Here is a 54544-nt window from a genome sequence, read left to right as displayed (position 1 = left end):
GACGCGCGTACCTGGGTATCCCCGTGCACGCCGAGGAGGCCACCCGGATCATGGGCGCGCAGGGTAGCCCCCTTCTGTACTCCGCCGAGGGGCACGCCTCCCGCCTCGCCATCGAGTGGGCCCGCGACGGCATCCCGGCCGAACTCCTCGCCGACGTCGGCCGCCCCGTTCCCGCCGACGGCTGACCGCGCACCGTCCGGTGGCCCCTGCGTAGGCTCGACTCGTGAGCACCGCCGAGGAGATCCCCGAACCCGTCACCGCCCGCCCGTGGCGACGCGAGGACGGCCCCCGGCCGAAGGTGACCACCTGGCCCCCCGGCCGCCGCCCCGCGTTGGCCGTCTGGTCGGCCGGGGCGTGGCGGACCGCTCCCGTCATGGCCCGCCAGGACTGGGCGGACGGCCGGGTGTTCTATCAGGTCGAGGTCGACCTACGCGGGGACACTCTCGTCTCGTGCCGCATGTACCAGTGGCCACAGCCCGGCTTGCGCGTTGCGTACAACGCCCCCAGGAGCGGAAGCGAGTCGGACCAGCGAGTCACGCGCCGCCCGACGTGATCACCTCGACGAGCGACCGCATGCCGCGGCCCCGGAACTCCCAAGGGTTCCGGGGCCGGTTGTCGATGCGAGACGCTAGCCGCGCCAGACGCCGGGTGGAACGTCCTCGGCGGGAAGGTCGGCGTCGCAGTAGTAGAAGGTTCCGCGCTCGGGGTCCTGAATCTTCCAGATCACGGGCCTGTCGCACGGCTGGCTGTTCGCGCGGATCGGCGCCGCGCATAGCGGATTGACGAGACCGGATGACGGGTGTCCCTTGAGCTGCCGCTCGGCCGTCCGGACGCTCCCCGCTCCGGCGGGGCGCCACGTGAACCGTGCGCCCCCGTTGCCGAGCTGTTCGCCGTGGCGGCCCTCGACCCGGCCGGACAGAACCGGGAGAGGGGGCACGCCGTTGCGCGCCGCGTACTCCAAGACCAGGCCGACGACGTCCGCCACCGTGACCGGCACGCGGTGGCCGTGCGAGAGGTGATCGGCCACCTGTTTGAAGACGGCCGCCACCGGGGCCGGGACATGGGTCGTGATCGGTACGCCCGCGGGAGGCGACACCTCGGCCTCGCGCTGCTCGACGTCCGCCGCCTCCTCGCCCGCGGTTTCCTCCTCGGCCTCCGCGGGTGCCGGCGCCGCCTCGACGGCGGCGGCCCGCTGCTCGGGCACCACCACCCCGTTCGAGTTTTCCGCGGAAAATTCCGGGCCCGCCGACGAGGAGCCACCGGCCGAGGCGGGCGCCTCCGGGTGCTCCGTCGGCTCGGCAGGCCGCGGAACCGGCGTCGGGGAAGGCTCCGGGGCCGGGACGGGTGCGGGCGCTGCACGCTCCTCGCGGGCCCTGCGCCGGGCGGCCTTCCGCTCCTTGCTCGCCTCGCCGTCGGCGCGTAGGAGCTCGGCGAGGGCCTGGCGCTGCTCGCCGAGGTCCATGTCGCTGATGCCCTTCACGGCCCCAAGGCGCCGGGCAACGTTGATCGAGAGACCTTCCTCGCCCCGAGCCCTGGCCCGTACCTCCTCCTGTAGCTCGGGGTGGAGCTTCAACAGGTTCTTACGGTGCGAGATCCACGACGGGGACCAGCCCTCAGCCTCCGCGGCCTCCTTGGCGGTCTCGTACTCCGCCACGATCCCCACCACGGCGACGGCTTCCTCGATCGGGTCGAAATCCCGCCTCTTCGTGTTCTCGTCGTACGCCGCCCGCATCACGTCCGCCCGACTCGTCGCGATCGTGTCGTCAGTGACGACGAACAGGTCACCACGCCCGTACTTCTCGGCCGAGCGGCGGCGCCGGTTGCCGTTGATGATCACGACTTTGACCTCGGATTCGAAGCGCTGCCGGTCCGCTGGCCACAGACGCAAGTACGCCGCAACCGTGATGGCGAGGCAGCTTTGGAGCTGCCGCTCCTTGATGCCTTCGAGGTCGGACAGATCGTCGGGGAGGCCGTTGTCCCGAGGGTTGCGGGGGTTGAGGGCGCACTCGGCGAGAGGCATCCAACGGCCCTCGGGTGCCGCCTCCTCCTGGTCCATGCGCTCGGCCAAGTCGACAGTGGGCGCGCGGCCATCAGTCATCAGAAACCCCCGTAACCACGAAGGGGCGAACGGAACGCATCTTCCCGGGCCCTGTGGCCCGTCCGTCTTCCTTGCCTCGTGTCATCAGGCAAGTATCCGTCGATCACCCGTGAGGGTGATCACGAGGGCCGCCCATGGCGGTGTCCGGAAATCCGGACACCAAGCGCCGCAAGGGTTGTCGGCCCCTCCGCCCCGCTTTCGGGCGGCATATCGCCGGGTCCGTCGCCTCCGGACACAGAGCATCGCTACCGTCTACGCCATGACGACACTCACCCCCATTCCGCCACTTGCGGACGATCTAGAGTTCCTCTCGATCGTCAGCCAGTGGGACCCCGAGACGCCCTATCAGCAGTGGATTCCGTCCACCCTGGTTCCGGCGACTTTCCGGCCCGCCACCCCGTCCCGCGTCTTCGTAGTCACCAACAACAAGGGAGGCGTGGGCAAGACCACGACCGCCGTTGAACTCGCCGCGGCCTGGGCCTCGATGGGCCTGCGCGTGCGCCTGATCGACGGTGACCCCCAGAACGCCGCCATCTCGTTTTGGCTCGGCGTCGTCTACCCCGAAGGACTGCCGGTCGCGGAGCGGTACAACCTCCGTCACGTCTTCCTCGGAACCGACAAGGACCCCAACAACCCGAACGCACCCGTCGAAGACGTCTCCCTCGACCAGGCCACCTACCCCACCGCCTTCAAGAACCTGTACGTGGTCCCGTGTGACGACACCTTGACCCGGGTCGAATACGAGCGCTCAGGCGGCACAGACGACGCACTCCGGTACGCCATCGCCGAATCGCAGGAACCCTTCGACGTGACCGTGATCGACGCCTCGCGCACGATGAGCCTCGTCACCCTGGCATGCCTGATCGCCGCCGATGACGCGATCATCCCCATCAAGCCCGGAGTCCTCGACGCGCAAGGCTCCGTGAGCATTAACAAGGTCATCGCCAAGATTCAGCGCCGCCAGAACCCCAAGCTCCGCGTTGCTGCCATCCTCACCACCATGTGGGAGAAGTCCAACCTTGCCCGCGAGGTCGAGGAGTCGGCCGCCGAGGACTACCCCGACGCGATCGTGTCCCCCGTCCGTAAGACGGTGTCCATCGCCGAGGCGCCGGCAACCCACAGCCCGACCCGGATTCACGCCCCCCGCGCTACCGCCGTCGCCGACTACGGGCAGATTGCCCGCCTCCTGCTCCACCCGGTGAGCGCCGCATGAGCCCTTCCAAGCGCCGACGGCTCGGTATCACCACCAAGGAACGAGACGCGGCCCCCGACGAGGAAACCGCGACGAGCGAGACGCCCGCCGCGGACAGCGCCGAAGCCTCCGCCGACACGCCCGCAGAGACCACCGTTCCCTCCCCCGGCGTGCCCGCCGTGCGCGAGGACCAGGAGGACGACCTCCTCAGCAACCTTGGCGGCGGGCGCCCCGCCGTCGTCGACCCGCTCGAACCTCAACTCATCGACCGGACCAAGCTCCCCAGCGCACCCGAGGAGAGGCTCGCGGTATACGAGGCCGCCATCGAGACCGCGCAGGGCACCCTGGCCCACACCGTCACGAAGGCCAAGTTCCGCGCAGAGATCGAGATCGGGTTCGTCCTCGACGCCATCCGTGAAGAAGAGTTGCACCTCGCCAAGTACGGCAGCATCGAGAACTACGGCGAACAGCGGTGGGGATACAAGCGGTCGACGCTGTACGAGCTGATGGACACCGCCGCAATCCGGCTCGCCGCGGCTTCCGGCAGGGTGGTGTCCGGAAATCCGGACACCAAGCGCCGCAAGGCATTGGCGCCCCCGGCACCCCGCCCCGCCCTCGAATCAGCCCCCGCCGGCACCGAGGCCGACGGCACCGAGCAACAGGCGGGCGAGGCCCCGGAGACGCCCCCTGTCCCTGCTCTCGTCAAGGCCGAGCTGTCCAAGTCTGTGGCGCTCGAACTCGTCCCCACGTGGCGAGAAGAGGGCGAGGAGGCCGCCCTCGCCAAGCTCGCCGAGGCTCAGCAGAAGGCGCAGCAGAACGGGCGCAAACTGACGGCCGGGCTCGTGCGTGAAGTCGTCAAGGACTCGGGCTCAGCCCGCAAGAGCGAGGTCAAAGACAAGGGCAAGCAAGGCACAGACAACCTCGCACCCTCCGAGCGGGAGCGGCGTGAGGCCGTGAACAAGACCCTCACTGACGCTGCCGCCGCGGCCGAGAAACTCATCACCGCTCTGGACAAGCTCGACATGGACAGCACGCCGCCGCTTGACCATGCAGCCGCGGAACGGGACGCGAAAGCTATCCGCGCCGCGGGCCGGTGGCTGAACACGAAGGTCAAAGTTCCGGCCGAAGTGGTCGACGCCGAGCTCGTCCACGACTGACGCAACACGGCCGGGCCCCCGCATCCAGCGCGGGGGCCCGGCCGCGTCTGTTCCGACGCTATCGCCCGTAGGCGCTGCGGCGCAGTTCGACGAGCGACGGGTTGGTGAGTCCCTGCGCCGTGGCACACCGCGCGCATGTCGTATCCGGACGATGCCGGCGGCCGGGCACGGTCGTATCCGGGCCGATCACCTGACGGCCCCGCCCGTGATCACGGGGCGGGCAGCGACGGTGACGGAGATCAAGGGGCGGCGCATGCGCTCACGGCGCCCGATCACCGGGAGTCCGGCGCCCTGCCGCGCGGTAGTCCGACGGTACGGGTACGGCGTCGCCGGGTGCTGTCGCGTCCGCCGCAGCACCGGGGGAGTGGGGGAGTCTCCGCAGGTCACACCACGCGACAGGGAGCCACGCGACAACCCGCGCAACCGCTGTCCGCCACAGCCCCGACGCCCGGACCGGACGGCGCCGAGCTCGGCCGCCCGGACCGCCGCCGGCACCCCGAGGCCCGGCTCGATGAGACCCTCGGCCGCCGCCTGGTCCTCGATGGCGTCCTCGGCCGGGGCCACCTCGACCGGCTCCTCGACAGCCGCGAGTTCCTCGGCCGCCTGGTCCTCGACGAGCTCCTCGACCGTACGGCGGGCGGGGTCGTAGATGTCGGCGAGACGCGCGAGCTGTTCACCGATGCCGCGCGACCCGTCGAGGGGCGCGTCGAGCCCCGACCAGACCTCCCCGGCCAGAGACACATACGCCCGGCCGCCGAGTACCGTCACGGCCGCGCCCGCGATCCCCAGCTCGTGTGCCTGCCGACGCAGCGTCTCGCCGCCGACCGTTCCCGGGGCACCCGCCTTGAGGTTGTAGGTCGGCAAGTACCGCGACAATTCGACGAGCCCGTACTTAGCCGACAGGATCAGTACCCGCCCGGAGTCCCGGGTGAGGACGTCGGCCGCCTGCCGCATCGCCCGGTGATAGCTCCCCACGTACAGCTCACCAGCGGGCGCCCCGGCCACCGGCTGACCCTTGCGCGTCCCCTTGGTGTGCGTTTTCTTGCGGCCCCCACACGCCACGATCACGACGCGGGCGGAGCGCTGTTCCTCCGCGTGCTCCAGGTGCCGGGCCAAGCTCCACTTGCACCACTCCGGCCACCCCGGGAGCGGTTTGCCTGCGTTGAGGGCGGTGATGTTCCGCTTCACGTCCTCCGCGTGGTTGACGTGCATCACCGGGTTGATGCGCATCTCACCCAGCGGGGTGCGTACGTCCTCGTGCCACTTGGAGGGGCGCCACCGGACGCACTTTGGGCCGACGGAGACGATTACGCCGCTGTGGCAGTGTCGAGTGCGCGGGCCGGGCCGGAAGGCGGGCAGGTACTCGACATGTATCCCCGGCTTGACGACGCCCGGCCCGGCCGTGATCCCCGGTTTCCCGTCCCACAGCTCGGGTTCGGTGACGGCGGGTGTCTGGTCGACGTCCTCGACGGCCGCCGCCTCGGCGACGTCGACCGGCTCCTCGTCGGCCGGGAGCTCTTCGCCGTCGAGGGCGGCGAACAGGCGGGTGGTGCGGCGCAGTTCGGCGGCGGCGAGCTCGGCGGCCTCGCGGTCGTGCGCCTCGGCGTACGGGTTCGGGGTGCGGTCCGCGGCGGCGAGGATCTCCTCAGCCTCGGCCTCGTCGTGTAGCTCGGCGAGCTTCACCGGTCCCTCGGCCTTGACGAGGTCCCAGGCGACGCGGGCGGCCTGGTCCCACATGGGGGCGGCCGGGTCGACGTAGCGGGGCAGGGCCGAGATGCCGAAGAAGTCGGCCGCCGCCTCGAATGCGGAGGCGCGGAAGCGGGCGGCATACGCACGGTGCCCGCTGGCATCGACGTATTCGAGGGCCTGCTCCCCGGCCGCGCTGCGCGTCCAACGGCCGTAGATCCGGGCCGCCTTGGTCGCGAGGGCCTCGACGCGGGCGAGGTAGCGCGGGGCCGCGGACAGCAGTCGGGCGATGCGCTCGGGGTCACCAGACAGTTCGAGGCGCAGCTCGTCAGCCGTCGGGAGAGGAGCGTCCAGACCGGCCGGGTTGTAGTGCCGGACCCGCCGGGGGTGGTGAGCACTCACCTTGTAGATGACGGCGAGCCGCCAGACGGCAGAGGCGCGAGCCTTCCCCTTCCCGGCCGAGGCGGCGAATTCGAGGGCGGCCTCACCGCGGCCGTGGTGGTCGACGGCGATCCGGGTCCGGGTGACGTACTCCGTGGGCATCGGCGCTCTTCCTGTCTCGGTGGGGTGCTGCCCGCCCACCTTCCCACGGCTGTAAGTCAACTGCAAGTTCAACTGTGAGTTGTGCTGAAACTTGGAGTGGCTGTGACTGGTCATCCGAGTTAGGGAGCTGAGCACAACCGGGCTCCACACGGGGGAAGTTCCGCCGTTCAGCAGCAACACCGCCTCGGGCAAACCACCATGGAAGACAGCCGATCAGGGGAGATGCGATGGCTTACGATCACGACGGCTCAGCCGACCAGGGGTTCCCTCCGGATGACGAGCACGCCATGACCTTGTACGAGCACGCCATCGGCAAACTTCAGGAAGCACGGTCGGCGCTCGGTCTGCTCAACGAGCGAGGGCCGACCGAACATGACGAGCGAGTGCCTGGACTCCCTTCGGCTAACTCGGCAGACCCGCCGGGCGGGGCACGCGTGGAAGCGGCTTTCTACGCGACCAACGCCGCCGTACACCTGCTCTACGAGGCCGTTGGGCAGCGTAAATCGGGCCTCCTGCCTCCCGTTGAACGGGCACAGGCAGACCTTGGCATGGCCCTTGGGTATGTCTCTGTCCTGAAGTTGAGGGAGGTCCACCGCGAAGTGTGGAAGGACCGGCCTCCGTCTGCGGGGGGATGAAAGGCGAGGCCGCTCGGCTCGCCAACTCGGGTACTCAGCCACAGTCGCTCGTGTGAGGGATGGACACCCGCGCCGCCCGGCGAGACGCTCCGCAGAAAGCTTTGAACCACCGGGGCCCGGAAGCGCAGCGCGACCGGGCCCGCGCGTCCACCGTGGCGCACGGCGGCAAACGAGAGGGGCCCCGGCATCAGCCGGGGCCCCTCTTGAGTCGCTCCGCTCGGGCTCACTCGCCCTCGCGGACGGCGTCGCCACCCTTGATGAACCGCGCGGGATTGTCCCCGGCGCCTCCCGTTTCGAGGTACCACGACATCGTCTGTACGCCCTCCTCCTTGCAGTAGCCGGGATTCGGGCCGAGCCGGAAACCCCCCGGCATCGGGGAGCCGTCCGGCTTACGCGGCACCACCGCGCGGGCCGTCGGATGGGCCGAGGCGTAGACGACGCAGTCCGACAGCACTGCGAGCGGCACGGCTCCCGTCGTGACCCATGTCTTCACCATCTTCCGATGCCCGCCGACACGAGCCGCAGCGATCACCGCCGCCCGCATGTCCGGCCGCCACGTCGGCCTTTTCAGCGCCGCCCACGGGGCATTACGGCCGGAGCGCTTGCCCTGCGGCTTCTCGCGCATCTTGCCCACGCCGCCCTTGGCCGTCTGCTTGATCGCAGCAAGGACGGCGACGGCCTCCGGGTCACGCTCCTTGATCGTCGCCATGGCCCGGAGGAACGACTCCTCGTCCATGTCCTCGGTGACGCCCAGGTCGGCGAGCGTGGCCATGTAGGCGTCACGGAGACGGCCGTACCAGAGATCGAAGTAGCCGCCCGGCTCCTGCCGCAGCCACGCCGCGAGGGGCCGCACCTCGACCCCGAGCTCGACCGCGTACGCGAGGGTCTGCGTCGTGTACCAGGCCGGGCCGGTCGGCGCCTGCCCGTTCGGCGTGAACGGCGACGGCATTCCCGCCGGCAGCTCGACCCACTCCTTCGTGACCGGGTGCTTCGTCCGCAGCGCAGCGCCGGACAGGTCGACCAGCCACGTCCCCGGGACCTTTTTGTCGAAGCGCGGGCCGTCGGTGTAGACGGCCTCGCCGAGGCCGACGAGGAGCCGACTCGACGCGGCAAGAAACGCGGTGTTGATGTCGAGCCCCACGACGTACGGCAAGGCGGCCTCGGCCTCGGTCGGCTTGCGGTACCAGGTGAGGGCCTCCTCGAAGATGACGTGTTCCGGGGTGCGCTGGTCCCTCGTCCGCTCGGCGGCGAGGGGATGCTCGTCCGGAGCCTCCGGCGGGGCCGGGTCGACCGGCTTGGAGAGGGAGCCCTCGACCGGTACCCGCCGCATCTTCCCGGTGCCCCGGTCGAACTGCACGCGAGTCGGGGGCCGGAGCGCGGTCATCAGGGCGATACCGCAACCGGCGGTGGAGCCGGTCGGGCTGATGACCCGCTCGGCGTACACGCCGAGGGCGTACGCGAGTGCGCCCGGGTTGGTGGCCACCTCGGCGAGCCCGCCCCATCGCAGATGATCAGAGAAGGCGCCCCACGGGATGACGGCGACGCGCACCTCGACGCGGTCCTTGAACAGGAAGGACCAGGCTCCGAGTCCGGCACGGCTCAGGGTCCACCCGGCCGCGTCCACGGCCTTGACCGCGGGGTGATCCTCGGTCACCCGAAGGTTCCGGCGGTCGTCGAGCTGGAGCGGCAGGCCGAGGGCCCCGGCCGCCGACTCGTCCAGCACCAGGAGCGGGCCGGAGGGCTCGTCGTACTTGGACAGACCCGGGGCGCCCAGGCCGTACGCGAGGGCCCACTCGGCGGCTGTGGCAAGGTCGGTGACGTCCGCCGGCACGTCGGCGGTCTGTCCGTTGGGAAGGTGGGCGCGCAGTTCGCTGCCGACCGCTTCGAGGACGGCCAGGGGCGCGGTGTACGAGACCTCAGTCATGGCGTCCTCTCAGTGGAAGTCGATGTAATCAATGTCGGAGAACGTCACGTCGAGCCCGTCCGCCCGGGTCCCGCCGTCGCGGAAATACTCCATAGCGAGGGCCTCGCCCGCGATCTCCTGCGCCTTCTCCTCGTCGCCGTTGCGCAGGGCCTCGAACAGGTCGTCGAGGAGCTCCTCGGGGACGTCCTCGGTGAGACGCCTCATCCGCGCGTCATCCGTCGACCCCGCCGCAGCGTGGAAACCGAAGCTCGCGCGTGTCTCGATCGTCAGGCCGCGGCTCTTGGCGTCCTTGATCCCCTTCGCGGTGACGCGCGGCTGGTGGTCCTTCGACACCTCACGGCGGAGGGCGTCGAGCGTCTCCGCCTTGCTCTTGCGGATGTCCCGGTCACCCTTGACGATCCGCTGAACCTGTCGCCGCGAGATGCCGAGACGATCGGCCACCCGCTGTGTGTTCCCCTTCTCCCGCCGCATCAGGGCGTTGAACAGACCCTTCGGGGTCTTCGGTAGATCCCGAGTCTGAATCCGGGCCCGCAGTGCATCAACAACCTTGCCCATGGTCCGGCTCCTCTCAGGCGATCTTGTAAACGGTCGAGCTGGGCGGGATCACGGCCTTCTCCGGCGTAAGGCAGATGGCGCCGCCGCACAGCACGTTGCCGGGCAAGCGGGTCTTGAACGGCGTGTCACAGACGGGGCAGTCGAGCCGCCGCTCCGGGAACTCCCCGCGGTGCGACTGCTGCGCCGGGACGACGTACGACACCGGCAACTTCCGCAGCAGCTTGGACAGATAGCCGCCCGGCCGGTACGCCTGCCGGTTCTCCGACGAGTCCAGCGCGCGGAGGAGGGCCTCCTCCGGCCACCCGTTGCGCAGGCACCACGTCACCGACTTGATGCCGTTGTCCCGCTCCTCGGGAGTCGTGCCGACGAACCACCGAACACGGTTGATCACGGCCTCAGCACGTGCCGGCGCCTCGTCCCACGCCGCGCCTTCGAGCCGCGCGGCGGTGAGCCCGGACATCAGGGTGAAACGGTCGGGGCGGCGGCCGGTGACGTACCCGGACGTCCCCGAGGCCCGCATGGTCACCGGGCGGAAGGTGACGAGGTCCGCGGCCACCAGGTGCGGCCGGTGACGCTCGATCGTCCGCAGGCTGACCCCCGCGAGCTTGGCCAACTCCTCTTGGCTGACCTGCCCTTCCCACCCGATACCGGCAAGAGCGATCAGGCACTTTGCGCACGTGGGGTCGGGGGCGATGACGTTACGGGCCCACTCCTGCGCACCCGGCAAGAGCGGCTGACCGATCCCGCCCGTCAGGGGAGTGCGCTGGTCCTCGTCGATACGGCCGTGTTCGTACAGGTGGGCAAGGTGGTACTGAGTCGCCCTCTTCTTCAGGCCGACCACTTTCCCGAGCTCTACCGTTGTGAGCCATGTCTCAGGGTCGGCCAATTGGTGATCTCCGAGAGCCCCGAAAATTCTGATGCAGGGATCGCATTCATCAGGGCTGATAGCCCGGTGTGGTGCCACGATTACATTCGGCCTTTCTGGCCACTGCGGTGTGGGGTCCCCGGGGGGCTGGGTACACTCCGCACTAGACCTAGAGCAGGGTCGGCGCGAGAGCCTCGACGGGCGGGAGCTGGTAACTCCCGGTAGATCCCCGGCGGGGCTTTTGCAATTCAATGGGTAATTCGCAGGGGGATTGGCGCACGGTCTGTGATCACCGGCTAAACCGTGATGACCTCCTGCGAACCGCCGATCATGTCCGCCAACCGGCGAGGCGAGAGCTTGCTCACGGCGTGCGACGGGCCGCAAAGAAGGTCGGGGACCGGGACGCCGTAGTGCGCCGACAGCTTGTCGATGTCCCCCATCGACCACACCGCCTTGCCGTTCTGCTTCCGGCTGACCTGCCCCTGAGTGATGCGCAATCCCCGGGCGAGCTTGGTCTGATTCTCGCCGCACGCCTTCATCAGAGCGGCGACGGTAATCCTGAGCGTGGCCTCGCTCGTGCTGGCCGCGTTCCCCAACTTCCCCATGCTTTGACCTCACCGTTTGTGAGCTGGACTCATAACGACTGCTAGACCGGTCCGCTCGGTTCCGCGCCGATCACCGCACACTCTTGCACGGTTGCAGCACAACTACAAGTCTCGCTTGTAGTGCACCTGCGTTCGTGTCATCCTCGGGGCATGACTACCAAAGACACCGACACCGACGCCAGCACCGAAGAGAGGACGCTCGCGGAGCTGAGGCAGGCGTCCGAGGCGGCCGAGGACGCGGCGAGGAAAGCAAAAGCCGCCCTCCTCGAACGAGCGGTCAAGGACGCCATGGCGTCCACCAAGTACGGCCACCTCAGCGCCGTAGCCCGAGAGGCCGACATCGCCTCTCAGTACCTCCGCGACCTCATCGAGAAGGACCACCCCGGTTGGCTCGACCGGGCCGCCGAGGAGCGCAAGGCCGCGAAGGCGGCGACGCCCAGGGGCAGGAAGACCGCGAGGGCGGCCTAGTGGACAGCGGGCGCGGCCGTGCCGGCGGGGACGGACCGGTATTCGGTGAGCTGGGACGCGGCAAGACGTCGGCCGTCGCCGTCGCGCGAAACCTGTTCGAGGTCAACGGCACCCCGTATACCGAGGTCGAGGACACCGACGAACTCGGCCGGGAACGCGTCTGGTTCATCGTGGGGCGGCCCGATCCGGAGGCCACGCGGTGATTCAGTGGTTCGACACGATCGCCGGGAATCTCGTCTTCCTGGCTGCGGCCGTCCTGTTGCTGAACGGCTTCTACAAGCAGCAGCCCGCGAAGGTCGTGACAGCCTTCATCTGCGCCGGAGTCGGATACGCCGTCGTCTCCGGGAACTTCAACGACTTCGTGTCCCGCGAACTCCTCGGCGAGACGAACACCCCGCCCCCCGCAACTCCCGGCGGTGACGGTGAAGCCGACGGGCTGAGCTTCCCGACTTGGCTCCTCTGGCCCGCGCTCGGGGTCATCGCGTCCGCCGCTGTTGCGGCCTACGCGGCGAGGCTCTTCCAGCGCCGCCGGCACCGGGCCGACCGCCGCGGGGCTATCGAGGCCGATCACAACGAAGTGCGCGACGCGTACGCGGCCTACGTCTGCGACATCCTCGCCGTGCTCGACCGGCCCGCCCTCGACGACGTCCAAGTCACGCAAACCGCGGCCTTCCTGCACGCCATGGACGCCGCCGACCATGCCAGCCGGGGCGACGACCTCGACGCCTACCGCCAGGCCGTGAGCGAACTCAAGACCGCATGGCGTGCGGCCGACGAACACGCCCGTAAAACCGGCACCCGCCACTTGCCGGAGCGCGAGCGGACCGCCATCGGTAGGGCGCGCGCCCTCTTCGAGAAGGCCCTCGACCAGCGCGGCAGCGAACACGAACGCCGCGCCGCCCACGCCAAGGCGCGCGAGCTCCTCGACGGTGTCCTCGTCATCCCTCGGCAGGCCGCCGCTGAACTCGAAGGCCGCCGTCGTCTCGCCCTCACCAAAGCCGACCACCCCGTACCCGAGAGGAGCCCCCGGACGTGACCGCAGCCCCGGCCGAGAGGCCCGACCCGTACCGCACAGACGAACACAGCGGCCCGCGCACCCTCACGCAGCTACGAGCCGCACTGTCCGCGGCCTCACCCGCGGACCGTGAGGAGTTCGAGCAGCAGCTCGGCGAGCTCGAACTCAGCAGCACCGAGGAGTTCGTGACCCTCATTCGCGTGTGGCGGCACCGCCTTGTCATGCGTACGAATCCGGCGATCCTCGCCGCTGTCGCCGCGAGCGCCGACCCCACCGCCCCGCGCTACACGTCCGAGGAGATCCTCGGCGGCCGGGAGGCGGGCCGGTGACCCAAGGCGCGATGTGGTCCGTCGTCTACAGCGAGACCGGCCGCGCCGGGCTCGCCACGGCCACCACCGAGGAGCGGGCCGCCGTCCTCGCGTTCGAGAAGGAACTCGCCCAAGACCCCTACACCCGGGGCGAGTTGTACCCGGACCGCGTCGGCGGCCTCTACACCGCGCTGCTTACCGTCGCGGGCCGCCTCGCCTGGACCAGCGTCCTGTACCGGGTCGACGAGACCCGGCGCGAGGTGCTGATCGTGGCCATCGTGTCCGGCCCCTGATCCGAGGAGAACAAGCCTGTGGGGGAGAGCTCGACCGAGGCCCGCGTCGCGGCGGCCGTCCAGCGCAACGCCCGATGGCGCGCATGGTGGGAGGCCGAGACTGCCATCACGGCCATCATGTCCGACCCGGAAGTCCGGCGCCTGGGGGAGGAGGTCCGGCAGGAGGAGACCCGCCTCGGGCTGGAACTGCGTCCCCGTCTCCAACCCTTGCAAGACCAGTACGACCGCGCGGTACGCGAGGGCAACATCGACGCTCTCACCCGCACCTGTCACGGCAAACATGGCCGGTGGGGGCGCATCTGTGTGTTGGCCGCAGGACATGAGTCGGTCGAACTGCACTGGGGGATCACGGCCGAAGGACAGCCCGTCGCGTGGGTCGGCAGCGCCCCCGACGACGACTGACACACGGCAACTCTGGGCCCGTGCCGGCGTAGACGGCGCGGGCCCCACTCATTCCCTGAAAGTCGTCAGGAGCTCCTGACGGTTGCGATATCGTCAGGCATTCCTGACGATATTGCGCCGTGATCGAGTCGAGGAGCGCCTCATGGGCTGGCTGTACGCGGAAGGCGACAACGCAAGCGAAGACGACAACCACGAGGGGCACGTCGTGGCCGTCCTGTCGGACGGAGAAGACGGGGCCAAAGACGTGTGGGAGGACAACGAGGAGAGCGAAAAGCGGGGCCTGAGCTGGGCATGGTCATTCAAGTACGACGGCAAGGAGGGGCGACGGAAGGCTCAGGGCCTGCGGGTTGTCTGCTACTGCGGGTGGAAGGGGGCCCGTCGCCCGGCAGACTTCACCGATCCCGACTCGTGCGACACGCAGCTCAGGCAAGAGTGGGAACGCCACTGCGAGATCAGCATGTCCCGCGAGCCGACGCGACGCCTTCGGCGGCTCCTTGACGATCTTGCCGAAGTGTTCGACCAGTTGAACGGCCGAGACCTCCCGGAGCGCGAGCCTGCCCGCCCTCTTCTCGCCGCCCACGCGTCGGCCACATTGCAGCGGGACATCGAGTCGTGGCAGAGGGACGCCGTACGTGTGGCCCGAGCGGGGGGCTTCTCCTGGGAGGAGATCGCCGGTCCGCTCGGGATGAGCAAGCAGAGCGCACACGAGAAGTTCGCCAAGGATGCACCGGGTGATGCGGACTAGCGCCGGCACCGCAGTGGGAGAAAGAACGAGCGCCCGCCCCGGAAGGGGCGGGCGCTCTGCATTCTGGGGTTCGTCAGTTGAGCGGCGCGGCGTACCGCAGCGTCCAGCCGCGGCCGAGGGTATGCCGGGTGACCTCGACGACCCGGCCCTCGGTAGTCCGGCCGACGTGCGTCACGGTGAGGAGGAGCTCGCCCTCCTCGACGCCGAGGGCCTCGGCCTGGTCCGCCGTCGCGGGCCGCTGGTCGACGTCCTCGACGGCCTCGGCGCCCTGGTCGAACCCGGCCTCGCGCATGCGGGAGATGATCCCGCCCGCCCCCGTGTCGACCTGCTCGATACCGGCCGCGGTGGCGACGTCGACCGGAATCCACGTGTCGGCGAGCTGGACCAGGCGCTCACCGTCGAACATGCGGCGGGCGCGGACGACGACCGGCCCCTCGGTGCCGAGGAGCTCGGCGACGTCGGCCGGGGCCTCCGTGCGGCTCACGGTCACCTCAGCCCGCGGCGTTCCCCCGCCGCGGCGGGTCTCGCTCTCGAACGCGCCGTGTGCGCCGTTGGCCTCGCGCAGATCGGTGCGGTACCGGCTCCGGGCATCGCGGGTGATGCTGCCGTTCGAGCCGATCGTGTTCTGTGCCATGTTCGGTGGAGTCCCTTCCGTGTGGGTGTGATCAGTGAGTGGGGCCGAGTGGCCAGGAGTACGACAGGCGCCACAGGTGCGAGGGCAGTACGTGAATCGTGACCTCGACCGCGCGGCCGTCCTCGGTGCGCCCGATGTGGGCGATCTCGAAAACGCGCTGATCCTCCGCCATGTCGAGGGCCTCGACCTCCTCGGGCGTCGGCCTGCGTACCTCGATGTCTTCCGTGATGTGGGCCTGCGCGTGGCCGAGCTCGGCAAGCCGAGACTTCGACCCGCCCGGCCCGGTGTCGATCTCTTCGAGCCTCGTCCCCCCGGCGATCTCTAGCGGGAGGTACGACGTCGCGAGCTGTACCGGGACGTCGTCGGCGAGCATCCGCCGCACCCGGGCCAGGGTCGACACGCTGTTCACGTCGACCCCGAGGACGTCCGCCACCCATGCCGGCGGCTGCACGTGGTGCGTGGCGGTGACGGACGACGGGGTCATGCCGAGGCCGCGGATCTCGGCCTCGAACGCGCCCCGCGCCTGCCCTTCCTCCCGCCGTGCCCGGACGTAGCGCGACGTCGAATCGCGAACGATCTTCTTGACGATCCGGTGCACGAAACTGCCCCGGCGGCCCTTGGTGATCAGTCCCTCGGAGAAGAGCAGGCGCAAAGCCTGTGCGGCAGTCCCCCGATTGGTGCCGATCTGGTCGGCGAGCTCCTCCTCGGTGGGGAGCTTGGAGCCAGGGGGATAGGTCCCCCCGTTGATGCGTGCGCGCACCTCGTCGGCGACTGCGCGAAACGTCGCTCGGCGCGGCTCTCCGTCTGTCATGCATCCCACCCTATCTGCAACCCATCCGGTCGGGTTCGGCTTGCGACACAGCATGAATGGAATCCAAGACTATTGCAATGGATTCCATTCGATGATTCACTCATGGCGTGCCGATCAACGGCACCGAGCGAAGGCCCTAGGGCCAGAGCTTGCATGGTCCGCCGTGCCTGAAAAGGCACGGCCCCGGGGCGTCTAGTCCACGCACACCGGGGCCGTTCGGCGGACTCCTCAAACCCGAAGAGGAGTGATTCCGCGTGAGCACCACCATGCCCGAAACCTCGGTCGTCCGGCGAATCGCCGCGTCGGCCCGCGGCCTCGACGCCGAGGCCCGCCTCGACCTCTCCGCCGTGATCGGCCTCGACGTCGACCTCGTCCTCGGTTACGAGTACGAGATCCCCGAGGGCCTGAGCGACGAGGACCACCGCGCGGCCCTGTTCGCCGCGTTCACCGACGAGATGACCCGTACCGGCGCCCTGGTCGACATGATCGAAGCCGGGTACATCGACCTGCCCCGCTCGTACGGCCGCCTCCTCGTCCTCGCGGACGAGCTGACGCAGGCTGACGACGCCGACGGGTTCGAGGCCGACACCGATGAGGAGCTCGTCGGGGGGTGGGCCGCGTGATCATCAACCGCCGCACCACCGCCCGCGCCCTGCGCACCGTTCTGGACCTGGCCGACCGGCTCCACCGCGGCGCCCTCCTGGTCCTGGTCCTGGTCCTCGTTGGCCTCGCCTACGCCGCCGCCCCCTTCCTGGTCGCCCTGTTCACGGCGATCGTGACCGCGGTCAAGGCCGCGGTGTTCCTCGCAGGGGCCGCCACCCTGGCCCGTCTCGCCGTGAAGGCGGCGGCGGAGTTCCGCCGCCCGGCGTCCCCGGCCGCCCCGACCACCACCCCCACCGCATGAGCACCCCGTCCACCGCCGCGCGGACCGTCGCCCCCGACACGCTCCGCAGCCGCCGGACCGCCACTGAGAAGGCCGCGAAGTGCGCCGTTCTCCGCGCCACGCAGGCCACCCGCCGAACCGCCCGGACCGTGCTCGACTCCTACGCCGACCCGGAGTCCGCCCGATGACCGCCGTCCGCCGCAGGCCGCGCCGCGCCCTCGCCGGACTCGCGGCCGCGATTCACCACCTGATCGTGTCGCGGACCGTCCTTACCGGCCTCGTCATCGGCTCACTCCTCGCGCTCGCCGCCGGTCACCGGACGCTGTTCGCCCTGGCCCTGGCCGCCGCCGCGCTCGTCGTCATCGTCGCCGTGCGAGCCGAGTCCCGCCCCCGATACGCCGCCTGCCCCCTGTGCGCCCGCCCGCGCCGCGGCACCCGTAAGGAGCACACCAAGTGAGCGACCTCGCCAACTTCTACGAGGAGAAGCGGAAGACAACCGCCGCCGAGCGCGAGCAGGACCGGCACGACCGGGCCGACCAGCGCGAGCAGGACCGACAGGACCGGCTGACCGAGCGCGAGCAGAACCGCAAGGACAAGGCCGAGGACCGCGAGGAGGAGCGCCGCCTCCGCCAGGAGAAGGAGCGCAAGGCCAAGGCCCACCGCGCCGAGCGCCGGGCGCGCCGCGCCGAACTCGTCGCCAAGGCCCGCGGCGCAGGAGACACGGGCGGCGCGCTCGTCGCGATGTTCTGCTCGATCCTCCCGGCCCTCTACTTCCAGCTTCGGGCGCTGGACACCGCGAACCTCCCCGTCATCATCAGCCTGTGCCTGGCCGTGATGCTGGAGTCCGGCGCGTGGGTCGCGACCGTCGCAGGCGAGCGCGCCAAGCGGGAGGGCCGTCCGACCCTGCGCTTCCGCATCGTCATGTGGGCCTGCGCCTCCTTCGCTGCGCTGATCAACTACTCGCACGCGCCCGGCCCGGAGTGGCTCGGTTGGGTGCTCGCCGCCACCTCCTACGGCGGGGTGTTCTTCTGGGAGGTCCGCGGCTGGGGCCGTCACGGCAAGGCGACGCGCACCAAGGCGCAGCGCCGGGAGACCCGCCTCCGTAACAAGCACGACCGGCGCCGGCGCCGTCGCTTCAAGGACGTGTACGAGCGGTACGAGGACATCGTCGCCGCGTACCCGTTCGGCACCGTCGACCGAGAGAAGGCGTGGGCGCTCGCGTGGCGCGACCGCCACGGGGCCGCGCTGAGTATCACCGCGGACGTCCTCGCCCGCCGGGTCGAGGCTGACGTCGAACTTGCCGAGGCCGCCGGCATGTCCGCCGAGGCAATCGCCGTCGAGCGTCTGATCGACGACATTCTCGGCGGCGACGGAGGCCCCGAGGGACCGCTCGCGAAGCCTGCCGGCCGCGGCCCGAGCGGGGGCCCGAGCAAGGGCGGCCGATCCCTCCGAACCCTTGGGCGAAAAGGGAAGGCGCCGGTTCGGCGTACCTCCGGCCGCACCGCTCCCAAGACCCCGAACAGGCCCCTCGATTCGGCTGACCTCGACAAGGTCCGCGCCCTCGCCGACGCCCTCGGCGGCGCACACAACCTGTCCGTCGCGAGCGTCGGCAAGGCGATTCACGGCGGCTCGACCGACTACCTGAAGCGGCTTCGCGACCACGTCCAGCACGAGAACAAGGAGAAGGGGACCACTCGATGAGCACCGCCAAGGGACACCAGCCGCCGCGCATGCTGATCGTCGCCGTGCCCGCCGGGACGTACGTGATGATCCGCATCGTCCCCGAGAACGGGTGGGGGCCCGCCGCCATCGTCGGCGCCCTTCTCGCGATGTTCATCCTCTGGGGGCCGAAGGCGATCAACGCCGCCTCGAAGGCCCTCGCCGTTCGCAACGCCACGAAGCAGAAGAAGGCCGCCGAGAAGGAGAAGGAGGCGGCCAAGTGACGCACACGACGGCCCCCCTGAACGTCTTCCGGATCATCGCCGCGGAACAGGCCGACTTCGCAGACGCCGAAGCGGAGAACCGGCACCCGCAGCTCGCCCGCACACACGCCGAACTCGGCCTCGTCTACCTGGAGTTCGAGAACGCCGACTCGGACAACCCCCGCGTGACCAAGGCATGGTGCGCGGCCGAGTCCGCCCGCATGGAGCTGATGGAAGGGACCGCGACCGGCGCCTCGGTCGACGTCGTCCGCGCCCGTCTCCACCTCGCCCTTGCCCAGCTCGACCAGGCCGCCGGCACCACCGACTGACCCGCCTCACCCCAGCACCACGCCCGGCCGACCTCCCCCGGCGGCCGGGCCCCCGCACCGGAAGGAACACCCCGCAATGACCACCAGCATCGAGCGCGACGAGATCGAGGCGGGCATCGTCGACCACGCGCCCCGGTTCGACGACGAGAAGCGCGACCAGCTCGCCGAGGACGCCCGCGACGCCGTCCACGCCACCCCGGCCGGTGTCGCCGACCAGTTCACCGGAAGCGTCAGCCTCGACAAGACTCCCGAGGACGGCGGCGCCGTCGTCGAGTACCTCGACGAGGAGCCGGTCGACGAGGACGAGCGCGCGGCATGGGGCCTGCGGCCGATCATCCCCGAGTCCCTCACCGACCCGGGCGTATGGCGGCAGCGCCGCGCCGTCCTCGCCAACCGCGCCGCCTTCCACACCGTCCGCAGCCCCGTCTACCTGTGGCGGGCCGTGTCCCTCGTCGGGATCGGCGCCCGCGTCGGTGTCCGGGACGCCTGGTCGTACCTGTTCGCAACCGAGTTCGGCGAGATCGCCGACAAGGTCCGCCGCGTCAAGGCCGACCCCCACCACATCGCCGACCTGCGCGCCGACCGGCGCAAGGAGGCCCGGGAGCGGCGGCGCGAGGCCGTCACCGTCTACGCCATGACGGGGTTCACCACCTACACGGCCGCGCTCCTCGCCCTCGGGCAGACCTGGGGCATGATCCTGGCCGCCCCCGCCCTGATCCCCGTCTTCGGTGTCCTGTACTTCCTCGGCCGCCGCGAGATGATCCGCCGTTCCCCCGACCTCCCGTTCGCCGTCCTCGACAACGCCGCCGAGATGGCCACCGACGGGCCGGTCACGGACGAGCGGATCACGCGGGCCCTGCGGGACATCAAGCTCATGTCGGCCGAGCAGGAGATCAAGCCCTCGGGTCTGGCCACCCGCGACGAACTCGGCAACACCACGGTCGAGTTCAAGACCCCGGCGGGCCTGGTCTGCAAGGCGATCAAGAACAAGGCCGAACAGTTCGCGGGCGCCCTCGGCCTGCCGGTCGAGCGGCTCGACATCGAGCAGGGGGAGACCCCGAACGACGTCATCCTCTGGGTGGCCGCCACCGTCCCGTTCTCCGGCGAGGCCCCGATCTCGCCCCTGGTCACGGCCAAGCAGTGGGACATCTGGAACGGCGTTCCCTTCGGCGGCAACCGCAAGGGTGTGCGGAAGGTTCTCCAAGTCCTGTGGTCCTCGCTGCTGTTCGGCGGTGCCCAGGGCTACGGCAAGACGTCGGCAATGCGCCTGCCGGCCGCGGCCGGGGCCCTCGATCCTCACTGCCGCATGCTGCTTGCCGACTTCAAGGGCGGCGCGGACTGGGAGGAGCTCGAAGAGATCGCCCACCGCGTGATCATCGGCGCCGACCCCGCGAGCGTCGAGGAGTTCATCGAGCTCATCGACGAACTCATTGAGGAAATGGACGACCGTTTCGCCAAGATCCGGCGCATGCCCAAGGCACAGCGGCCGGACATGCGGCTCACGCCCGAAATGGCCGAGACCCACGACATGCCCGTGTTGATGCTGCTCATTGACGAGATTCAGGAGGCTTTCGGCGTCGTCCTGGCCCGTAAGGACGGACTGAAGGAATTCGCGGCTCTCGTCGAGAAGCTCGCCCGGCTGATCCGTCGCGGCCGGGCCTGCGGCCTGATCATCATTGCCGCCGCGCAGCGCCCGAGCGCCCGCAGCGTCCCGACCGACTTCCGCGACGTCATCCTCAAGCGCTACTCGGTGCACACCGTGGACGACACGTCGTCCGACATGATCCTCGGCGACGGGCAGGCCAAGCGCGGCCACACCGCGGCCGGGCTCGGTCAGATCGGCGTCGGCATCCTCGCCGAGGAATCCGGCTCCGAGAAGATCATGACGGACTGGATCAGCCCGCAGCACTTCACGGACATCTGCGCCCGTGGCCGCGCCCTGCGCATCGCCGCCGGCACCCTCACCGGATACGCCGCGTCGGGTCTGCTGTCCGTCGTCGGCATCCTCGCCGAGATCCGCGCCGCGTTCGACCGGGCCGGGGTCGACGAGCTCGGTAGCGCGGACATCGCCCGCCTCCTGCACGACCAGGACCCGGCCGCCGACTGGGGGCAGCGCGAGGGCGAGAGCGACCGCGCTTGGTCCTCGCGGGTCGGCGCCCGTCTCGGCCGCGAGATCGAGGAGGCCCTCGACGGCTCCGGCCGGACGCTCGACCGGGTCAAGGTCACGACCCTTGCGGGCACCGAGGGCCGCGGATTCCGCCGCGAAGACCTGAACCTCGTACTTGGCGCATAACGGGATGAAAGGACGTGTCCGGGGAGGTGTCCTCACTGCAAAACCGCAGGTGAGGACGTGTCCCGGACGTGTCCGCCCCGTAGCGGGGGTGTCCGTGAACGACACCCCCGCCCCCCGCCCGACACCCCCCGTGACACCCCCCAGACCTGCACAAATGATGGCGAACCGCACCCCCCGGACACCGTCCCGACACCCCAGAACCCACGCACGCGAACCACGCCGAGGAGCGCTGACGATCATGGAAAGCACCACCCACAGCTACGCCGAGGCCGCCCTCGTCCACCACCCCGAGCCGATGTCCGGCCACCCGGCCGCATACCGCCCGATCGTGATCAAGACGACCGCCGAGGCGGTATCTGCCCCGATAGCGGACGTGGTCGAGGTCCGCACCCTCGACGGCCGCACGATCTACCAGTACGCCGCCGTTCCGGCCGCCGAGCCCGCGAACCCCGCCCCGGCCTCGAACGCCGTCCCGGCGTGGGCCAAGACGACCGCCCTCCTCCTGGTGAGCGCCTCCGCCTCCCTCGTCATGGCCGCGTACGCCGCAAAGGTGTTCGCCGAGGCCGCTACCGCGCTCGTCGCCGCGCTGCTGCTGCTCGCGAAGGTCGCCGTCGTCCTGGCCTTCGTCTTCGCCCTGGCCGTCGCCGTCGTCGCTAAGCGCCGACGGGGCGGCGGCCAGACCGCGACCGCCACCGCGACCGCCACGGCCGGGCTCTTCGGCCGGGCAAAGGCCGTCGCTACCGCCACGATCAACAACGGATAGGAGAACCGCCCGATGGCACAGACGCTCAAGATCCGGAAACTCCACATCGACGGCACGGCGGTGAAATGCCCCGACGGGGAAGGCGTCCCCCGCGAGGTGACACTCATCCCCTCCGGCGCCGCCGTGAACGCCACATGCGGGCAGCGCCACAAGGCCCCCCGCGGCGAGCGGCAGATCGGCCGCCGCCCGCAGTGCTTCTTTCAGGTCGACGGCCTCGCCGCATCGCAGCTCGCCACGATTGCCCAGGTCGACGCGGGCCGCCCGTTCCGGATTCGTCTCGCGGGTGACAAGAAGATCGAGGGCGTCCTCGTCTCGGTCGGGCAGGGCGGCGGTTCCGTCGCTGCCCAAGCCTCCGCCGCCGCGAACGCCAAGGGCGGCGGTTCGACCAAGGCCGGGCCTGCCATGCCGGCGGGACGGTCCACGGGCGGCGCCATGGCTGCCGCGTTCGGCGCTGTCGCCGCGGTGGCCGGTGCCGTCGGCCAGACCGCCGCCGCGGCCGGACAGGTCGCCACCGCCGGGGCCTCCGCCGTCGGTTCGGTCGCCGACCTCGGCCGCGAGGGCGTCGGCGCGGTGCGCGACGGCATCCGCGAGGCCGGGGCCTACGGCGAGCGCCGCCACGAACGCAAGATGGCCGCCCCCGCAGGCGGGGGCGACGAGGACTGATCCGCCGTACGACGGGCGCCCCCGAGGAGCCGCTCAAATCGGCTCCCGACGGGGGCGCCCGTCGCGTTCCGGCCTCTCCTCGACCCGCAGGGCAACTTTCAGTCAAGCTGTCAGTTCAACTTGTAGTTGTGCTGAAACTCGTGTCATGGTGGACCCGCAACACCGAACCGAAGGAGAGACCGCTTTGAAGCCCACCGACGCGCAGGCCGCCTACGTGACCGAACTCGCCGCGCAGCTCCTCACCGCCGAGACCGAGATCGCCGCCGAGCACGGCGAGCACATGCGCCCCGGGCGGTTCGTCACCCGGACCGACCCCGAGACCGGGAAGACCGCCGTCGGCTTCGTGCAGTCGGTCTACCGCCGGGAGGACGGCACGGCCGCCGCCGACGTCGAGCTCGTCGGCGCCCCGTCCGGCTCCGTCCCGGCCGCCGAGCTCGGCCCGACCTCCTGACCGCACGCACCGTCGGGGCCTCGCACAGAGGCCCCGGCCCCTGCCGAAGGGAACCATCCCCGTGACCGCGAACGCCCCCGAGCGTGCCGCCGCCCACCCCGCAGACGAGGGGCTCAACCAGGCCCGAACCGACGTGATCAGCGAGATTGTCCGCACGGACACCAAGGCCGCCGCCCTGCTGACCGCGTTCGGCCTGCCCCTCGCCGTCCTGGTGGCCACCCTCCCCGGCCGCCACCTCAACCAGGCCGCGGCCGTCCTGGTCGGCCTCGGCGCCGTCGGCCTGGTGGCCGCAATCCTCGTCGTCCTCCTCGCCGTCCGACCCGCGCGCACCAAGCGCCCCCGCGGCTCCTACCTGTATTGGGCTACCTGCACCGCCGAGGACGTCGTCGCGGACGTCGCGGTCGACCGGCGCCCCGAGAGGATCGTCACCCTGTCGAGGCTCGCCGTCCGCAAGTACGCCGCGCTGCGTCTCGCAATCGACATCACGGGCGTGGCAATCGTCCTCCTGGTCCTCGCCCTCCTCGCCGGGCTGACCTGACCTCCCGCAGTACCCGCCGTGCGACGCGTCGAGTCGTCGCGGTCCGGCATGTCCCGCACGTGCCGGCGCCGGGTCAACTCGGGCCATCCCACAGCACCGCCCACGACCCCAACACCCCGGAGGAACACCGCACATGAAGCCCACCCCCGAAACCGAGATCACCGGTACCGCCACGCGCTTCAACCTCGAAGGCGACTCCAAGGGCGCCGTCCTCGTCGTCTACACCGAGGACGACAACGGCAAGATCGGCCGCTCGTGGATCAGGTTCGACGAAGCCGCTACCCGTGCCCTGAAGTCCCGCGCGGCGACGCTGCCCGACTTCCCCGCCGAGGAGACCGCGCCCGCCGAGGACGTCCTCGCCTCCCTGCCGTCCGGGTTCACCTTCGGCGGCAGCGCGCCCGTGATCGGCGGGGGTGTCGTCCTCGGCGACGTCCACGGCGTGAGCGGTGGTGTGGTGTACGGCGATGTCCACCTCGGCGGACGCCCGTCCGGTCAGTAGCTCCAGCCACAGCGCACCCCGGCCGGGGCCACCAGGCCCCGGCACCGACCGGACCGAGAGGACCAACCCGACATGAAGTCCGCCGCCTCCGGCGTCGAACGCCTCGCCCTGTTCGCCGCACTTCTGAGCACCTTCGAGGCGCTCCACCCCCTCTGTGACCACTGGGCCCAAGGGTCCGAGACGGCCCGGTGTAAGCGCCTGTACGGCTCCCACCATGTCTACCGGGACGGCGTGGCCGTCGGGGACGAGGAGCACGACCGCAGCGACGAGCCGACCATGACGGCGAACGCGCGAGGCCGCCGCGCCGTCGCGGTTCACGTCGCCTCTTATACGGGCATCCAGACGGGCGCGGCTGCCGCCCTCACCCGAGCGTTCGGCCGCCGTGTCCCCGTGTCCGCCCTGCTTGCGGGCGCTGCGATCAACGGCCTGACGCACGTAGTCATTGACCGAGGAGCCGCGTTCCTCTGGCTCGCCGACAAGACCCGCAAGCGCGGATACGTCGACCACTGCCAGGCCGTACGGATGAAGGACGACGGCACCCTTACGAAGGAGATCAACGGGCCCGGCACGGCATGGATGGAACTCGACGCCGCTCTACACCTGGCGATCGGAGCCGGAGCCGCCGCGGTGATGACCTGGCTCAGCACCCGGGACTGACCCCGTGCCGCGCCTCACCCCGAAGCGGCTCGCCTTCCTCCTGGCCGCGGCCGAGCACCCCAAGGGCAGCATCCTGCCCCGCGTCGAACTGCCCTCGGGCGGGACAGCGTGGCTGACGCCCGCGGACGAGACCGCCCTCGAAGAGCTCGGCCTCGCCGACTCCCTCGACGACTGCGGCCACATCCAAGGCACCCCCGACCCCGACGGCGAGCACCGGACACACCCGCACGTCTTCCGTATCACCGACCAGGGCCGAGCCGCCGCACGCGCCGGCACCACGCCCACGAAGGGAAAGACACCGTGACCGACTCGAACTCCAGCCGCGCCGCCCTGCGCCGCGTCGTCGCACTCCAGAACCGGGGGGATGCTCTCCTTCTGGCGACGACGACCCGCGCGAGGTACGACCAGCTCCAGCACGATCACGGGACGGCCACCGAGTTCAACGACACCGAATCAGAAGCCAGCACAAAGGCCGCCCTCGCGGAGTTCGAGGAGGAGCCGCCCCACGTGACCGGGGAGGAGCTCCTCGGCTACTACCGCGAGAAGCGGGCCGTTCTGCGCGAGCTCACCGACGAGTTCGGGGCCGAGGAATTCGGCGAGGAGCTCGGCAAGGCAGAGTTGCAGTACAGCGAGGCTTTCCGCGCGGCACCGGCCGACGTCACCTATGAGTCGTTCGGCTACCTTCACGGCCCGGTACCCGAGGCCGACCTCGTATTCGACATGCGGCCCTTCAAAGACCCGCACCTCGACCCGAGCCTTCGGGACCTCACCGCGACTCACGAACTCGTCATGCGCGCCGTGTTCAACACCCCCGGCGTCCGCGAGCTCGGTCTCGCCATCCGCGCCGCCGTGGACGCCTACCGCTCGAACCCGCTCGCCGGTCCGGTCCGCGTCGCCGTCGGTTGTGCGGGAGGCCGTCACCGCTCGGCCGCAATGGTCCGGTGGCTCGTGATGCAGCACCACGAGGAAAGGGACGAGGTCAAGATCGTGAGCGAAGACCGCGACATCGAAAAGCCCGTCGTCGAGCGGTAGAAGACGCCTGCCTCAATTCCCAGACCGAGCCCCCCGCCCCGCTCATCATGGGGGCGGGGGGCTCCGCGGTTCGGCGCGTACGCCGAACTCGTTACACCCCACGCGAGCCCAGACTCGCCGACAGGAGGACACTCACTTGCCCGCCGCCATTCCAGCCCTGCCGGATCTCCAGCGCTACACCCGATGGGACCAGGTACCGGACACGCTCGCCACAAAGACCCAACTCGCCGAGATGGACCCGCCGCTTAAGCCCGGTGGTGAACCGGTCGCCCAAGTCCTCTACCACGGCAACAGTTACGCGCCCTTGTATGTGAGGGCCGACGCCGTCCCCAAGCGCAAGGCCACCCCGGCGCAGCGGGCCGCCCTCGACCGCGCCCGCGAGCTGCAACACATCTGCCGACGCTGCGACACCCGCGAGGAGGAGCCGCTCGGCCGCGGCCGACACTGCGACCCCTGCCGCCTCGCCGTACGCCTGTGGACCGAGCACGACACCGCGCAGCGCGCCGCCCGCGAGCTCATCGCGAACCCCTCGGCCGTGCTGGTCGTCGTGGCCGCCGAAGCCGACCACGACGCCCCGCCGGCATCGGTGGCCGTTGTCCGGCTCCACGACCGGCACGTGTTGTACGCGGCCCCGGCCGGGACCGCGGGCAGCGCCGAGCGCGCCGCCGTCCTCGACCAGCTCGACGCACTGACGACCGGCGCGGCCGTCGTACGGGAGAGCGACCGCGCCCCGGTCAACCGGTACCCCACCCGGCTCTTGGACCCGGCCGACCAGCCGCCGCACTTCACCGCCGTACCCGAGGAGCTCCTCCGCGTGCACCCGTGGGCCGCAGTGGGAACCGTCTACGTCTCCAACCTGTGGCGCGCCTGGTACGCGTGGACCAGCCACCCCACCTCGGGCCACCCCGATATGCCGTGGGACGGCACCCTCCCGTGGTCCCGGTCGACCGCAGCCGACGACGACGGCCGCGGCCTGGTCGAGCTCCTCCACCGGATCGCCGACGGCACCGAGCCGGTGTGGGATCAAGCGGCCTGGGTGGTCGACGGCCACGGAACGCCGTCCGCCGACCGTGACTGACCCGCGCGTCCGGACGTTCGAGCGCCCGCCCTGCATGGGGCGGGCGCTCCGCCGTGACATGGCACCCTTACCGCTGACGATCCCAGAGGGGGACCAGTAGATGACGCAGGACACCGACCGCGGCCAAGATCGACGGATAGCGGGCGGACTCCTCGGCGGCGCCACGGTGTGCGTGGTGCTCGCCGCCGGCACCGGCAGCACCGCGCCCGTGTGGTTCGCGGCCGGGATGCTTGGCGGCGCCCTCATGGCGTACCGGCGCACCGTCCCCCCGCGGCCGTACGCCCATTGGATCGCCTGGGCAACCGGGGCGGTCCTCGCCCTCCTCCTGGCCTGGGCGCTGCCGGTCTCCCGATTCGCTCTGCTGCCTTGGGCTGTGTTCGAGGGCGCCGTCGCCCTGGTCCTGGCGCTCCTTTGGTACCGCCGCCGCAACGGGCGCGGCGACTGGGTTGTGTGGATCGTCGAGGAGCGGCTCCTCCTCCGCCGTGAGTGGTCATTGCGGGACGCCATCCGGTGGGCCGAGCTGTACGGCAAGCGGTGCGAGATCAGCCCGCTTGACGAGTTCCCCGAGCTCGCCGACGAGACCCCGCTCTATCCGGACCGGGAGCGGCCACTCCGCGAAGTCCGCCCCGCGGTCGAGCAGGACTAGCCGCTCCCGACCGCAGCGCCAAGCGGAGCCGATCTAGGCTTGCGGCGGAACAGGGAGGCTCTGACATGACCACACGGGGGGACGGGCGCACCGTACGGGACGCCTGGACAGCACTTCGATTCGCATTGCTCCGCACCGCCTTGTGTGTGCTGGCCGTGATCGTCGGGAGCGGCGGCATGGTCGCGCTACGCGGCTGGCACTCCGCACCGTCGTACGCCTCGGTCCTCGCCGCCCTCCTCGTCGTCCTCACCCTCGGCGGCCTTCTGTGCGGCCTGTTCTTCGGCGGTTGGGCCGTAGCGATCCTCGTAACGGCCCTTCTGCAAGGGGGCCTTGGGCTCGCCGGTGTCCGACTCGGTAAGAGCGCCGACCGGTCTGAGACGGACGACGGCCGAGGCGGCGGAGACTGACCCGCCCGCACAGACAAAGGCGCCCGACTCCCTGACCGTCGATAGGGAGCCGGGCGCCGGCATGTGGTGGGGCGGGCTACCTGGGGGGCGCGCTCGCTGCGAGCTGCTGCTCGCGCTCTCGGGCGAGGGCCTCGCGCGTCAGGCGGACCGCGTCGAACCCCATCCGTATTCGCTCGGCGCGCTTCCACAGCTTCGCCCGCCGCTCGTCGGTCACCATCACTTCCACGCCCCCGGCTCGACTGTGACGTACACCCAATACGCGTGCCGGAACTGCTGATGTCCGGTGTCCCGCGTGTGCCTCGCCATCCATTCGGTGACCTCGGCGACGCCCTCGACCATGCCGGACGTCTGGCCGCACGCGTCATCGTCCCCCGTGATGCACACCGCCTGAAACTCGGGGTAGGCCAACTCGTCTGCGTTGACGCCGGGTTGAGTGGTGACGTCGAATTCCCGGAGCCGATACGTGCGGGCCGTCGAACTCACGGCTTGCTCCTCGGCTGGTCGCCGTGGTGGGTGTGGCCGCCGCACTCGCCGGTCAGCGGGTCGCGCGTGCTGACGGTCATGGTGAGCGTGTACTCCCACATGTCCTCGACCGGCCCGGGTGTGCGGGCGAGCGAGAGGCCGTGGGGCTCAAGAGTGGGGGCGCGCCGAGCGGCATCGGCCGCCGCTTGGAGCGCGTCGGCCGGAGTCGCGCCCGTGCACACCAGGGCGGTAAGGGCGGACACCGAGACGTCGCTCGTCTCCTCGTCGCCGAGCCCGCTCACGACGTCTCGGGCCACGTCGAGGGTGCGAACGAGATCCGTAGCGAACAGGGGCGGCCTGCCGCCGATTCGGGGCGACTTGACCGCGGACTCGGTGGAGCCGCGTACGACTGGAAGATGCACGGAACCGCCCCCTTCGGGGTGCGGCGTGCCGTTGGGTACATGCGCCATGACGGGACGGTAAGGGCAGTCGGACCCGAGGATGGCACGCAATGTGCGTGCCTTGTCGGTCTACTCCATATGTCCCCAGCTCATAAAAGATGAGCCGAGCGAATGGCGGGGCTGATGGGGCCGGGAACGATGGCGGGCCCCCGGTGCTCAAATCACCGGAGGCCCGCCCCCAGGATACGGCGTCCTCTCCCGGGCGCCGACCGTTCTGCAGGACGGCCGCCACCGCTGGAAAAGGGGCCGCCCCCGGAGCCAAGGCGCGGAGGCTCCGGGGGCGGTGAGGGGACCTCGGACAGCCACGGGGGGAGCTGTCCGAGGGGTTCAGCAGCGCGCAGGCACGCCGAGTCTGTCGGCCATGAGGAGTGCCTCGCGCAACGCGGTGGCGTCAACGTAGCGCACTTCCCAGGAAGTTGGACGGCTGATCCATGCGGCATGCGTCGTTCCGGCCCCCATGTTGGGGACCATGACCCACCCTCCGCGCGAGAGCGGGCGGACGCCTTGGACGTCCTCGAACTGATCGGCCGCGGTCCCGGCTCGAACCTGCACGATCAGCTCTTGTTTGTAGTAGTCGGCGAACACGGGATGCCCCTCGTCCTGCGGTAGGCCGAGAACATCGAGGGCGGCGAGGCCGCGCTCAAGAGGAGCGATCACGACGGCATCCCACTGAATGCCGCAGGGCGCGAACCTCATTGCAGAGCTCTCGGCCAAGCGCAGCTCGACGGCGGTCGCGTCGTTTGGGGAGACGAACGCGGCCCACTTACAAGCGGTTTCCTTGGACTCGGCCATATCTGGACGGTAGAGGGCGTACAACGGACTGTAGGCACGCAAAGTGCGTGCATCATGATTCCGGCCCGGAGCAATGTCCATGGACGCGCAGGAGTTCGGGCGTCGTGTCGCCTACTGGCGAGAGCGCCGCCGCATGACGCAAGAAGTCTTCGGCCGCCTGATGGGACAGTCCCGCAGATGGGCCCAAGACGTCGAGCGAGGCGAACGGCAGCGCGACCCCAATCTCTCCGTGGTCGAGCGCGCGGCCCGCGTACTGCAAGTCGACGTCGGGGTGTTCCTCTCCACCGCTCCGGCGGTCAAATGCCTGGACTCGTTCGAGCTCAACGTGATTCGCCGGACCCTGCAACGGCACGACGTGATCACGGGAGCGGTGGACGACGACGGCACCGACCCGCTCCCCGTCACGGTCCTACACGGCCGCCTCGACCATGCCAGATCCGCCTTTCAAGCGGGGCATTTCGCGTCTCTCGGGCGGCTCGTCCCCGAGCTCCTCGTCGACACCAACCGCGCCGCCGCCCGCCACCAGCACGAGGACCAGCTCGAAGCCTTCCGGCTCCTCTCCTTCACCCTCGAACTCATCGAGGGCGCGGCGATCAAGTACGGCGATACCGACCTCGCGCTCGTCTCCGGACACCGCGCCGTGGCCGCCGCCGAGCGGTCCGAGGACCCCGTCAACATGGCATCGGCCGCGCGTCACCTCGCCGACGCCATGACCATGCACGGCCAACCCCACGCCGCCGCCGAGTTCGCCATCAGCGCCGCCGCCCGCCTCGGACCCCACTTGCGCACCCGCGGCGAGGACGGCACCTCAGTGTTGGGCATGCTGTACCTCAAAGCCGCCATGGCGCAGGCCACGGCCGCCGCACTCGACGACACCCGGGCCGCCGCGGCGGCCCGCGCGGTCCCCGACCTCCTCGACCAGGCCGACCAGCACGCCGACGAGCTCGGGTTCGACGGCAACAGCCTGTGGACCGCATTCGGGCCCACCAACGCGAAGTTGTACCGCGTCGCCGCACACGTCCAGCTCAGCGCAGGCGCGGACGCCGTCGCAGTCGCCCACGCCATCCCCAACCCGAGCCGCGCCGCGCTGCCCAAAGAGCGCCGCGCCCACCTCCTTACCGATCTCGCCCACGGGCTCACGCAGGCGGGACGCCGTGTCGAGGCGGTCGACGCCCTCCTCGACGCCGAGCGGGAGGCAGAGGAAGAGGTCCGGTGTCGGCCCCGGACCCGGCAACTCGTCGACGACTTACGACTCTTGGGGGCCGGTTCGGCTGAGGGCCGCTTGCGGGCGCTCGCCGCACGCTGTGGACTGCCCACGTGAAAACTCTGTACGTGATCGCCTGCGCCGCCCCGCCCGCCCGACGCCTCACCATCCCCATTCGCGCCGCGCAAAAATCGGGCTGGGACGTCTGCCTCATCCTCACCCCGGACGCCCACCGATGGATGACGGAGGACCCCGGGGGCAACCTCGACGAACTCCGCGAGCTGACAGGCCACCCCGTCCGGCACTCCTACAAGCTCCCCTCGGAGCCTGATGTCCTGCCCGCCCCGGATGCGCTCCTCGTCGCCCCGCTCACCTCGAACTCGCTCAACAAGTGGGCCGCCGGCATCAGTGACACGCTCGCCCTCGGCCTGATCACCGAGGGCATCGGCAAGGGGCTGCACATCGTTGCCCTCCCGCACTGGAACGATGCCCAGGACCGGCACCCGGCCGTCCGGCGCAGCGTCGCCGAGCTGCGCGAGGCAGGCGTGACCGTGCTCCTCGACGACGGCCAGAGCGGGCCCGGGTACGCCCCCCACCCGCCCGGCCGCGGCAACCTCGACGCCTACCCGTGGGAGCTCGCCCTCGACGCACTCCCGCCAGCATCCTGACCCACCGCCCCTCGCGTGCCCGGCCCCAGGAGCCGGGCGCGCCCGTACAGCTCCGGCCGTCGTGACGGATGCTGTCCCCTTCGGTGTCCCCGCCGGTCATCTGTGACCGCTGACGCTGCGCGTTGGGGGCGGTATCCGGCTGGACTGGAGTTCTCCGGGCGCAGGCTGTTGCGTCTGCGACAGATGATCTTTCGTGTGCCCTAGAGTCGGGGCAGCCTTCCCGGTGGCGCCTCGCCGCCGGGATTTCGTTGTTCCTGGGCGGAGTTGGATCTTGCGGAAAGCGCGACTGCTGAACTGGACGGCGGGGCCTGGTCCCCGGATTGGTTGGGCGGCGCGCGTCCGGGAAGCGGGGGCGCCCCTCGCGGTCCGCCCGTACCGGCTGCACTTCACCGCACGTGTGCTGTCGTGGACCGGATCGGCGGTCTCGCCGATCGCCCTCGCCTTCGCGGTACTGCACATCGGCGGGGGAGCGGGCGCGCTCGGCCTGGTCCTCGCGGCGAGCGTCGCCCCGCAGATCCTTCTACTCCTGGTGGGCGGAGTCGTCGCCGACCGGCTCCCGCGCCACCGGGTCATGGTGTGGTCCAACATCGTGTGCGCGCTCGCCGAGGCCCTCGCCGCGGCGCTGCTGTGGTCCGGCACGGCCCGGGTGTGGCACCTGGTGCTCATGTCCGGGATCTGCGGCGCGGCCTCGGCGTTCTTCACCCCGGCCGCGGGCGGCATCGTCAAGGAAGTGGTGCCGGCCGAAGCCCGGCACGCGGCGAACGCCCTCCTGAAGATCGCGCAGAACCTCGTCAAGGTCAGCGGCCCGGCCATCGGCGGTCTCCTCGTCGCTGTGTTCGGGTCGGCCTGGGCCATCGGATGGGACGCGCTGACTTTCGCGGCCTCCGCCGTCCTGTTCGCCCGGATTGACCTCAAGCCGGGCGCGGTGAAGGTGAAGGCGGGGTTCCTGGCCGATCTGCGCGACGGCTGGACCGACTTCCGCTCCCGCCGCTGGCTGTGGGTGATGGTCGTACAAGGCGCGCTCGTCGTGCCGGTGTGGCTGGTCGGGTACCAACTCCTCGGCCCGGTCTACGGTGCGCGGTTCCTTGGCGGCGCCGGACTGTGGGGCCTCGTTGTCTCCGGGTTCACGGCCGGGCTGGTGGCCGGGGCCGCCGTCGCGCTGATGTGGCGGCCCCGGCTGGTCGGCCGGGTGGTGTGCGCGGGTACCGGGTCGCTCGCGCTGCCGCTTGCTGCGATGGCCGCCGCCGCCCCGCTGCCGGTGCTCGTCGCCGCGACGGCGGCGGCCGGGACCGGTCTCGCCGTCAGTATGACCGTATGGTCCGGGCTGGTACAGGAACGCATCCCGGCCGACCGGCTGAGCCGGGCACTGTCGTACTCGACGCTCGGGCAGCTCGTTCCCGTACCGTTCGGCTACCTCCTCGCGGGCCCGGTTTCCCGCGCCGTCGGAGTCCGCGCGACCCTCGCGGGCGGCGCCCTGGTGATCGTGCTTGCCGCGGTGGTGCCGCTGCTGATCCGTCAGGTTCGGGCCTTGGCCCTGGCCGGGCAGTCCGCACACGAGCCGGTCCCGACGGAGACCGCCGGAGTGTCCGCACGGGCGCCGAGGTAGAACGCGCGGGCGACCTCGACCGCCCCGCCGAAGTCACGGAATCCGCGGTCGCGAGCCGCAGCGTCCAGCACCGGCCGCCCCGCGCACGCCGGGAGGTTCCACCGGGCGGCGAGGTGCCCGCCGATGCGGTCGGCGGACAGGCGGGCGATCGTGTGGCGGTGGTCGGCCGCCTCGACGGCCGCATTCACGGCGTACGCCGCGGCGACGTCCTCCGCCGTCGGCAACGCGTCGTCGACCAGCTCCCCGGCCTCGGCCCGGCTCGACGGCCACACCGACCACGCGCCATCCAGCCGGGCCGAGCGGACCACGATCCGGAGCAGCGCCTCACCCGGCGGAAGCGCCCGCAGCTCGACCGGAGCGAGCCAGTATCCGAGCTGTTGCCGGGACAGGGCGCTCACGTCGACCCCCTCGGCCGCCGTGGCACGCAGCGCGGCGGCCTCGACCCCGTCCGGGCCGATGTCCTCTCCGGCCACAGCTGACAGAACCCGGGTTCGCCACCGGGCGGGGAATTCGGCGTCGTAGAGCTGTTGGTGTTGGAGCACCGCGAGGAACGGCACACCACCGGGGCCGGGGCGGTGTGCCGCCGTCCAGTACCGCACGAACGACGTCCGCCACGGCTCCCGCTCCCACTCCCGCGCCGCGCCCTCGGGCTCCGGCGGGCCGCCCGCGCCGACCAGGACGAGGGCGCGCTCCGCGTCCTCCCGCTTCACGTCGTACGGATTGCGCCGACGCCACCCGTCGACCGCGGCGAACGCGGCGCCCGCTCCCTCCTCGCGGGCCCGGTGGGCGAGCGCGGCCCATGTGCGGCGGGTGTAGGGCAGTGCGCGGGCGAGCGCTTCGAGCGTGCCGGCGTCGGTCTCGCTGATCTGCCCGGCCGCCGCACACCGGAGGAGCGCGGCCCGGATGTTCACCAGGGCCTCGGACACCGGCTGTCCCTCGGGAGTGTGCAGTACGGAGACGTCGTCGTCGGCGTCCAGCACCCCGGCCGCCAGGTCCTCGAAGACGCGCCCGACGCCGGTCATTCCGTACGGCGCGAGCTCGGCGGCCCGCAGCGCGCCCATGCTCGCCGCGCCGACCACCCGAACCCCCTCGGCCAGCAACAACAAGATCTCTTTGTGCCGCACGGGCGCGCGCTGGTGCCACACCCCGTCAATGATCACGACCGTGTCGCCGGGTGCGGTGTCGAGCCGTAACAGGTCCCCGTGCGCGAGCGGCGGATGCCACACCGCGCCGGGCAGGAGCTCGCCGACACGGGCGGCCGGCAGGGTCGGGCCGGAGAAGACATGGACGGTGCTCACGCTGCGGCCTCCTGACTCGGGCGGGCGCTGGTGCGCTCCTGCCGCGGGCGGGGGATGACGTGCCGGGAGTCGTACCGCAGGTGCGGCGCAACGACCTTGACGACCGAGAACACTCCGCCGGTCTCGTACGGGCCGTGCGTCAGGTCGACGACCAGCGGGGCCGCGCCGGTCACGCTCGCGACGCGGGCGGCCAGGTGCGCGACCTCGCGCTCGTGGGTGTCGAACCCTGCGGCGTACCGGGAAGCGATCGGCCCCCAGTCGGCGCCCGGCTCGGCCGCGCCGCCGGGGCCCTGGTGCCCACCGTTCCGGTAGGTGGCCGGGTGGACGTCCTCACGGCTCCCGGTGATCGCCGTCAGCCGGGACTGTGCGGCCTCGGTGACCGCCCGGGACAGGGCGATGCGCGGGTCAAGGTGCGCCCCTGACCCGGAGACCAGGAGCGCGGCCTGGTCCTCGCGCCACAGATAGGCGCTCATCACCGGCACGCCGAAGCGGCTCGGCAGGTGCCACAACTCCAGCCATGCGCCCGCCTGTTGGGTGCGCTCGATCAGGTTCGCGCAGTGCGGATCGCTCACGCTGCCCGGGTCGATGCGCTGCGGGCGGCCCTCGGGGGCGGGGCTGGTCAGGTTGCTGACCGCGTCCCGCTCGATCACCTCGTACAGCGCGTGCGCGACCGCCTCGGCCGTCGTGTTGCCGGAGGCGAGGCCGTTGGTCGACGCGCTCGGCAGGTGCAGCCGCCACCGGCCGTGAGTCTCCCGGCCGAGCCGCACGCACGCGGCCGGCACCGGCACGGTGGTGCCGTCGACCGCCGAGCGGGCGGTGATCCAGTCCAGCACCGTACGAGGGGTCAGTAAAGAGCCGGGGTGCGTCTCCAACGCGGCCACCGGATACGGCAGGCGCAGGGCTTCGGCCGGGGCCCGCTCGACCACCGAGGGCACGGCGCGCTCACCGTGCCACGCCTCGACGGCCTCCAGCGCGCCGGACACCCGGGCGGCGTCCAATGTCGCCCCCTTGCCCTGCGCGACGCTCAGCGTCCGGGCCAGGGGCCGCACGGCCATCGTGACGGGGATACCGAGGTCATCGAGCCCGGTCACGTCGGCAACGCGGGTGATGCCGTAGACCGCGAGCAGCGGCCGGAGCGCGGCCCACGTCTCGCCGGGATGGCGGGTGCGGTGGGCGCCGTCGAAGAACACTTTTCGCATGGACGACTCTCCTCTCGGGGACGGCGAGGCCCGGCCGCCGGACGCGGGGAGGCGTCCGGGCGGCCGGGCCGATCAGCTACCGACTACCGGTCCGCCGGTCAGGCGGCCGGCACCACGTAGGTGTGGACGTCGGGGAACGCCGAGTCGGGGACGGCCGGGTCACCGCCGCTGTTCTGCGGCATGGCGCCCTCGGCGTGCAGTTCGCCGATGAAGTCGGCCGGGTCCGCCGGAACGGCGGCGGTCACGGACTGGGACACGGGCATGGGTTCCTCCTCGGAACTCGTAGCGGTTGCTGCTACACCGACAGATCGGTGAAGCAGACGGTGACCAGCACCTCGCGCGATTGGCCATCGAGCGGGGTACGCCAGTGGGGAATCCGGGACCCGTCGAATCCGGTCAGGGCCCGGTACTGCACGGGAAACGCGTCGCCGTTCGGGTACGGCGTATCGGCGAGCCGCTCGACAACCTCCTCGGTCGTCAGCCATCGCAGGTTCGGCAGCCACCCCATGGACCCGAGGCCGGGCGTCAGGGCGGCGCTGAACGTGATCTCGCACTTCCCGTCGTCGCGGTGAACGTGCATGTAGTCGCCGGGCTTGTAGAACTTGTATCCGAAGCGGATCGCCGTCATCTTCGCGGCGCCGGTCGCCTCGGCCGCCACGTCCGCGAGCGCCTTGGACTGCGCGAGGGCCCGCAGCGCCGCCGCGCCGGGGTGGACAGTGCAGCGCTGCGGACTCGTGATCGACCCGTCCCGCATCGCCAGGAGGCCCGGCCGCTGGTTGTGCCGGACGGCCGCGACCGGCTCCAGCCGCTCGGCCTCCTCGGCGAGCTCCTCCCAGAGGCCCGCCTCGATCGCGTCGGCCGGCACGTCCGCCCGGCCCTGGGCGAGCCATGTCCGCCGCAGGGTTCCGGCCTCCATCACAGGTCCATGAACGACATGGTGACGAGGAGACCCGCCTCCGCCGGCAGCGGAGGCCGCCAGTGCGCGAAGTGGTACCCGGCGAAGGCCCTCACGCTGCCGTCGTTGTAGGGGTGGGGCAGCGTCGTGAACTGCGGCCCCTCCGGGAACATGCCGAACTCGGCGACGACGTCCGCGAGTTGGCGGCCGTCCGGGTGGCGCAGATGCGGCGCCCACCCCATCGGCGGGAGGTCCGGCGTCAGGGCGATACCGACCGTGACCGTGCTCTTCGACGAGTCCGTGTGGAGCCCCTGAAAGTCGCCCTGCCGGTAGAGGACGACGGCCCCGCCCCGGGGGATCAGGCGCGGGATGCCGGTCGCCTCCCGTAGCGCCATCAGTAGCGGCTTGTCGTACGCGAGCTGTTCGAGCACCGGGCCCGGCGGGATGAAACCGCAGTGAACCGGCGTCGCGAACGAACCGTCACGGTGGGCGGCGGTGTGGTCGTGCACATGCGGCGTGACCAGGTCGAGGCGTTCGAGCGCCTCCTCCTCCAAGGCTTTGAAGCGGTCCGGCGGTAGCACGTCGGGCAGTACGACCGTGCCCGTGTCCTCCCAAGCGGTGCGGGCCGGGAGCCGTTCCGCGAGCGCGCTCGTGTCCATGATCCCTCCGGGGTCTCGGCGGTTTGGTGTCCGCCGCCCGGCGCCACGGTTCCCGGCCCCCGAGCGGCTGACACAGAGTCAACTCCCGGTAGCGGAACGCCTCTAGGGCCGGAGAGAGGGCTAGGGTTGAAACCCTTGAATTTCCGGGGGAGGGACGTCATGCCCGACCGCACACGGAACATCGCTCTCTTCTGCCTCATCCGTGAAACCGGTTGGACGAACGCGAAGTTCGCCCGACAGGTCAACGCCGTGGGAACCGAGATGCGCCTCGGTCTCCGGTACGACACAACGGCCGTATCGCACTGGCTGAAGGGCACCGTCCCCCGGCCCCCCACACAGGCGGCGATCCTCGAATGTCTGTCCCGGCGGCTGGGGAGGACTATCACCAGCTCGACCGCCGGATTCGGACCCGACGCCCCCACGCCCGACCAGGCCGACCCCGTGGCCGCCCTTATCGACCTGTGGAGTGCAGATATGGACCCCTCCCGCCGGGCGGTGCTCGGTGCCGTCGGCCTCTACTCGGTCACCCTCGCCGTTCCCGGGTGGCCGGACGTCGTCGACCGCGCACGGCGAGCCCAGACCACCCCCGGGACACGGATCGGCCCCAACGAGGTAGCCACCGTGACCGCCATGTCCGCCCGCCTCGCAGACCTCGACGACGAGTTCGGCGGGAGCCACGTCCGGCCGCTCGCCTCCGCGTTCCTCGGGAACACCGTCGCCCGGTACCTCAAGTGCGACGCTTCCGAGGAGACCCGCAAGGCCATGTGTTCGGCCGCCGCAGATCTCGCCTACCTCACCGGCTGGATGGCGATGGACGCCAACGCGCACGGCCTTGCACAGCGGTACTACATGCAGGCCCTACGACTGGCCGGAGAAGGCGCCGACCACCTCACCTACTGCACCGCACTTCGTGGCATGAGCGTGCAAGCCGTCGGCCTCGGCCACGGACGGACCGCACTCAAGTACGCCGACGCTGCGGCAGCGGCGGCCCCGGCCGCCGGGCCCCGCCTGCGGGCTTTCCTCGTCGGGCAGCAGGCGCACGCCTCGGCGGCCGTCGGTGCCAGGGACGACGCGAAACGGCAACTCCGGGAGGCCGAGGCCGCCCTCGAAAAGGCCACATCGAGGTCAGGGACCGTCGGCGGATACCACCCGGCCGCCCTGCACTACCACACCAGTCACGTCCTGTACGAGCTCGGCGACCTCGGCGGCTCGATCGCCGAAATGGAGGAGTCCAACCGGTGCCGGCCGCAGACCGAACGCCGGGCGAGGGCCCGCTCGACGGCCCTCCTCGCCGAGCGACAGTTCGAGTACGGCCACCTCGAAGCGGCCTGCGCGACGTGGAGCGGCTTCCTCGACGACTATCCGCACGTCAGCTCTGCACGCTGTGACGATCATTTCGCCACCCTCCGGCGCTCGGTCCGCAAGCACCCCACGAACAAGATCGCCCACGCGCTCAGCGAGCGGGCAAGGCTCCTCGCCCCCGCCGCGCAGAGGACGTGACCGGCCCGCCCTATTCAGCCCGCGGGAGTCCGCCCTCGACGCTCCCGGCGGCACCCCGAACCGCTGCCCGCCCGCGCCCGACTCCCCAGGAGTCGGGCGCCCGTTGTTGCTGGGGGAGAAACCCGGCCGCGGTCTGTCGTAGCCGTGCGCGAGGATCAAGGGGCACCCCTCGGCGGCGTGCGGACAGAAAGGGGGAACAGTGGAAGCCCTTCCGGACCTCCCGGACCTTGTGGACGGTCTCCCGGGCGGCGGATTCAGCCTCGGCGGCCTCGCCCTCGGCGCCCTGGTCGTGGTCGCGGTCCTGGCCAACCAGGGCACGCCCGCGGACCGTAAGGAGTTCAACCGCAGCATTGAACGGTTCTTCGGCTCACTGGCCGCGGGCATCGGCCGGTACGTCGGCGGGCGCGAGCTCGTCGCCGTACCGCGCAGCGAGGCCACGTGGTGGCATGCCGGCGCCCCGCTGCCCGACGACCAGGCCACCGAGACGCCCGTCGACCAGCTCGGCAAAGACGACCGCCTCAACAGCTTCGGTGTCTCCCTCGACAAGCCCGACCGGCCCCGCAGTGCCGCCCGCGCCGTACTCGCCCCCGTCCGGGCCCTGTTCGGCGCCGTGGCGGGTTTGTGGCGCGTCCTGCACCTCTGGCACCGATGGCCGTACGCCGCGCGCGCAGCGGTCCGCCTGGCGCCCCTGCCGATCGCGTGGGGCCTTTGGCGCTACCCCGACGAGACCCAACTCGCCCTTATCGCAGTCGCCGTGACGGCGTATCTGGCAGCGTTCACCGGACCCTCGGGGCTCGGGTTGTGGCGCGTACAACCGGTGTGGACAGATAGACAAATCTACGGCCCCGGCGTGTGGGCGGCCGTCCGGCAAGTCCTCCGAATGGAGGACAGGGAACGCCGGTCGAGATGGCTCTCGATCCCTGACGACATGACCGCCGACGGCGCCGAAATCGTCCTCCGCCTCCCCGTGAGTTGGGTGGGCGGACCCGAAGGTGTTTCCGCAATTGAGCGGGTTATCGAGCAGCGCGTACCCGGTGAATGGGTGCCGGAGTGGAACCGGACCGGCAAAGAGCATTACGTCCGGTGGACACCCAAGCCCAAGCCCGTGCCTAAGCCCGTTCTCCCCGATTACGTCCCGTGGAAGTCGACGGGTGACCCCCGCCGTGTGTTCATCGGCCTTGCTATCGACGGTGACAGAATCGTTGATGTAGAAGTGCACACGAAAACCGCCACACCGCATTGGGGTGTGGCTGGTGCAACCGGCTCCGGTAAGTCGACCGTCCTCTATATTCCGGTCGTCCACGGGCGGCAACACGGCGAGCTTATCGACATCCTCGACACCAAGAGGAACTCTCTCGCCGAGGCGGAAGGGTTCTCGGGCGTACGGATTCATAAGACGGTGCGCGAATGCGTCGCAGCATTCGCCGAGTTCCTCACTTCCATGATGGCCGCCGAGGCAGCCACGGAAAGGGGAGCCGATCCGGCCCTTCGCACCCAACTCATCCCGCGCACCCTTGTTGTTGACGAGCTCCCCACATTGATCAAGCTCGCATATACGTGGTGGCGTTACGGCCTCAAGGGAAAGGGAACCCCTCCCTTCCTCGACTGGCTCTCTATCACCCTTCTGCAAGGACGCTCCTCCGATCACCGTGTCGTGGTCGGTTCACAGCAATTCGCCAACACGTTTTTCGGTGGCACGATGGAGCGCGCGCAGATCGGAACAAAAATGACAGTCGGGCAGCAGGACCGCATTTCGTGGGGTGTTGCTTTCGGGCAGAGCACGCCCGTTATCCCGTACGACACCAGCATTCCGGGACGCGGCGCCTACACGGATCAGAGGAAAGACCCCGATGCCGATCACGTTTACGTTCGCGAGATTCAACCCTCGTACATCACGCCGCAGGTTCGGGAACTTCTTTCTCAATGCGCACCCGCCCCGGAGTGGTTCGATGCGGGGCAACTGGCGCCGTGGATCACGCCCGAGATTCTCGACGAGGTGAACGCCACCGCGGCCACGGGCGCGTTCCTGCCCGGCGGCAAGTACGGCCCGGCCAGCCTGCCCGCTGTCGTGCTCACGGGAGCACTGGGGATCACGGGGAGTACGCCCAGCTCACAGCGCACGACAGCGGCCCTCGCGACAGCCGACGCGACAGGCGGCACGACAGGCGCCGGCGCCGGGCTGGAGCTCGCCAAGGCCGAGGACCAGGAGGAGGAGCTCCCCGAGACGTACAGCCTCGCCGACGCGTTCCAACTCGGCATTCTCCCGTGGAAGGCATCGACCACTCGAACCTATTTCAAGCGCGGCGAAGCGCGCGGAATCAAGGCGCCCGAGGGCGTGAGCGACGGCCAGACCTCCTATTACAGCGAGGAGGAACTCAAGTCGTGGCATGCGGAATGGGTGGCATGGCAGGAGAAGAACAACACCACCCCTCGCAAGAATGCAGGGGACAAGGAAGACGAGGGGGCGCCGAGTGCCTGAAAAGGCCGCAGGGCAAGAGATCGCACGCGACTATCTGACGCGAGGAGGGAACGACCTCGAAAGCGAGAGTCGGGCGTTCCTCTCCATTGATCTGGTTCACGGACGTATTCGCGCGTACTCCGGCGACGAGTACGCCGAGACCGCGCCCGCTCTCGTCGGCTCGGGCTGGCACATGAGATGGCCTATCCCGCCTATCGACAACGACCGGGCAAACCAACTCCTGAACGATGTTGCCGATTCAGCGGCAAACCTCTTCGGGAAGTCGGCCGTACGCGAGGAACCTCTCGGCGTCATTCTGTACGGAGGCGCCGGAACATCCGTCGACATCATCAACCGGCGATGCGCCGATCTCTGGCAAGAGCATTACGAGGGGCTGAAGTAGGAACGTCTGGAAAGACAGCGGCGGGGGTACAGATCACGAACCCGTACCCCCGCCGCCGTTGTTGCTCGCATCCCTCACCGGTAACCCCCGGATTATTTCCGGCGCGACGTCGTACCGCTCACTCAGGATAGGAACCCATCTTTCCGGTACATCCTGGCGTCCAGTCTCGACGTCGCAATACGTCGAAGCACACACTTTCAATAGGCGCGCGACGTCCCTTTGCAGCAGACCCGCCGACGTGCGCAGACAACGAAGAATCGACGAATGGCCGGACTCGATAAGGTACCCAACCGGAACCCCGAAAACACGGGCAAGGCGTTGCAGCCGGTTCGGTCGAGGGGGACGGCCGGTCGTCTCCCAAGTGGAAACGGCACTGCGAGAACAACCCACCTGTACGGCCAATTCACCTTGTGTCCAGCCGCGTGAAAGTCGCAGCTTTCGCAGACGTCCCCGGCGTATGCGCACCCCTCTGTGTCCCCCGTTCGTTGTCGGCTCGGGGCGGCACTCTAGCGGCCCTTGATCACCGCCGCTGGGCACGTGTCACAGGTTGGGCACAGCGTGCGCGGCTTGGTTACGAACTTCTTTGACGCTTTGATCACTCCCGGCATAGGGTCGATCACCCGTGCGGGGAAAGTTGGTTGAATCTGGGGGAGGTTGCGCGGTGCCGTCGTTTGGAAGGGTCCTGCGGAAGATTGCGGGTCTGCCGGAACCAGCGAAGACCGGCGATCCCGCGAAGGCGGGTGTCCCTCAGCAGAGCGAACCGGCCACCGGGCCCGCGAACCCGTGGGAGTCCGCAGGCAACCGACTGCGCCAACAACAGGCAGGCGCGACCGTGACCGCTCCGCCCTCACCCCCTCCCGTGCGCGCTGCGAAGCCGGTCACGCCCTGGGTGCCACAAGAGGAGAAGTCCGGCGCCGCGTTCGTCCGACGCTTCGGCCGCGGTCTGCTGTGGTTCGTCGTCGTGCTCGCGGCCATCACCGGAGTGCGGCAATGGTTCTTCCCTGCGAAGACGACGGCGCCCACCCCCAAGACGACCACGACCCAAGCCGCGGCCTACCCGGACGAGGAAGCGCAAGCCGTGGCCGCCCGGTTCGCCCGCGCGTACCTCACGTTCGACGAGGACCAGCCGGACGAGCGGGCGCAGCTCCTCGCCTCCGTCCTGCCGGCGGACTCCGACACCACCATGGGGTGGGACGGCCACGGCAACCAGGACGTGCTAGCCGTCCAGCCGGGGACCGTGACCCACGGCAAACAGGAACAGGCCCGCGTACGGGTCGACGTGCTGATCCGTCCCGAGACGGTCACCACCACCAAGGGGAAGAAGACCACCACCGAGGAGGCCGCCCGATGGGTCGGCCTCGACGTGCCCGTTGTCGAGACCTCCGGCCGGGTCATCGTCACCGGGACCCCCGGCCTCGTCGGCATCCCGGCGCGCGGCCCCAAGGCCCCCGACCTGTCGACCGCGCACGCCGACACGGAGTTGAGCACACAGACGCAAAGCGTCGTTGAGAAGTTCTTCGGGGCCTACGCCTCAGGCGACACGGACACCGTCACCGCCCCCGGCGCAAGCGTCCCGGCCCTGCCCGCCGGCATCACGTACAAGGATCTGTCGTCCTGGTCGGTCGACGACGGCAGCGGCAGCGACCGCACGGGGACCGCGGTCGTCTCCTGGACCCTCGGCGGAGCCACCGTCGAGCAGACCTACCGCGTCACCCTCACGCGCGTGTCGTCCAGCGACGCCGCGCGGTGGCAAGTCGCCGACGTCCACGGGGGCTCGCTGTGACCGTATGTCCCCAGCTCATAAAACATGAGCCGCCGTCATGCGCCCAGGTCAGCGCACCACTTCACCAAGGGGGAACCGAACCCGTGTTGCCATACCTCCGCCGCGCGGCCCCGGCCGCGCTGTCCGCAGTCAAAGCGCGACTCGCCCTGTGGGCCACGACCGCCACCAGTCCGCACGCCTACCGGGCCGACGCCACAACCGGCGTCGTCCTCGCCGCAGGGCTCACCACCGGCGGCGAGTTGAAGGACTGGGTTCTCCTCGTCGCCGGGAACATCCTGACGGCGATCATCGCCGTCCGCGGCGTGGGCCACTTCATGAAAAAGGAATGGGGCGAGATGGTCACCATGGGCGTGGCGGCCGTCTTCGTCGGCGCGTACGTCTGGGCCCCCGACACCGTCCAAGACGTCTTGACGGGCATCTGGGGGAAGGTCTCGGGGTCCGCCTGATGCGAGTGGGCAACACGTACACCCAACATTTCGCGCTGGAGACGAAGCAACACGAGATTCTCGGTATCGACCTGGGGGAAGGGGCGCCGCGCCGCCCGCTCGTGATGGGCCTGGTCCTCAATGGCGTGTGGTGGGCGGTCATGCTGTTGGTCTTCGGCGCCCCGAGCAAGCCCTCGTTTACGGCCTACTTCCTGCCGCCGCTGATCGTCACCGTCTACGGCGCGCAGCGAGCATCCATCGACCGGCGATGGAAGATCACTCAATGGGCGATCGGCATCCGCTATCTCGTCCTCGGCCACCGGCCGATCGTCAGCGGCGGCCGACGCGCCGCCACCCGAAGCGAGTGGATGAACCGCCGTGCCCGGTGGGGGACCCGCCTCGAATTCCTCGTCGACTCGCCCCTCGGCGGGCCCATCGAGCGGTGGCTCGGTGACGAGGAGTCCATCCCACAGGGTGCCGGCGCGCCGATCCGGCTCGCCGCCCGTCCCCGCCTGTTCGGGCCCGATGCCGTGGTCAAGGCGTACGGACGCAAGGCAATGAAACAAAGGGGGAAGTCGTGAAGGTGCTTCGCAGGCTCGGGAGTTTCGTCGGCGTGGGGAGCGACCGCTCGGCCGCCGCCCCCCAGTACGTCGCCCTGAGTGATGGACTCGTGGTCACCGACGACCACACCGAGGCGTGGTTCGTCCTCGCCTCGTCCAACACCGACTTGATGAGCGAGACTGCCCGCGACGCCGAGCTCGACCAGGCCGATTCAGCGCTCGCGCGGATTCTGGTCGGCTACGAGTGCCACTTGCGGGTTCTGTGGTCCCCGCTGCACGCCGAGGACTACGCGGCCGAGGCTGAAGAGCTCTTCAACTCGGGGGCCTGGGACGAGTGGGCAAGCCTGCGCATCCGCCGTCTCGAACAGATCAGCCTGCCGACCCGTCACCTTCTGCTCGGTGTCCGTCTGACCGACCGGGCCGGGCAGGCTGCCAAGCTCAGCCGCAAGGGCATTCAGGAAGGGCTCGGCCTCTCCTCGAACGTCACCTCGCGCGAGCTCGCCCGCCTCGATGCGCAGATGCGCCGCCTTCACCGCCGCCTTGAGTCCTCCCCGTGGAAGGCGCAGCCCGCGAGCGTGGAAATGCTCGCGTGGATGATCTCCCGCGAGCAGCACCGCGCCGCGCCGCTCCCGGCCGCGAATGCCGGAGTCATCAGCGGCGCCAAGGTGGCCGCCCTGACCCGTGGCAGGCTCCTGCCGTATCCGGACCACCTTCGGGTGGTCGACGCCCACGGCGATGTGGCGGCCTGGGTGTCGGTGCTCGCCATGCCCGGCTTCCCCGAGCACCTCGAATCCCCCGGCAACGGCGAGTGGTTGAGAGTCCTCTCCGAAATCAACTATGTGCCAGACATAGACGACGAGGAGGAGCTCGACGAAGCGGCCGACCTCATCCTTCCCGTCAGTCCCGAGGCGAGCGTGAGATTCCGCGTGCAGCCCAAGCGGGAGGCACGGAAGAAGGTCGACGATGTGAGGCGCTCGGCCAAGGAACAGCGACACAGCGCCGCGAATGCCAGCGCCGAAGACCCCGGCGAGGACATCGAGGAGACCGAGGGCGCCATGTCCCGGCTCAAGCGGGATCTGACCCGCGAGGACATCACGCTTGTAGAAGATCACCCGCGGCTGATCGTCACGTCCGAGACCTCCCTCGACGACCTCCGGGCCCGGGTCGACGCCGTGGTCACCCACTTCGGTGGGATGGGGATCGAGGTCGTTGTCGCCGAGGACGAACAGCGTGAGATGTGGTTGGAGTGCCAGCCCGGCGACCAACTCCGCGTGCCCGACCTCGGCCACGTCCGCGACGTCACCGCCTTGTCCGGCTCCTGGTGGTGGGGCGGCGCCAAGGTCGGCGCCGACGAGGGCCCCATCGTTGGCTACCTCACAGGCAGCACCCCCGGTGTCTTCCGGCTGGACATCACCGCCGGCAGTGACCGCGGCGACGCGACGACAACAGCGATCGTCGGGCGAAGTGGCCGCGGCAAGACCACGGCGGCCATGCTCGCCATGCTCGACGCGGCACACCGCGGCGCGTTCGTCTTGGGGTTGGACTTCAAGGGGGACTTGGGCGGCGTCGTCTCGGCCGCGCGCCGCTACGGCCTCAATGCCCACTTGGTGGAGACCGGGCAGCGATTCGCCGGCACCGCGGACCTGTTCACCCTCCTGGCCGAGGAGGGTGTCGACGTCGCCCGCGGTGAAGTGCCCACACAGCTCAGCATGGCCACGCCCGAGTGGCTGCGGGAGCGGGGCGCCGAGATCCCGATCACGCGCGCGGTGAACGCGGTCATCAACGAGGGCCAGCCCGCCACGTGGAAGGTGATTGAGCACCTGCGGCGGATGGATGACGACCTCGGCCGCGAGACCGGCGAGGCCCTCTACGAGTTGGCGCAGAACACTTTGGGCGCCCCGTTCATGGGCCGCCCGACCACCAGCGCCCCGCCGATCACACCCGAGCCGGGGATCTGGGTCGTGCAGATGCCGGGCCTCTCCCTGCCGGGGCCCGGCTCGTCCCGCAAGGAGTGGAACCCCGCCGAGCGGCTGAGCGTCGCCCTCATGCACTCGATGCTCGCCTTCGGCATCACCACCGCGGGCCGCAGGGACCTGCGCGGCCTGCGCAAGGTCGTGACCGTGCCGGAGGTCCACGTCCTGACCCAAACCGAGCAGGGCGCGAAGTTCCTCGACTACATCGCCCGTGTGGGTAGGGCCCTGCACACCGCGCTCTTGCTCGACACGCAGGACCCGGAGAGCCTCGTTCGTCTCGTCGGCGTCCTCGAACAGCTCAGCACGGTTGCGGGATTCCAGTTGACCACCCCGGAGCAACAAGACGCGTTGGCGCAGCTCCTCGGCCTACCCAAGGACGCACACACGAGGGCGCTCATCCACTCGGTGGGCCTGTTGCCGGACGGCGAGATCAGGCACGGGCACTGCGTCATCCGGGACCACCGCTTCCGGTGCGCCACCGTGCAGTGGGACGTGCCCTCTCTCGAACTCCTCGACCTCCTCGACACCAGCCCGAAGGCGACGCAGCTCCCCGGCAACGGCCCCGTCATGGAAAAGGTGGACGTATGAACCGCAAGACGGCGACGGCCGCGGGCATCCTCGCCGCCGGCATCCTGACCGTGGCCGGGTGCTCGTCCTCGTCGGACGACGGCGACACCAAGGGCAGCAGCGGGCAGAAGGACCCGACGGACGCCGTCCTCAAGGCGGCCAGCGCCTACCAGAAGGCCGCCAACGCCCTTGACTGGACTGCCGCTTGCCGCCTGAGCACCAAGGCCATGCGGGACGGCACGGTCGAGGAGTGCGCCGCGCGCAACACCCCGGACTCGACACCGACGGCCGCCGACTCGTCGAGCCCCTCGCCGTCGTACTCGCCGCCGACGTACGCCGACGGCTCCACGCCGAACACGATCGCGTCCAGCACGCCCAGCGGGCCCGACCGCGCCGACACCGGCCCCGTCAAGGTCTCGGACCTCGTCGAGGTCCCGGCCAGCGGCGCCCACCCGTCCGGGTACGGCGTCCTCGTCTCCTACACCGTCACGTGGCCCGGCAAGGAGTCGACCACGACCCGCCGCGCGCTGCGCCTGGTCGACGAGGGCGGGGCGTGGCTCGTCGACCAGCACGAAGACATTCAAGAGGGCGACGAAGGGCACGGCTCGCCGGTCCGCACTGCCCTTTCCGGGGGGTAAAAGTGCTCGTCTATCAGGTTCCGCGCCTGCGGAACGTGGTCATTCCGATTCTGTTCGCGCTCACCACCTTGATGGTGTGCGCTGGACACGCAAGCGCCGCAGACATTGACCCCGTCGGAATCGGCGACCTCATGCCGTCACCCGACAGCAGCATTCCCAAGGGGCAAGGGACCCTTTACGAGACCTACCAAAACCCGAACCTGTGGATGCTCGACTCAGATTTCGGTAAGTGGGACGTCCTCGATCCGATGGCCGAATTCGTCGCTGACATCACCATGGCGTTCATTGCCGTGATCGGTCAGGCGTGCGTCGTCATCGTCACGTGGGTTTTCCAACTGACCCGTATCCCTCCGCTCGAAAACGCCATGGCCGACAGCATCGGCGGAGCCGCGAAGGGACTCACGGAGACCCTCCTTCCGAGCGCCCTTGCAGTGGGCGGCCTCGTCGCGTTCGTCCAGCACAAGCGCGGTGGCGGCGGCGGAGCCATGTCGCAAATCGCCTGGGTGGGCATCTCCGGCGTGGTGGCGGTCTCCCTGCTGACCAGCCCCTCGACTTGGATTTCCGGTGTCGACTCGGTGCGCCAAGTCGGAGCATCCGTCACCCTGAATGCCGCATCGAAGGGAATCGGTGATGGCTCGGGAGATTTCCCGTTCAAGCTCGACCACGAGCCGAAATTCAGCGGCAACGGCCGAGACGATATGCTCCGCAAATCGTCTGACGCCGTGTGGCGTGCTTACGTGTCAACTCCCTGGTGTGTCGCGGAATTCGGAAGTTTCGAGGTCTGTGAGAAGTACGGAAAAGATCTCCTCGACCAGGGAGCGGACAAGGACAAGCGGAAAAAGTGGCTGCAAGAGAACGTCACAGACGAGGCGGTCGGAAGCGGTAGCGTGACCTGGCGTCAGGGACACAGCCCCGTCGGGCGAATCATGGTCACCGTCCCGTCGCTGATCTCCATCATTCTGTTCGCCGGTCTCGTCCTGGTCCTCGCCTTCACCAGCCTGGCGAGCCTCCTCGGCGCCTTGATGCTCCTGTTGACCGGCGTCATTTTTGCGTGCCTCTGGGTGATCCCCGGCCGCCCGCGACAGTGGGGCCTGGCCTGGTTCGATCAAGTCCTCGCGCGTTGCCTTGAGTCGACCATCGCGACCATGGTCCTCGGCGCGGTCCTGACGGTGCAGGTCGCCGCCATGCAGATGTTCCAGCAGTACGGTTGGCTGCCCTCCTCCGGCCTGTCGATTGCCGCGGCCGTCGTCGGCTTCAACTTCCGGGGAGTGATTGCGCAGATCTTCGGCGTCCGCGGCACCACCAACGGCATGGTTGCCGGCGCGATGCTGACCAGGCTCCTCAGCCGTGGCGGAGGCGGCGGCCGGGGCCGAGGAGGCTCCGGTATTCCTCGCCCGCCGATCTCCCTTCCCCGCCGCCGCCGTACTCCTGGCGGAGGAGGGGGAGGAGGGGGAGGCAACAACGGCCCCGCGCTTCCCGGTGGTGGCGGCGGAGGCGACGACATCGACGCCACTCTCACCCGCGTACCGCCACAGCGGCCCCCTGCGCCGCGCCCCCTCCCGGCCCCGGCCGGTGGCGGCGCCGGTCCCGCCCTGCCGCCCGGCGACCCGCGGCGGGCGATCCCCGGCGGCCGTACGAGCAGCGGCCCCACGGTCACCCTCGACCGTGAGCCGCGCCCGGACGTACAAGGCAAGGCCCGCGCCACGCTGCCCCCGCAGCCACAGGGTCCGAGGGCCCTGCCGGCGGGAAGTAGCACCACGACCGGCCGTCCCGCCACTCCGACCATGCGGCCGGAGAACGGCACGACGCCCAACTACGCGTTCCGGCAGGCCCCGCCACCGGCCGCGCCCGGCGAGCCGAAGCTCATTCAGGCGACGGTGATCCGCTCGACCCCCAACGGGCCGCCCAAGCGCCCGGCCCGCAGCGGGCAGCAGCCGCCGCCGCGCGCCGCAGCCCCCGCCCGTCGCGAGCTCCCGCCCGCCCCCAGGAACACGACCAACACCAACAAGAAGGGGTGAGCCATGGCCAAGAAGGACGAGCGCACCCCGCAGGACTATCGGGAGATCCTCGCCAGCTTCCAGTACCCGGACGAGGTCAAGCGCACGAAGGGGCGCCGCAACCGGCGGGCGGCCAAGCGCGAGCACCGCGAGGAGGTCCGACGCAACTCGAAGGAATGGGTCCGCGACGTACGCCGCCGCGAGCCCATCCGCCCGGCCGCGGCCCTGATCGTCGTTGTGGCGGTCCTGGCCGCGGGTGCCGGCGCCCGCTTCCTGTGGCCCGGCCTCCTCGGTGCCAGTGACCACCAGACCCCCAGCACGGCGGCCACCGCGACGCCGACCCCCGGCGCCCAGGACGGCGCGCCCGCCTCCTCTCCGAGCGCGAGCTCGGCGACGCCGAGCTCGTCCCCGTCCGCGGCCGTCGACCTCAGCGACCCGGACCACGTCGCGGTCGAGGCCCTGCGCCTCTACCTGACCCGCAACCCCCCGCAGGACGGCGACCATTCGGCCTCCGTCCTGCGGGCCGCCGCCTACATGACGCCCGCTCTCGTCGAGAACCTGGCCAGCCAGGATGACCCGTCGTGGGAGAAGCTCGTCAGCCGCGGCGGGGTGGCCACCGTGAGCACAGTCAAGGCCGGGCCGGCAGACAGCAAACTCCCGGTCGACACCCCCGTCCGGGTGTGGCGGAAGGTGACGGCGAAGGTCGACGTCGAGGGATACACCGACTACAGCGAAAACACCGTCGTACAGGCCGAGTTGACCAACAGCGGCAACGGGTGGCACGTGTCCCGAATCGTGGGCCTGTAGTGGAAGGACGCGACGCAGCCCGCGCCCTGTCGACCATGACGAAGGGCACGGTCAAGCTCAAGGCGTACGCCATCGGCGCCGTCGTCTTCGTGCTCTTCCTCTGCATCCTCGGCTTCATGGCCGGTGCCGGCGGAGGGCAGGCGTTCGCCAACTCGTGCGGCGACCGCGGAGAACCGAGCGTCGACTACGGCGACGACGACGGCGACCAAGCCCAGAACAACACGTCGGGCGACGTCCGGAAGAACCAGATAGCCAACGCCAAGATCATTGACACCGTTGCCGCAGACGGCGGCCTGTCCGGACGCGCAACCCTTATCGCCCTCATGACCGCGCTTCAGGAGTCCAGCCTCCTCAATCTGGATCATGGCCACCTCGATAGCGTCGGGCTCTTCCAGCAACGCCCCTCGCAAGGGTGGGGAACCGTGACGCAGCTCATGAACCCCGAGTACGCCACCCGGATGTTTCTGTTCGGCGCCGACCCGAAGTCCACGGTCGGCATCCATGGCCTGACCGACGTCAAGGGCTGGGAAACCATGCCGCTCTGGAAGGCCGCCGCGTCCGTCCAGCACCCGGCCGAGGAGTACGAGCAGCTCTACGCGGGGCAGGAGAGCGCCGCCCGCGACATAGCCAAAGACGCCGGGATCGACCTCGAACGCGCAACGACGAGCGACAGCTCGACCGGCGGGGACCAGGCCGACGACACCAGCACGGACCAGAGCGACGACGGCGAGTGCTACCCCGAGGACAACGGCGGCGGCAGTGGCAAGACCGGTGACCCGTTCCACGACGGCGCCGCCGACTGGCCGGCAGCGGTCAAGAACCCGCGCTCGACGGCCGACGCCATCGCGTGGGCCAAGAACGAAGCCGCGAACGGAACCGGCGATTGGTACCGCGCTTGCCTGGCCTTTGTCGCCCGCGCCTACGGCTGGAATTTCTCCGGAGTCAATTACGCAATAGACCACTACAAGGAAATGCCAGCGAGTATGAAACACGACGGCGACCGGATGCCTCCGCCCGGCGCCCTCATGTATTGGGACACCGGAAAACGAGCGGGGCACGTCGCTATCTATATCGGTGATGGGAAAATCGCGAGCAATGATGTACTTCGCCCTGGTTATATCGACATCGTTCCGGCGACGTACATTGAGAAGCACTGGCAGGCAACCTATCTCGGATGGGCGCCGCCGTATTTCCCAAAGGGTGGATAGAGCGGAGAGACAGCACCAATGACCAGCATCGACCCCGAGACCGTCCCCGCTACGCCCGTCTACACCATCACCCTCAACGCGAACGGCGCCGCCGCCGTCAACGGCCAGGAGGTCACAGGCCCCGGCCTCGACCCCGACGAGGCCCGCCTCCTGGCCCTCGGTGAGGTCCGCGTCAAGGCCGCGCTACACGGCCGCCCCGTGCGCGTCCTCGCCAAGGACGCCGACGGCACCGCGTGGCCCCTGATCGTGGCCACCGACGGCACCGTGACCACCCTCGACCGCCCGCACCCCGTACCGCCGCCCCCGGCGCCCCAGCCCGCCCCGCCGCCGCCCAGCAGCGGCCGGCACCCGTACTCGGACGCCGACGAGTTCACCGTCGCCATGCGCCGCGAGACGCCCCCGGCCTTCATGGGCCACGGGCACCAGACGACGGCCGGACAGACGCCGGCGCCGCGGGCCGCCGAGACCAACGCATGGGGCCACCCCGTCCCCGAGGAGTGGAACAGCCCGCTCCCCGAGGAGTACCGCGCCCCGTGGGAGCAGCTCGCCACGCACCAGCGCGCCGGAGCCCTCGCCGAGGCCATCGTCACGGCCTACCAGCTCGAAACGGACCTCACCAAGCAGTTCGGCCCGCTGCACCCGCACACGGTCAACGTGCTGACCGTGCGGGCATGGCTGACTCTCGCCAGCACCGCACACACCCACGAATGGGCCGAGACGACCGAGCTCCTCGTCGAGACCGCGCAGCGTCAGCGCGACGCCATGGCGCCCCAGGAGGAGAGCGCGCGCGTCCTCCGCAACGCACACGGGGCGTGGCGGTTGCTGCGGGACCAGGACGCCGAGTCGGCCCGCGAAATCGCCGAGCCGCTCTTGAACCTTCTGGTGGCGTTCCCGAGCCCGTCGCACGCCGAGGCGAACGCGCGGCGCGCCCGCGACATAATCCACTGGATCGAAAGCGGCGCAGCGGCATAACGGCGTAGCCACCCCACAAAGGGCCCCTCTCCCATCCGGGAGAGGGGCCCTTTGCATTCCCGCCCCCCGGGCGCAGCACGGAGCAGCAAAGGCGCAGCGAGCCGCTTAACGCCCTCACGGGCCCTTATTTCCGGGGCGTGGCCCAGGGTGCCACACGGCACGCCGCGCACCGCCCTGCGGGGCCTGGCGGCCCCTCCGGGCGAATCGGCGGGCGCCTTCGGCGCGTTCACCGCCGATTCGGTCCGCTTCGCGGACCGCCCTTTGCCGGGCGCCCTTCGGGCGCGTTCACCGGCAAAGGGTTTTCGGCCCTGCGCCTTCGGCGCGCACCGGGCCGAAAAGCACGCGGCGCGCCGCGCGGCCTCCTGGGTCACGCCCCGGAAGCACAACGCGAAAGGCGCTATTTCCGTGACCCCAATTACCTGCCCGCAGTGCGGCGGCCTATCGGCCTACGGTATTCGGCCCGACGGCCTGTTCGGCTGCCCCGAATGCGGAAACCTCCTCGACAGCCGCGATATCGACCTCGACGGATTCGAGGTCTGGGCGGTCGACGAGACCGGCACCCTCGGCAAGGTGCACGACCCGACCGAGGCGCGCGAGCGACTGCACGAGTACCTCGCCGAATACCTCGACGAACCCCTCGACTCCCATTTCGAGGCAAGCCTCCTCAACTCCTTTGAATGGGCCGCCGCCGACATCCTCGACGCCATGGACGCCGGGCTCAAAATCTCGGAGCCGACGCAATGAGGCCCAAGGAAACCGTCACCTGTAACTACTGCAACGAATGGGTTGACTCCGTCCACGACGACGGAATTTGCACGGACTGTCACGTGCATTCCCTCGGCGACATGGACCCCGCCGAATGCGGGTGCTCCGACTGTGAAGAGAACGAACGAGAGGCACAGGAAATGCAGGACACTACCCGCTTCCAGCTCGGCGACGCCGACCAGGAATGCCGATACCCCGTCAACGTCGACGGAAAGAACGTCGGACTCATCTACCGGTGGCACGGCGCTTGGTACGCCGTCCCCGCTGGACAGTCCGACGAATTCCGAGTCGGCGCCGGAAGCACCGGCAGTGAAGCCGCCGCGCGCTACCTCACCGAGGAATTCGACGCGGGCCGCATCACCCCGCAGAAGAACACCGAGACCGGCACCGCCGCCCCCCGCGAACTCGTCGGCCCCGTCCCCCTGCTGCACCCCCGAATGCCCGCCACGCCCCGCAACACCAAGGCGGCACACGCGGCCATGGCCGGACTGACCGAGCACCTGTGGACGCCGCTCCACGGCTACCCCGGGGCGGATAACCCGTGGGCCCTCAAGTGCGGACTGTGCGGCTGGCAGGGCCCCCGCTACTGGTCCCACCTCCGGGGCCGCAACGGGAATCCGCCCTCGACTTTCCGGCACCCCGAATGCCTCGACGCCGAAAAGGTCCGCGCCCGAATTACCGCCTACCAGAAGTAACCAGAGGAAGGAGCAAGGGAAATGACGGACCTTTACACGGACGGACCGGCCGAGGCGAACAAGACTCGCGCCTTTTGGGCCCTGGCTGCCCTTGAGGCATTCGGCCTGAAGACCGGTCAGAACTACAGCGACGGAACCCTCGGCATGGGCGAGGACGCCCTCGGCGAAATCGCCGGGGACCTCCTCGCGAACGTGTTCCACCTCGCCCGCTTCAACTCCGTTGACCCGGACAGCATCGTGCGATCGGGATATCTCCACTTCGAGGCGGAAGTCGAGGAGGAGAGCGAGGAAGAGGCCGAGAAGGTCGACGGCTGAGAGACGCGCCAGGTGCTGCGAGGAGGTTCACTGGGTAGTAAGTTAACCTTAGCAATACGTAACTGAACGAAGTAGCAGGCACAACAACGTATTGCTAAGGTTAACTTACTACCCAGTGAACCTCCTCGCAGCACCTG

The 54544-nt window shown here is 70.1% G+C and carries 67 protein-coding genes (1 of these 67 cut by a window edge); 49 read left to right on the top strand and 18 right to left on the bottom strand.

Going from position 1 to position 54544, the window contains the following annotated elements; genetic code table 11:
* On the top strand, positions 1-185 hold the end of the coding sequence (locus QQY66_RS49215; protein ID WP_301987864.1) for a hypothetical protein. It extends 352 nt beyond the left edge of the window; the window shows 185 of its 537 coding nt (coding positions 353-537); its start codon lies beyond the left edge, outside the window; its stop codon occupies positions 183-185.
* 38 nt (positions 186-223) lie between these two features.
* Positions 224-553 carry a hypothetical protein gene (locus tag QQY66_RS49210; protein WP_301987863.1) on the top strand — a complete coding sequence of 110 codons (330 nt, stop codon included), beginning with the start codon at positions 224-226 and terminating at the stop codon, positions 551-553.
* 75 nt (positions 554-628) lie between these two features.
* Here the strand turns inward: QQY66_RS49210 and QQY66_RS49205 are convergent, their stop codons facing one another.
* On the bottom strand, positions 629-2098 hold the full coding sequence (locus tag QQY66_RS49205) for a hypothetical protein (protein WP_301987862.1): 1470 nt from the start codon (positions 2096-2098) through the stop codon (positions 629-631).
* A gap of 259 nt (positions 2099-2357) precedes the next feature.
* Here QQY66_RS49205 and QQY66_RS49200 point away from each other — a divergent pair, with 259 nt between their 5' ends.
* Positions 2358-3311 carry a ParA family protein gene (locus tag QQY66_RS49200; protein WP_301987861.1) on the top strand — a complete coding sequence of 318 codons (954 nt, stop codon included), beginning with the start codon at positions 2358-2360 and terminating at the stop codon, positions 3309-3311.
* Positions 3308-4447: a hypothetical protein gene (locus tag QQY66_RS49195; protein ID WP_301987860.1), complete on the top strand. Its 1140-nt coding sequence runs from the start codon at positions 3308-3310 to the stop codon at positions 4445-4447. Before QQY66_RS49200 ends, QQY66_RS49195 begins: the two co-directional genes overlap by 4 nt.
* Before the next feature lie 186 nt (positions 4448-4633).
* On the opposite strand, the gene QQY66_RS49190 is transcribed toward QQY66_RS49195, so the two are convergent.
* The gene (locus QQY66_RS49190) at positions 4634-6676 is read right to left on the bottom strand and encodes a DUF6884 domain-containing protein (RefSeq protein WP_301987859.1); all 2043 of its coding nucleotides are present in this window, start codon (positions 6674-6676) and stop codon (positions 4634-4636) included.
* 227 nt (positions 6677-6903) lie between these two features.
* On the opposite strand from QQY66_RS49190, the gene QQY66_RS49185 reads away from it, so the two are divergent.
* Positions 6904-7311, top strand: a complete 408-nt coding sequence (locus QQY66_RS49185; protein ID WP_301987858.1) for a hypothetical protein — start codon at positions 6904-6906, stop codon at positions 7309-7311.
* Positions 7312-7534: 223 nt separating this feature from the next.
* Here QQY66_RS49185 and QQY66_RS49180 read toward each other — a convergent pair whose 3' ends face one another.
* From QQY66_RS49180 to QQY66_RS49165, 4 genes are all read right to left on the bottom strand, one after another.
* Complete coding sequence (locus QQY66_RS49180; protein WP_301987857.1) at positions 7535-9235, bottom strand: transcriptional regulator; 1701 nt, start codon at positions 9233-9235, stop codon at positions 7535-7537.
* A 9-nt stretch (positions 9236-9244) separates the two neighbouring features.
* A complete protein-coding gene (locus QQY66_RS49175; protein ID WP_301987856.1) occupies positions 9245-9790 on the bottom strand; it encodes a helix-turn-helix transcriptional regulator in 546 nt (181 codons plus the stop codon).
* 13 nt (positions 9791-9803) lie between these two features.
* Complete coding sequence (locus tag QQY66_RS49170) at positions 9804-10631, bottom strand: hypothetical protein (RefSeq protein WP_301987855.1); 828 nt, start codon at positions 10629-10631, stop codon at positions 9804-9806.
* Between the two features lie 320 nt (positions 10632-10951).
* Positions 10952-11260, bottom strand: a complete 309-nt coding sequence (locus tag QQY66_RS49165; protein WP_301987854.1) for a helix-turn-helix transcriptional regulator — start codon at positions 11258-11260, stop codon at positions 10952-10954.
* 150 nt (positions 11261-11410) lie between these two features.
* Here QQY66_RS49165 and QQY66_RS49160 point away from each other — a divergent pair, with 150 nt between their 5' ends.
* The 7 genes from QQY66_RS49160 (at position 11411) to QQY66_RS49130 (ending at position 14491) form a co-directional block, all read left to right on the top strand.
* Positions 11411-11728, top strand: coding sequence for a hypothetical protein (locus tag QQY66_RS49160; RefSeq protein ID WP_301987853.1), 318 nt, complete (start codon positions 11411-11413; stop codon positions 11726-11728).
* The gene (locus tag QQY66_RS49155) at positions 11728-11931 is read left to right on the top strand and encodes a hypothetical protein (RefSeq protein ID WP_301987852.1); all 204 of its coding nucleotides are present in this window, start codon (positions 11728-11730) and stop codon (positions 11929-11931) included. The genes QQY66_RS49160 and QQY66_RS49155 overlap by 1 nt, the downstream gene beginning before the upstream one ends.
* The gene (locus QQY66_RS49150) at positions 11928-12764 is read left to right on the top strand and encodes a hypothetical protein (RefSeq protein ID WP_301987851.1); all 837 of its coding nucleotides are present in this window, start codon (positions 11928-11930) and stop codon (positions 12762-12764) included. The genes QQY66_RS49155 and QQY66_RS49150 overlap by 4 nt, the downstream gene beginning before the upstream one ends.
* Entirely contained in the window at positions 12761-13072 is a 312-nt protein-coding gene (locus tag QQY66_RS49145; RefSeq protein WP_301987850.1) for a hypothetical protein, read from the top strand. Before QQY66_RS49150 ends, QQY66_RS49145 begins: the two co-directional genes overlap by 4 nt.
* Positions 13069-13344, top strand: coding sequence for a type II toxin-antitoxin system RelE/ParE family toxin (locus QQY66_RS49140; RefSeq protein ID WP_301987849.1), 276 nt, complete (start codon positions 13069-13071; stop codon positions 13342-13344). Before QQY66_RS49145 ends, QQY66_RS49140 begins: the two co-directional genes overlap by 4 nt.
* Before the next feature lie 18 nt (positions 13345-13362).
* A complete protein-coding gene (locus QQY66_RS49135) occupies positions 13363-13746 on the top strand; it encodes a hypothetical protein (protein WP_301987848.1) in 384 nt (127 codons plus the stop codon).
* 142 nt (positions 13747-13888) lie between these two features.
* The gene (locus QQY66_RS49130) at positions 13889-14491 is read left to right on the top strand and encodes a hypothetical protein (RefSeq protein ID WP_301987847.1); all 603 of its coding nucleotides are present in this window, start codon (positions 13889-13891) and stop codon (positions 14489-14491) included.
* A gap of 73 nt (positions 14492-14564) precedes the next feature.
* On the opposite strand, the gene QQY66_RS49125 is transcribed toward QQY66_RS49130, so the two are convergent.
* Both QQY66_RS49125 and QQY66_RS49120 read right to left on the bottom strand, forming a co-directional pair.
* Positions 14565-15125: a UTRA domain-containing protein gene (locus QQY66_RS49125; RefSeq protein ID WP_301987846.1), complete on the bottom strand. Its 561-nt coding sequence runs from the start codon at positions 15123-15125 to the stop codon at positions 14565-14567.
* A gap of 31 nt (positions 15126-15156) precedes the next feature.
* Entirely contained in the window at positions 15157-15936 is a 780-nt protein-coding gene (locus tag QQY66_RS49120) for a GntR family transcriptional regulator (protein WP_301987845.1), read from the bottom strand.
* Positions 15937-16190: 254 nt separating this feature from the next.
* Between QQY66_RS49120 and QQY66_RS49115 the strand changes: the two genes are divergently transcribed.
* The 19 genes from QQY66_RS49115 (at position 16191) to QQY66_RS49025 (ending at position 28097) form a co-directional block, all read left to right on the top strand.
* Positions 16191-16559 carry a hypothetical protein gene (locus QQY66_RS49115; RefSeq protein ID WP_301987844.1) on the top strand — a complete coding sequence of 123 codons (369 nt, stop codon included), beginning with the start codon at positions 16191-16193 and terminating at the stop codon, positions 16557-16559.
* Entirely contained in the window at positions 16547-16840 is a 294-nt protein-coding gene (locus QQY66_RS49110; RefSeq protein WP_301987843.1) for a hypothetical protein, read from the top strand. Before QQY66_RS49115 ends, QQY66_RS49110 begins: the two co-directional genes overlap by 13 nt.
* On the top strand, positions 16837-17007 hold the full coding sequence (locus QQY66_RS49105) for a hypothetical protein (RefSeq protein ID WP_301987842.1): 171 nt from the start codon (positions 16837-16839) through the stop codon (positions 17005-17007). Before QQY66_RS49110 ends, QQY66_RS49105 begins: the two co-directional genes overlap by 4 nt.
* A complete protein-coding gene (locus QQY66_RS49100) occupies positions 17004-17276 on the top strand; it encodes a hypothetical protein (protein ID WP_301987841.1) in 273 nt (90 codons plus the stop codon). The genes QQY66_RS49105 and QQY66_RS49100 overlap by 4 nt, the downstream gene beginning before the upstream one ends.
* Positions 17273-18520, top strand: coding sequence for a tripartite tricarboxylate transporter TctB family protein (locus tag QQY66_RS49095; RefSeq protein WP_301987840.1), 1248 nt, complete (start codon positions 17273-17275; stop codon positions 18518-18520). Before QQY66_RS49100 ends, QQY66_RS49095 begins: the two co-directional genes overlap by 4 nt.
* The gene (locus QQY66_RS49090) at positions 18517-18762 is read left to right on the top strand and encodes a hypothetical protein (protein ID WP_301987839.1); all 246 of its coding nucleotides are present in this window, start codon (positions 18517-18519) and stop codon (positions 18760-18762) included. The genes QQY66_RS49095 and QQY66_RS49090 overlap by 4 nt, the downstream gene beginning before the upstream one ends.
* Positions 18759-19070, top strand: coding sequence for a hypothetical protein (locus QQY66_RS49085; RefSeq protein WP_301987838.1), 312 nt, complete (start codon positions 18759-18761; stop codon positions 19068-19070). Before QQY66_RS49090 ends, QQY66_RS49085 begins: the two co-directional genes overlap by 4 nt.
* A gap of 76 nt (positions 19071-19146) precedes the next feature.
* Positions 19147-21363: an FtsK/SpoIIIE domain-containing protein gene (locus tag QQY66_RS49080; protein ID WP_301987837.1), complete on the top strand. Its 2217-nt coding sequence runs from the start codon at positions 19147-19149 to the stop codon at positions 21361-21363.
* Positions 21364-21601: 238 nt separating this feature from the next.
* A complete protein-coding gene (locus QQY66_RS49075; RefSeq protein ID WP_301987836.1) occupies positions 21602-22126 on the top strand; it encodes a hypothetical protein in 525 nt (174 codons plus the stop codon).
* A gap of 12 nt (positions 22127-22138) precedes the next feature.
* Positions 22139-22789: a hypothetical protein gene (locus QQY66_RS49070; protein WP_301987835.1), complete on the top strand. Its 651-nt coding sequence runs from the start codon at positions 22139-22141 to the stop codon at positions 22787-22789.
* A gap of 184 nt (positions 22790-22973) precedes the next feature.
* Positions 22974-23240 (top strand): hypothetical protein, encoded by a 267-nt coding sequence (locus tag QQY66_RS49065; RefSeq protein ID WP_301987834.1) that lies wholly within the window; start codon positions 22974-22976, stop codon positions 23238-23240.
* A 61-nt stretch (positions 23241-23301) separates the two neighbouring features.
* Positions 23302-23778 (top strand): Pycsar system effector family protein, encoded by a 477-nt coding sequence (locus tag QQY66_RS49060; protein ID WP_301987833.1) that lies wholly within the window; start codon positions 23302-23304, stop codon positions 23776-23778.
* Positions 23779-23911: 133 nt separating this feature from the next.
* A complete protein-coding gene (locus tag QQY66_RS49055) occupies positions 23912-24277 on the top strand; it encodes a hypothetical protein (RefSeq protein WP_301987832.1) in 366 nt (121 codons plus the stop codon).
* Positions 24278-24349: 72 nt separating this feature from the next.
* A complete protein-coding gene (locus QQY66_RS49050) occupies positions 24350-24934 on the top strand; it encodes a hypothetical protein (RefSeq protein WP_301987831.1) in 585 nt (194 codons plus the stop codon).
* Between the two features lie 4 nt (positions 24935-24938).
* Positions 24939-25238, top strand: coding sequence for a hypothetical protein (locus QQY66_RS49045; RefSeq protein WP_301987830.1), 300 nt, complete (start codon positions 24939-24941; stop codon positions 25236-25238).
* Positions 25235-25966 carry an RNase adapter RapZ gene (locus tag QQY66_RS49040; RefSeq protein WP_301987829.1) on the top strand — a complete coding sequence of 244 codons (732 nt, stop codon included), beginning with the start codon at positions 25235-25237 and terminating at the stop codon, positions 25964-25966. The genes QQY66_RS49045 and QQY66_RS49040 overlap by 4 nt, the downstream gene beginning before the upstream one ends.
* Positions 25967-26102: 136 nt before the next feature.
* On the top strand, positions 26103-27044 hold the full coding sequence (locus tag QQY66_RS49035; RefSeq protein ID WP_301987828.1) for a hypothetical protein: 942 nt from the start codon (positions 26103-26105) through the stop codon (positions 27042-27044).
* A gap of 100 nt (positions 27045-27144) precedes the next feature.
* Entirely contained in the window at positions 27145-27690 is a 546-nt protein-coding gene (locus QQY66_RS49030; protein ID WP_301987827.1) for a hypothetical protein, read from the top strand.
* A 65-nt stretch (positions 27691-27755) separates the two neighbouring features.
* On the top strand, positions 27756-28097 hold the full coding sequence (locus QQY66_RS49025) for a hypothetical protein (RefSeq protein ID WP_301987826.1): 342 nt from the start codon (positions 27756-27758) through the stop codon (positions 28095-28097).
* Positions 28098-28173: 76 nt separating this feature from the next.
* On the opposite strand, the gene QQY66_RS49020 is transcribed toward QQY66_RS49025, so the two are convergent.
* The 4 genes from QQY66_RS49020 to QQY66_RS49005 all read right to left on the bottom strand — a co-directional run bounded on the left by QQY66_RS49020 (position 28174) and on the right by QQY66_RS49005 (position 29812).
* Positions 28174-28323: a hypothetical protein gene (locus QQY66_RS49020; protein ID WP_301987825.1), complete on the bottom strand. Its 150-nt coding sequence runs from the start codon at positions 28321-28323 to the stop codon at positions 28174-28176.
* Positions 28314-28580, bottom strand: coding sequence for a hypothetical protein (locus tag QQY66_RS49015; RefSeq protein WP_301987824.1), 267 nt, complete (start codon positions 28578-28580; stop codon positions 28314-28316). Before QQY66_RS49015 ends, QQY66_RS49020 begins: the two co-directional genes overlap by 10 nt.
* A complete protein-coding gene (locus QQY66_RS49010) occupies positions 28577-29029 on the bottom strand; it encodes a hypothetical protein (RefSeq protein ID WP_301987823.1) in 453 nt (150 codons plus the stop codon). The genes QQY66_RS49015 and QQY66_RS49010 overlap by 4 nt, the downstream gene beginning before the upstream one ends.
* A gap of 318 nt (positions 29030-29347) precedes the next feature.
* Entirely contained in the window at positions 29348-29812 is a 465-nt protein-coding gene (locus QQY66_RS49005; RefSeq protein ID WP_301987822.1) for a hypothetical protein, read from the bottom strand.
* A gap of 79 nt (positions 29813-29891) precedes the next feature.
* Here QQY66_RS49005 and QQY66_RS49000 point away from each other — a divergent pair, with 79 nt between their 5' ends.
* The 3 genes from QQY66_RS49000 to QQY66_RS48990 all read left to right on the top strand — a co-directional run bounded on the left by QQY66_RS49000 (position 29892) and on the right by QQY66_RS48990 (position 33290).
* Positions 29892-31133: a helix-turn-helix domain-containing protein gene (locus QQY66_RS49000; protein ID WP_301987821.1), complete on the top strand. Its 1242-nt coding sequence runs from the start codon at positions 29892-29894 to the stop codon at positions 31131-31133.
* On the top strand, positions 31130-31684 hold the full coding sequence (locus QQY66_RS48995) for a flavoprotein (protein WP_301987820.1): 555 nt from the start codon (positions 31130-31132) through the stop codon (positions 31682-31684). Before QQY66_RS49000 ends, QQY66_RS48995 begins: the two co-directional genes overlap by 4 nt.
* Before the next feature lie 271 nt (positions 31685-31955).
* Positions 31956-33290, top strand: coding sequence for an MFS transporter (locus QQY66_RS48990; RefSeq protein WP_301987819.1), 1335 nt, complete (start codon positions 31956-31958; stop codon positions 33288-33290).
* On the opposite strand, the gene QQY66_RS48985 is transcribed toward QQY66_RS48990, so the two are convergent.
* From QQY66_RS48985 to QQY66_RS48965, 5 genes are all read right to left on the bottom strand, one after another.
* Entirely contained in the window at positions 33200-34588 is a 1389-nt protein-coding gene (locus QQY66_RS48985; protein WP_301987818.1) for a TfuA-like protein, read from the bottom strand. The genes QQY66_RS48990 and QQY66_RS48985 overlap by 91 nt on opposite strands.
* Positions 34585-35787 (bottom strand): YcaO-like family protein, encoded by a 1203-nt coding sequence (locus QQY66_RS48980; RefSeq protein WP_301987817.1) that lies wholly within the window; start codon positions 35785-35787, stop codon positions 34585-34587. The genes QQY66_RS48985 and QQY66_RS48980 overlap by 4 nt, the downstream gene beginning before the upstream one ends.
* 98 nt (positions 35788-35885) lie before the next feature.
* Positions 35886-36050 carry a hypothetical protein gene (locus QQY66_RS48975; protein ID WP_301987816.1) on the bottom strand — a complete coding sequence of 55 codons (165 nt, stop codon included), beginning with the start codon at positions 36048-36050 and terminating at the stop codon, positions 35886-35888.
* Positions 36051-36082: 32 nt separating this feature from the next.
* Entirely contained in the window at positions 36083-36703 is a 621-nt protein-coding gene (locus QQY66_RS48970; protein WP_301987815.1) for a hypothetical protein, read from the bottom strand.
* Positions 36703-37341, bottom strand: a complete 639-nt coding sequence (locus tag QQY66_RS48965; RefSeq protein ID WP_301987814.1) for a hypothetical protein — start codon at positions 37339-37341, stop codon at positions 36703-36705. The genes QQY66_RS48970 and QQY66_RS48965 overlap by 1 nt, the downstream gene beginning before the upstream one ends.
* A 159-nt stretch (positions 37342-37500) precedes the next feature.
* On the opposite strand from QQY66_RS48965, the gene QQY66_RS48960 reads away from it, so the two are divergent.
* From QQY66_RS48960 to QQY66_RS48950, 3 genes are all read left to right on the top strand, one after another.
* Positions 37501-38841, top strand: a complete 1341-nt coding sequence (locus tag QQY66_RS48960; RefSeq protein WP_301987813.1) for a tol-pal system YbgF family protein — start codon at positions 37501-37503, stop codon at positions 38839-38841.
* Positions 38842-39040: 199 nt separating this feature from the next.
* Positions 39041-41320, top strand: a complete 2280-nt coding sequence (locus QQY66_RS48955) for a type IV secretory system conjugative DNA transfer family protein (protein ID WP_301987812.1) — start codon at positions 39041-39043, stop codon at positions 41318-41320.
* Positions 41313-41702, top strand: coding sequence for a hypothetical protein (locus tag QQY66_RS48950; protein WP_301987811.1), 390 nt, complete (start codon positions 41313-41315; stop codon positions 41700-41702). The genes QQY66_RS48955 and QQY66_RS48950 overlap by 8 nt, the downstream gene beginning before the upstream one ends.
* A 33-nt stretch (positions 41703-41735) precedes the next feature.
* Here the strand turns inward: QQY66_RS48950 and QQY66_RS48945 are convergent, their stop codons facing one another.
* Positions 41736-42167 (bottom strand): helix-turn-helix transcriptional regulator, encoded by a 432-nt coding sequence (locus QQY66_RS48945; protein WP_301987810.1) that lies wholly within the window; start codon positions 42165-42167, stop codon positions 41736-41738.
* A 394-nt stretch (positions 42168-42561) separates the two neighbouring features.
* Between QQY66_RS48945 and QQY66_RS48940 the strand changes: the two genes are divergently transcribed.
* The 12 genes from QQY66_RS48940 to QQY66_RS48885 all read left to right on the top strand — a co-directional run bounded on the left by QQY66_RS48940 (position 42562) and on the right by QQY66_RS48885 (position 54407).
* Positions 42562-43485: a conjugal transfer protein gene (locus tag QQY66_RS48940; protein ID WP_301987809.1), complete on the top strand. Its 924-nt coding sequence runs from the start codon at positions 42562-42564 to the stop codon at positions 43483-43485.
* 83 nt (positions 43486-43568) lie between these two features.
* On the top strand, positions 43569-43931 hold the full coding sequence (locus tag QQY66_RS48935; protein ID WP_301987808.1) for a hypothetical protein: 363 nt from the start codon (positions 43569-43571) through the stop codon (positions 43929-43931).
* Entirely contained in the window at positions 43931-44491 is a 561-nt protein-coding gene (locus QQY66_RS48930) for a hypothetical protein (protein ID WP_301987807.1), read from the top strand. The genes QQY66_RS48935 and QQY66_RS48930 overlap by 1 nt, the downstream gene beginning before the upstream one ends.
* Positions 44488-47031 (top strand): ATP-binding protein, encoded by a 2544-nt coding sequence (locus QQY66_RS48925; protein WP_301987806.1) that lies wholly within the window; start codon positions 44488-44490, stop codon positions 47029-47031. The genes QQY66_RS48930 and QQY66_RS48925 overlap by 4 nt, the downstream gene beginning before the upstream one ends.
* On the top strand, positions 47028-47648 hold the full coding sequence (locus tag QQY66_RS48920; protein WP_301987805.1) for a hypothetical protein: 621 nt from the start codon (positions 47028-47030) through the stop codon (positions 47646-47648). Before QQY66_RS48925 ends, QQY66_RS48920 begins: the two co-directional genes overlap by 4 nt.
* A 2-nt stretch (positions 47649-47650) precedes the next feature.
* Positions 47651-49666: a hypothetical protein gene (locus QQY66_RS48915; protein ID WP_301987804.1), complete on the top strand. Its 2016-nt coding sequence runs from the start codon at positions 47651-47653 to the stop codon at positions 49664-49666.
* A gap of 3 nt (positions 49667-49669) precedes the next feature.
* On the top strand, positions 49670-50452 hold the full coding sequence (locus QQY66_RS48910; RefSeq protein WP_301987803.1) for a hypothetical protein: 783 nt from the start codon (positions 49670-49672) through the stop codon (positions 50450-50452).
* 35 nt (positions 50453-50487) lie between these two features.
* On the top strand, positions 50488-51660 hold the full coding sequence (locus QQY66_RS48905; protein WP_301987802.1) for a peptidase M23: 1173 nt from the start codon (positions 50488-50490) through the stop codon (positions 51658-51660).
* A gap of 18 nt (positions 51661-51678) precedes the next feature.
* The gene (locus tag QQY66_RS48900; RefSeq protein ID WP_301987801.1) at positions 51679-52632 is read left to right on the top strand and encodes a hypothetical protein; all 954 of its coding nucleotides are present in this window, start codon (positions 51679-51681) and stop codon (positions 52630-52632) included.
* A gap of 147 nt (positions 52633-52779) precedes the next feature.
* The gene (locus QQY66_RS48895) at positions 52780-53376 is read left to right on the top strand and encodes a hypothetical protein (RefSeq protein WP_301987800.1); all 597 of its coding nucleotides are present in this window, start codon (positions 52780-52782) and stop codon (positions 53374-53376) included.
* 161 nt (positions 53377-53537) lie between these two features.
* Complete coding sequence (locus QQY66_RS48890; protein ID WP_301987799.1) at positions 53538-54092, top strand: hypothetical protein; 555 nt, start codon at positions 53538-53540, stop codon at positions 54090-54092.
* Positions 54093-54113: 21 nt separating this feature from the next.
* Positions 54114-54407 carry a hypothetical protein gene (locus QQY66_RS48885; RefSeq protein ID WP_301987798.1) on the top strand — a complete coding sequence of 98 codons (294 nt, stop codon included), beginning with the start codon at positions 54114-54116 and terminating at the stop codon, positions 54405-54407.
* The last annotated feature ends 137 nt before the right edge of the window (positions 54408-54544 follow it).

This window comes from Streptomyces sp. DG2A-72 (genome assembly GCF_030499575.1).
Lineage (GTDB): Bacteria > Actinomycetota > Actinomycetes > Streptomycetales > Streptomycetaceae > Streptomyces.
The sequence above is the reverse complement of the archived record's forward strand: the minus strand, read 5'-3'. Positions and strand labels throughout refer to the sequence as shown.

Excerpts from the sequence above, each read along its gene's own strand:
- QQY66_RS48930 (WP_301987807.1), top strand. The coding sequence starts at position 43,931 with ATGCGAGTGGGCAACACGTACACCCAACATTTCGCGCTGGAGACGAAG.
- QQY66_RS49075 (WP_301987836.1), top strand. The coding sequence starts at position 21,602 with ATGGAAAGCACCACCCACAGCTACGCCGAGGCCGCCCTCGTCCACCAC.
- QQY66_RS49100 (WP_301987841.1), top strand. The coding sequence starts at position 17,004 with ATGACCGCCGTCCGCCGCAGGCCGCGCCGCGCCCTCGCCGGACTCGCG.
- QQY66_RS49050 (WP_301987831.1), top strand. The coding sequence starts at position 24,350 with ATGAAGTCCGCCGCCTCCGGCGTCGAACGCCTCGCCCTGTTCGCCGCA.
- QQY66_RS49055 (WP_301987832.1), top strand. The coding sequence starts at position 23,912 with ATGAAGCCCACCCCCGAAACCGAGATCACCGGTACCGCCACGCGCTTC.
- QQY66_RS49175 (WP_301987856.1), bottom strand. The coding sequence starts at position 9,790 with ATGGGCAAGGTTGTTGATGCACTGCGGGCCCGGATTCAGACTCGGGAT.
- QQY66_RS49025 (WP_301987826.1), top strand. The coding sequence starts at position 27,756 with ATGACCACACGGGGGGACGGGCGCACCGTACGGGACGCCTGGACAGCA.
- QQY66_RS48910 (WP_301987803.1), top strand. The coding sequence starts at position 49,670 with ATGGCCAAGAAGGACGAGCGCACCCCGCAGGACTATCGGGAGATCCTC.
- QQY66_RS48920 (WP_301987805.1), top strand. The coding sequence starts at position 47,028 with ATGAACCGCAAGACGGCGACGGCCGCGGGCATCCTCGCCGCCGGCATC.
- QQY66_RS49120 (WP_301987845.1), bottom strand. The coding sequence starts at position 15,936 with ATGACAGACGGAGAGCCGCGCCGAGCGACGTTTCGCGCAGTCGCCGAC.
- QQY66_RS49160 (WP_301987853.1), top strand. The coding sequence starts at position 11,411 with ATGACTACCAAAGACACCGACACCGACGCCAGCACCGAAGAGAGGACG.
- QQY66_RS49030 (WP_301987827.1), top strand. The coding sequence starts at position 27,145 with ATGACGCAGGACACCGACCGCGGCCAAGATCGACGGATAGCGGGCGGA.
- QQY66_RS48960 (WP_301987813.1), top strand. The coding sequence starts at position 37,501 with ATGCCCGACCGCACACGGAACATCGCTCTCTTCTGCCTCATCCGTGAA.
- QQY66_RS48975 (WP_301987816.1), bottom strand. The coding sequence starts at position 36,050 with ATGCCCGTGTCCCAGTCCGTGACCGCCGCCGTTCCGGCGGACCCGGCC.
- QQY66_RS49090 (WP_301987839.1), top strand. The coding sequence starts at position 18,517 with ATGAGCACCGCCAAGGGACACCAGCCGCCGCGCATGCTGATCGTCGCC.
- QQY66_RS48885 (WP_301987798.1), top strand. The coding sequence starts at position 54,114 with ATGACGGACCTTTACACGGACGGACCGGCCGAGGCGAACAAGACTCGC.
- QQY66_RS49125 (WP_301987846.1), bottom strand. The coding sequence starts at position 15,125 with ATGGCACAGAACACGATCGGCTCGAACGGCAGCATCACCCGCGATGCC.
- QQY66_RS49205 (WP_301987862.1), bottom strand. The coding sequence starts at position 2,098 with ATGACTGATGGCCGCGCGCCCACTGTCGACTTGGCCGAGCGCATGGAC.
- QQY66_RS49070 (WP_301987835.1), top strand. The coding sequence starts at position 22,139 with ATGGCACAGACGCTCAAGATCCGGAAACTCCACATCGACGGCACGGCG.
- QQY66_RS49180 (WP_301987857.1), bottom strand. The coding sequence starts at position 9,235 with ATGACTGAGGTCTCGTACACCGCGCCCCTGGCCGTCCTCGAAGCGGTC.
- QQY66_RS49105 (WP_301987842.1), top strand. The coding sequence starts at position 16,837 with ATGAGCACCCCGTCCACCGCCGCGCGGACCGTCGCCCCCGACACGCTC.
- QQY66_RS49130 (WP_301987847.1), top strand. The coding sequence starts at position 13,889 with ATGGGCTGGCTGTACGCGGAAGGCGACAACGCAAGCGAAGACGACAAC.
- QQY66_RS49010 (WP_301987823.1), bottom strand. The coding sequence starts at position 29,029 with ATGGCGCATGTACCCAACGGCACGCCGCACCCCGAAGGGGGCGGTTCC.
- QQY66_RS49195 (WP_301987860.1), top strand. The coding sequence starts at position 3,308 with ATGAGCCCTTCCAAGCGCCGACGGCTCGGTATCACCACCAAGGAACGA.
- QQY66_RS48970 (WP_301987815.1), bottom strand. The coding sequence starts at position 36,703 with ATGGAGGCCGGAACCCTGCGGCGGACATGGCTCGCCCAGGGCCGGGCG.
- QQY66_RS49080 (WP_301987837.1), top strand. The coding sequence starts at position 19,147 with ATGACCACCAGCATCGAGCGCGACGAGATCGAGGCGGGCATCGTCGAC.
- QQY66_RS49165 (WP_301987854.1), bottom strand. The coding sequence starts at position 11,260 with ATGGGGAAGTTGGGGAACGCGGCCAGCACGAGCGAGGCCACGCTCAGG.
- QQY66_RS49185 (WP_301987858.1), top strand. The coding sequence starts at position 6,904 with ATGGCTTACGATCACGACGGCTCAGCCGACCAGGGGTTCCCTCCGGAT.
- QQY66_RS48905 (WP_301987802.1), top strand. The coding sequence starts at position 50,488 with ATGACGAAGGGCACGGTCAAGCTCAAGGCGTACGCCATCGGCGCCGTC.
- QQY66_RS49005 (WP_301987822.1), bottom strand. The coding sequence starts at position 29,812 with ATGGCCGAGTCCAAGGAAACCGCTTGTAAGTGGGCCGCGTTCGTCTCC.
- QQY66_RS48965 (WP_301987814.1), bottom strand. The coding sequence starts at position 37,341 with ATGGACACGAGCGCGCTCGCGGAACGGCTCCCGGCCCGCACCGCTTGG.
- QQY66_RS49200 (WP_301987861.1), top strand. The coding sequence starts at position 2,358 with ATGACGACACTCACCCCCATTCCGCCACTTGCGGACGATCTAGAGTTC.
- QQY66_RS48890 (WP_301987799.1), top strand. The coding sequence starts at position 53,538 with ATGCAGGACACTACCCGCTTCCAGCTCGGCGACGCCGACCAGGAATGC.
- QQY66_RS49000 (WP_301987821.1), top strand. The coding sequence starts at position 29,892 with ATGGACGCGCAGGAGTTCGGGCGTCGTGTCGCCTACTGGCGAGAGCGC.
- QQY66_RS48980 (WP_301987817.1), bottom strand. The coding sequence starts at position 35,787 with ATGCGAAAAGTGTTCTTCGACGGCGCCCACCGCACCCGCCATCCCGGC.
- QQY66_RS49190 (WP_301987859.1), bottom strand. The coding sequence starts at position 6,676 with ATGCCCACGGAGTACGTCACCCGGACCCGGATCGCCGTCGACCACCAC.
- QQY66_RS48900 (WP_301987801.1), top strand. The coding sequence starts at position 51,679 with ATGACCAGCATCGACCCCGAGACCGTCCCCGCTACGCCCGTCTACACC.